At 64.4% G+C, this 55,793-nt stretch carries 52 protein-coding genes, 1 other RNA gene and 2 pseudogenes; 27 read left to right on the top strand and 28 right to left on the bottom strand.

What is annotated here, in order from left to right; all coding sequences use genetic code 11:
- Nucleotides 1-55: 55 nt before the first annotated feature.
- On the bottom strand, nt 56-367 hold the full coding sequence (locus LB555_RS24395) for a DUF2853 family protein (protein ID WP_015317265.1): 312 nt from the start codon (nt 365-367) through the stop codon (nt 56-58).
- A 168-nt stretch (nt 368-535) separates the two neighbouring features.
- Here LB555_RS24395 and ssrA point away from each other — a divergent pair.
- From ssrA to LB555_RS24380, 3 genes are all read left to right on the top strand, one after another.
- Nucleotides 536-896: a transfer-messenger RNA gene (gene ssrA / locus LB555_RS24390) on the top strand.
- A 106-nt stretch (nt 897-1,002) separates the two neighbouring features.
- Entirely contained in the window at nt 1,003-1,569 is a 567-nt protein-coding gene (locus LB555_RS24385; protein WP_140789264.1) for an AAA family ATPase, read from the top strand.
- A gap of 90 nt (nt 1,570-1,659) precedes the next feature.
- Nucleotides 1,660-2,097 (top strand): VOC family protein, encoded by a 438-nt coding sequence (locus tag LB555_RS24380; RefSeq protein WP_224683982.1) that lies wholly within the window; start codon nt 1,660-1,662, stop codon nt 2,095-2,097.
- Nucleotides 2,098-2,202: 105 nt separating this feature from the next.
- On the opposite strand, the gene LB555_RS24375 is transcribed toward LB555_RS24380, so the two are convergent.
- The gene (locus LB555_RS24375) at nt 2,203-3,408 is read right to left on the bottom strand and encodes a multidrug effflux MFS transporter (protein WP_224683981.1); all 1,206 of its coding nucleotides are present in this window, start codon (nt 3,406-3,408) and stop codon (nt 2,203-2,205) included.
- Nucleotides 3,409-3,592: 184 nt separating this feature from the next.
- Here LB555_RS24375 and LB555_RS24370 point away from each other — a divergent pair, with 184 nt between their 5' ends.
- From LB555_RS24370 to LB555_RS24355, 4 genes are all read left to right on the top strand, one after another.
- Nucleotides 3,593-4,282 (top strand): TetR/AcrR family transcriptional regulator, encoded by a 690-nt coding sequence (locus LB555_RS24370; RefSeq protein WP_140789259.1) that lies wholly within the window; start codon nt 3,593-3,595, stop codon nt 4,280-4,282.
- 146 nt (nt 4,283-4,428) lie between these two features.
- Nucleotides 4,429-4,965, top strand: coding sequence for an SspB family protein (locus LB555_RS24365; protein ID WP_140615701.1), 537 nt, complete (start codon nt 4,429-4,431; stop codon nt 4,963-4,965).
- A gap of 11 nt (nt 4,966-4,976) precedes the next feature.
- Nucleotides 4,977-5,174 carry a DUF4169 family protein gene (locus tag LB555_RS24360; protein WP_224683980.1) on the top strand — a complete coding sequence of 66 codons (198 nt, stop codon included), beginning with the start codon at nt 4,977-4,979 and terminating at the stop codon, nt 5,172-5,174.
- Nucleotides 5,171-5,395 carry a ribbon-helix-helix domain-containing protein gene (locus LB555_RS24355; protein WP_015317259.1) on the top strand — a complete coding sequence of 75 codons (225 nt, stop codon included), beginning with the start codon at nt 5,171-5,173 and terminating at the stop codon, nt 5,393-5,395. Before LB555_RS24360 ends, LB555_RS24355 begins: the two co-directional genes overlap by 4 nt.
- A gap of 2 nt (nt 5,396-5,397) precedes the next feature.
- Here the strand turns inward: LB555_RS24355 and LB555_RS24350 are convergent, their stop codons facing one another.
- Nucleotides 5,398-7,194, bottom strand: a complete 1,797-nt coding sequence (locus tag LB555_RS24350) for a chloride channel protein (protein WP_224683979.1) — start codon at nt 7,192-7,194, stop codon at nt 5,398-5,400.
- Nucleotides 7,195-7,360: 166 nt separating this feature from the next.
- Between LB555_RS24350 and LB555_RS24345 the strand changes: the two genes are divergently transcribed.
- The 3 genes from LB555_RS24345 to LB555_RS24335 all read left to right on the top strand — a co-directional run bounded on the left by LB555_RS24345 (nt 7,361) and on the right by LB555_RS24335 (nt 9,153).
- Entirely contained in the window at nt 7,361-7,789 is a 429-nt protein-coding gene (locus LB555_RS24345) for a MarR family winged helix-turn-helix transcriptional regulator (RefSeq protein WP_224683978.1), read from the top strand.
- A gap of 107 nt (nt 7,790-7,896) precedes the next feature.
- A complete protein-coding gene (locus LB555_RS24340; protein WP_140660943.1) occupies nt 7,897-8,202 on the top strand; it encodes a hypothetical protein in 306 nt (101 codons plus the stop codon).
- A gap of 33 nt (nt 8,203-8,235) precedes the next feature.
- Nucleotides 8,236-9,153 carry a sigma-70 family RNA polymerase sigma factor gene (locus LB555_RS24335; protein WP_224683977.1) on the top strand — a complete coding sequence of 306 codons (918 nt, stop codon included), beginning with the start codon at nt 8,236-8,238 and terminating at the stop codon, nt 9,151-9,153.
- A gap of 5 nt (nt 9,154-9,158) precedes the next feature.
- Here LB555_RS24335 and LB555_RS24330 read toward each other — a convergent pair whose 3' ends face one another.
- Nucleotides 9,159-13,169, bottom strand: coding sequence for an AsmA family protein (locus tag LB555_RS24330; protein ID WP_224683975.1), 4,011 nt, complete (start codon nt 13,167-13,169; stop codon nt 9,159-9,161).
- 130 nt (nt 13,170-13,299) lie between these two features.
- Between LB555_RS24330 and LB555_RS24325 the strand changes: the two genes are divergently transcribed.
- A complete protein-coding gene (locus LB555_RS24325; RefSeq protein WP_224683974.1) occupies nt 13,300-14,286 on the top strand; it encodes a Dyp-type peroxidase in 987 nt (328 codons plus the stop codon).
- 29 nt (nt 14,287-14,315) lie between these two features.
- Here LB555_RS24325 and LB555_RS24320 read toward each other — a convergent pair whose 3' ends face one another.
- Both LB555_RS24320 and LB555_RS24315 read right to left on the bottom strand, forming a co-directional pair.
- Entirely contained in the window at nt 14,316-14,834 is a 519-nt protein-coding gene (locus LB555_RS24320; RefSeq protein ID WP_224683973.1) for a hypothetical protein, read from the bottom strand.
- Between the two features lie 99 nt (nt 14,835-14,933).
- Complete coding sequence (locus tag LB555_RS24315) at nt 14,934-16,349, bottom strand: FAD-binding oxidoreductase (RefSeq protein ID WP_224683972.1); 1,416 nt, start codon at nt 16,347-16,349, stop codon at nt 14,934-14,936.
- 163 nt (nt 16,350-16,512) lie between these two features.
- Between LB555_RS24315 and LB555_RS24310 the strand changes: the two genes are divergently transcribed.
- Nucleotides 16,513-16,992 (top strand): thioesterase family protein, encoded by a 480-nt coding sequence (locus LB555_RS24310; RefSeq protein WP_140714628.1) that lies wholly within the window; start codon nt 16,513-16,515, stop codon nt 16,990-16,992.
- A 237-nt stretch (nt 16,993-17,229) separates the two neighbouring features.
- Nucleotides 17,230-17,427, top strand: a complete 198-nt coding sequence (locus tag LB555_RS24305) for a hypothetical protein (protein ID WP_015317249.1) — start codon at nt 17,230-17,232, stop codon at nt 17,425-17,427.
- Here LB555_RS24305 and LB555_RS24300 read toward each other — a convergent pair.
- Complete coding sequence (locus LB555_RS24300) at nt 17,424-17,903, bottom strand: Lrp/AsnC family transcriptional regulator (protein WP_224683969.1); 480 nt, start codon at nt 17,901-17,903, stop codon at nt 17,424-17,426. The genes LB555_RS24305 and LB555_RS24300 overlap by 4 nt on opposite strands.
- 89 nt (nt 17,904-17,992) lie before the next feature.
- Here LB555_RS24300 and LB555_RS24295 point away from each other — a divergent pair, with 89 nt between their 5' ends.
- The 3 genes from LB555_RS24295 (at nt 17,993) to LB555_RS24285 (ending at nt 20,651) form a co-directional block, all read left to right on the top strand.
- Entirely contained in the window at nt 17,993-18,916 is a 924-nt protein-coding gene (locus LB555_RS24295) for an EamA family transporter (RefSeq protein WP_224683967.1), read from the top strand.
- Nucleotides 18,917-19,101: 185 nt separating this feature from the next.
- Nucleotides 19,102-20,208, top strand: coding sequence for a sensor histidine kinase (locus LB555_RS24290; RefSeq protein WP_167331122.1), 1,107 nt, complete (start codon nt 19,102-19,104; stop codon nt 20,206-20,208).
- On the top strand, nt 20,205-20,651 hold the full coding sequence (locus LB555_RS24285) for a response regulator (protein WP_015317245.1): 447 nt from the start codon (nt 20,205-20,207) through the stop codon (nt 20,649-20,651). The genes LB555_RS24290 and LB555_RS24285 overlap by 4 nt, the downstream gene beginning before the upstream one ends.
- A gap of 9 nt (nt 20,652-20,660) precedes the next feature.
- Here LB555_RS24285 and LB555_RS24280 read toward each other — a convergent pair whose 3' ends face one another.
- A complete protein-coding gene (locus tag LB555_RS24280; RefSeq protein WP_224683966.1) occupies nt 20,661-21,548 on the bottom strand; it encodes a dienelactone hydrolase family protein in 888 nt (295 codons plus the stop codon).
- A 253-nt stretch (nt 21,549-21,801) separates the two neighbouring features.
- Here LB555_RS24280 and LB555_RS24275 point away from each other — a divergent pair, with 253 nt between their 5' ends.
- Together LB555_RS24275 and LB555_RS24270 are read left to right on the top strand one after the other, a co-directional pair.
- Complete coding sequence (locus LB555_RS24275) at nt 21,802-21,957, top strand: hypothetical protein (RefSeq protein ID WP_181171173.1); 156 nt, start codon at nt 21,802-21,804, stop codon at nt 21,955-21,957.
- A 9-nt stretch (nt 21,958-21,966) separates the two neighbouring features.
- Nucleotides 21,967-22,401: a hypothetical protein gene (locus tag LB555_RS24270; RefSeq protein ID WP_015317242.1), complete on the top strand. Its 435-nt coding sequence runs from the start codon at nt 21,967-21,969 to the stop codon at nt 22,399-22,401.
- A 34-nt stretch (nt 22,402-22,435) separates the two neighbouring features.
- On the opposite strand, the gene LB555_RS24265 is transcribed toward LB555_RS24270, so the two are convergent.
- On the bottom strand, nt 22,436-24,751 hold the full coding sequence (locus LB555_RS24265; protein WP_318013044.1) for a glucose/quinate/shikimate family membrane-bound PQQ-dependent dehydrogenase: 2,316 nt from the start codon (nt 24,749-24,751) through the stop codon (nt 22,436-22,438).
- A gap of 257 nt (nt 24,752-25,008) precedes the next feature.
- Between LB555_RS24265 and LB555_RS24260 the strand changes: the two genes are divergently transcribed.
- Complete coding sequence (locus tag LB555_RS24260) at nt 25,009-27,780, top strand: ATP-dependent helicase (RefSeq protein ID WP_224643443.1); 2,772 nt, start codon at nt 25,009-25,011, stop codon at nt 27,778-27,780.
- A gap of 31 nt (nt 27,781-27,811) precedes the next feature.
- Here the strand turns inward: LB555_RS24260 and LB555_RS24255 are convergent, their stop codons facing one another.
- The 3 genes from LB555_RS24255 to LB555_RS24245 form a co-directional block, all read right to left on the bottom strand.
- A complete protein-coding gene (locus LB555_RS24255) occupies nt 27,812-28,126 on the bottom strand; it encodes a hypothetical protein (RefSeq protein ID WP_140661187.1) in 315 nt (104 codons plus the stop codon).
- A 123-nt stretch (nt 28,127-28,249) separates the two neighbouring features.
- Nucleotides 28,250-29,803, bottom strand: coding sequence for a trimethylamine methyltransferase family protein (locus tag LB555_RS24250; protein ID WP_224643442.1), 1,554 nt, complete (start codon nt 29,801-29,803; stop codon nt 28,250-28,252).
- Nucleotides 29,804-29,816: 13 nt separating this feature from the next.
- Nucleotides 29,817-29,984 carry a hypothetical protein gene (locus tag LB555_RS24245; RefSeq protein ID WP_181177786.1) on the bottom strand — a complete coding sequence of 56 codons (168 nt, stop codon included), beginning with the start codon at nt 29,982-29,984 and terminating at the stop codon, nt 29,817-29,819.
- A 339-nt stretch (nt 29,985-30,323) separates the two neighbouring features.
- Here LB555_RS24245 and LB555_RS24240 point away from each other — a divergent pair, with 339 nt between their 5' ends.
- Entirely contained in the window at nt 30,324-31,793 is a 1,470-nt protein-coding gene (locus tag LB555_RS24240; RefSeq protein WP_224643441.1) for an esterase-like activity of phytase family protein, read from the top strand.
- A 175-nt stretch (nt 31,794-31,968) separates the two neighbouring features.
- On the opposite strand, the pseudogene LB555_RS29505 reads toward LB555_RS24240, so the two are convergent.
- Nucleotides 31,969-32,048 (bottom strand): annotated as a pseudogene (locus LB555_RS29505) (L,D-transpeptidase); the annotation flags it as partial.
- 98 nt (nt 32,049-32,146) lie between these two features.
- Here LB555_RS29505 and LB555_RS24230 point away from each other — a divergent pair.
- Nucleotides 32,147-33,619 (top strand): MATE family efflux transporter, encoded by a 1,473-nt coding sequence (locus tag LB555_RS24230; protein ID WP_411970562.1) that lies wholly within the window; start codon nt 32,147-32,149, stop codon nt 33,617-33,619.
- A gap of 60 nt (nt 33,620-33,679) precedes the next feature.
- Here the strand turns inward: LB555_RS24230 and LB555_RS24225 are convergent, their stop codons facing one another.
- The gene (locus tag LB555_RS24225; RefSeq protein ID WP_224683963.1) at nt 33,680-34,888 is read right to left on the bottom strand and encodes an MFS transporter; all 1,209 of its coding nucleotides are present in this window, start codon (nt 34,886-34,888) and stop codon (nt 33,680-33,682) included.
- 214 nt (nt 34,889-35,102) lie between these two features.
- Nucleotides 35,103-35,798: an SH3 domain-containing protein gene (locus LB555_RS24220; protein WP_224683961.1), complete on the bottom strand. Its 696-nt coding sequence runs from the start codon at nt 35,796-35,798 to the stop codon at nt 35,103-35,105.
- On the opposite strand from LB555_RS24220, the gene LB555_RS24215 reads away from it, so the two are divergent.
- Nucleotides 35,749-36,324: a TMEM175 family protein gene (locus tag LB555_RS24215; RefSeq protein WP_140615661.1), complete on the top strand. Its 576-nt coding sequence runs from the start codon at nt 35,749-35,751 to the stop codon at nt 36,322-36,324. The genes LB555_RS24220 and LB555_RS24215 overlap by 50 nt on opposite strands.
- A 57-nt stretch (nt 36,325-36,381) precedes the next feature.
- On the opposite strand, the gene LB555_RS24210 is transcribed toward LB555_RS24215, so the two are convergent.
- Nucleotides 36,382-36,663 (bottom strand): hypothetical protein, encoded by a 282-nt coding sequence (locus tag LB555_RS24210; protein WP_015317232.1) that lies wholly within the window; start codon nt 36,661-36,663, stop codon nt 36,382-36,384.
- A 134-nt stretch (nt 36,664-36,797) separates the two neighbouring features.
- On the opposite strand from LB555_RS24210, the gene LB555_RS24205 reads away from it, so the two are divergent.
- Complete coding sequence (locus LB555_RS24205; protein ID WP_140615657.1) at nt 36,798-37,664, top strand: SDR family NAD(P)-dependent oxidoreductase; 867 nt, start codon at nt 36,798-36,800, stop codon at nt 37,662-37,664.
- Between the two features lie 75 nt (nt 37,665-37,739).
- Here the strand turns inward: LB555_RS24205 and LB555_RS24200 are convergent, their stop codons facing one another.
- The 3 genes from LB555_RS24200 to LB555_RS24190 all read right to left on the bottom strand — a co-directional run bounded on the left by LB555_RS24200 (nt 37,740) and on the right by LB555_RS24190 (nt 39,660).
- Nucleotides 37,740-38,183 carry a low affinity iron permease family protein gene (locus LB555_RS24200; protein ID WP_181166289.1) on the bottom strand — a complete coding sequence of 148 codons (444 nt, stop codon included), beginning with the start codon at nt 38,181-38,183 and terminating at the stop codon, nt 37,740-37,742.
- Nucleotides 38,184-38,440: 257 nt separating this feature from the next.
- Complete coding sequence (locus tag LB555_RS24195; protein ID WP_140615655.1) at nt 38,441-39,082, bottom strand: DapH/DapD/GlmU-related protein; 642 nt, start codon at nt 39,080-39,082, stop codon at nt 38,441-38,443.
- An 83-nt stretch (nt 39,083-39,165) separates the two neighbouring features.
- Nucleotides 39,166-39,660: a CreA family protein gene (locus LB555_RS24190; RefSeq protein ID WP_263489274.1), complete on the bottom strand. Its 495-nt coding sequence runs from the start codon at nt 39,658-39,660 to the stop codon at nt 39,166-39,168.
- Nucleotides 39,661-39,915: 255 nt separating this feature from the next.
- On the opposite strand from LB555_RS24190, the gene LB555_RS24185 reads away from it, so the two are divergent.
- From LB555_RS24185 to LB555_RS24175, 3 genes are all read left to right on the top strand, one after another.
- Nucleotides 39,916-40,494, top strand: a complete 579-nt coding sequence (locus tag LB555_RS24185) for an SCO family protein (protein WP_015317227.1) — start codon at nt 39,916-39,918, stop codon at nt 40,492-40,494.
- Between the two features lie 11 nt (nt 40,495-40,505).
- Complete coding sequence (locus LB555_RS24180; protein ID WP_140789219.1) at nt 40,506-41,378, top strand: 50S ribosomal protein L11 methyltransferase; 873 nt, start codon at nt 40,506-40,508, stop codon at nt 41,376-41,378.
- A gap of 216 nt (nt 41,379-41,594) precedes the next feature.
- Nucleotides 41,595-43,439, top strand: coding sequence for an aminopeptidase P family protein (locus LB555_RS24175; RefSeq protein WP_224683960.1), 1,845 nt, complete (start codon nt 41,595-41,597; stop codon nt 43,437-43,439).
- A gap of 138 nt (nt 43,440-43,577) precedes the next feature.
- On the opposite strand, the gene LB555_RS24170 is transcribed toward LB555_RS24175, so the two are convergent.
- Complete coding sequence (locus LB555_RS24170) at nt 43,578-43,874, bottom strand: AzlD family protein (RefSeq protein WP_023769676.1); 297 nt, start codon at nt 43,872-43,874, stop codon at nt 43,578-43,580.
- Nucleotides 43,871-44,599 carry an AzlC family ABC transporter permease gene (locus LB555_RS24165; RefSeq protein WP_140615647.1) on the bottom strand — a complete coding sequence of 243 codons (729 nt, stop codon included), beginning with the start codon at nt 44,597-44,599 and terminating at the stop codon, nt 43,871-43,873. The genes LB555_RS24170 and LB555_RS24165 overlap by 4 nt, the downstream gene beginning before the upstream one ends.
- Before the next feature lie 161 nt (nt 44,600-44,760).
- Between LB555_RS24165 and LB555_RS24160 the strand changes: the two genes are divergently transcribed.
- Nucleotides 44,761-45,519, top strand: coding sequence for an SDR family NAD(P)-dependent oxidoreductase (locus tag LB555_RS24160; RefSeq protein ID WP_140615645.1), 759 nt, complete (start codon nt 44,761-44,763; stop codon nt 45,517-45,519).
- A 26-nt stretch (nt 45,520-45,545) separates the two neighbouring features.
- Here the strand turns inward: LB555_RS24160 and LB555_RS24155 are convergent, their stop codons facing one another.
- From LB555_RS24155 to ftsA, 7 genes and pseudogenes are all read right to left on the bottom strand, one after another.
- Entirely contained in the window at nt 45,546-46,238 is a 693-nt protein-coding gene (locus LB555_RS24155) for a DUF2461 domain-containing protein (protein WP_224683959.1), read from the bottom strand.
- Nucleotides 46,235-48,439, bottom strand: coding sequence for an NAD-dependent DNA ligase LigA (ligA, locus tag LB555_RS24150; protein ID WP_224683958.1), 2,205 nt, complete (start codon nt 48,437-48,439; stop codon nt 46,235-46,237). Before ligA ends, LB555_RS24155 begins: the two co-directional genes overlap by 4 nt.
- 152 nt (nt 48,440-48,591) lie before the next feature.
- Nucleotides 48,592-50,265, bottom strand: a complete 1,674-nt coding sequence (gene recN / locus LB555_RS24145; RefSeq protein WP_140615641.1) for a DNA repair protein RecN — start codon at nt 50,263-50,265, stop codon at nt 48,592-48,594.
- A 184-nt stretch (nt 50,266-50,449) separates the two neighbouring features.
- Nucleotides 50,450-51,319 carry an outer membrane protein assembly factor BamD gene (locus LB555_RS24140; RefSeq protein ID WP_015317218.1) on the bottom strand — a complete coding sequence of 290 codons (870 nt, stop codon included), beginning with the start codon at nt 51,317-51,319 and terminating at the stop codon, nt 50,450-50,452.
- 262 nt (nt 51,320-51,581) lie between these two features.
- Nucleotides 51,582-52,532, bottom strand: a complete 951-nt coding sequence (gene lpxC / locus LB555_RS24135; protein ID WP_140714587.1) for a UDP-3-O-acyl-N-acetylglucosamine deacetylase — start codon at nt 52,530-52,532, stop codon at nt 51,582-51,584.
- Nucleotides 52,533-52,812: 280 nt separating this feature from the next.
- Entirely contained in the window at nt 52,813-54,498 is a 1,686-nt protein-coding gene (gene ftsZ, locus LB555_RS24130; protein ID WP_140615637.1) for a cell division protein FtsZ, read from the bottom strand.
- A gap of 66 nt (nt 54,499-54,564) precedes the next feature.
- A pseudogene (gene ftsA, locus LB555_RS24125) lies at nt 54,565-55,772 on the bottom strand (cell division protein FtsA).
- Between the last annotated feature and the right edge of the window lie 21 nt (nt 55,773-55,793).

Genomic DNA, 55,793 nt, shown 5'->3' with positions numbered 1-55,793 from the left:
GAACCGGAAGCGCGGAAATCGCCAACCGGCCGCCAGGATGAAGTAACCAAAGGTCTCAGAGAGAGCCGAGCTTGCCCAGGTCCTTGGCCACCAGATAGTAGAAGGTCACGCGGTTCTTGGTGTTGTCGGCGTGCATCGCCTTGCAGGTCTTCTCGATCGCGGCGTCGGCTTTCGCCCCGTCGCTGACGCCGAGCTTCTTGGCCACCCAGCTCTCCTTGACCCGCGCCAATTCCTTCGGATCCGTGCAGGACACCAGCGAGGAATCGCGGTTCCTCAGCGCAATGCCCAGGTGCTTGACGATTTTTTCGACCGCATCGGCGCTTGCCGCGGCGTCATATTTCTTCACATCCGCAAGATAGTCGGCCATCAGAATTCCCCTCGTCGGCGCCACGGATCCGATCGATGAGGGCTGTGGCGCGCTTCGCAACTTGTGCGCTAGGTCGGTAACTCCTCACCGCCCGCAAAGCTTCGGTTGAGACCGCGCCCAAGTCAACCCTTCGCGTCGCGATTTGACACAGGGACAAAGCACCATTGCGGCCTTTCATTTCCGCGCAAGCCCCCCTATATTCGTTTTGTCGGCTTGACCGACTATGGCGATAAATGGGCGATGAAATAAGCCGTTCGGACCCGGGGGCGGTACCCGGCGCCTCCACCAAAAGCCGCTGTTGAGGACAGAGCGGTTTTTGCTGGGGGCGAAATAGGATCGACGAAGGTGTAAAGATCGTACTTTTGCCCGGCATTGTACCACCGTCATCGGGCTAAACTTATAGTTGCCAACGACAACTATGCGGAAGCACGTCTCGCTGCTTAATGCAGTGCGATAGCTTCAAATCAAGCCCTAGGGGTTCGCACTTCTAGGCGGGGTTCGGAGGTACCTGGCAACAGAAACCTCCACTTCTCCCCCTTTCATTTTGCGTGACGCACAACGGTTCCTGCCGTCAAGACTTCGCACGTCCACGGCTGCGAAGCCGCTGCGTTGCGTGCCCTTTCTCCATGGACAAAATGCAAAACAATTCCGATCGATTCTTCGTGCTGACCGGCGGCCCCGGCTCCGGCAAGACCACCCTGATCGAAGCCTTGCGGCAGGCGGGCTTTGCGACATCCGCCGAGGCCGGGCGCGGCATCATCCGCGACCAATCCGCCATTGGTGGAACCGCCCTGCCCTGGAGCGATCGTGCATTGTTCGCCGAACTGATGCTGTCGTGGGAAATGCGCTCGTACCGTGCGGTCCGCGAGCTGGCCGGTCCGGTCTTCTTTGATCGCGGCGTGCCGGACACGATCGGCTATCTCAGGCTCTGCGGCCTGCCGGTGCCGGATCACCTCACCAGTGCCGCCACGGAATTCCGCTATGCGCGTCGCGTCTTCGTCGCCCCGCCATGGCCGGAGATCTTCACCCAGGACGAAGAACGCAAGCAAACCCTCGACGAGGCCGAGCGCACTTGCCAGTCCGTGGCCGGCGTCTATGCCGAACTCGGCTACGAACTGGTGACCTTGCCGCCTGCGCCAGTCGAAGAGCGTGTACGCTTCCTCCTCGACGCTGCTGGATTGCCGCTGACATCGCGGACATGAAGAGGGTCGGACGGGTCCGGCCTTTCCTGTGCGTTGTTGGACCAGACGATACCCTGTAAACTGAAACGACACCCCCTGGAGATAGGAAACATGGCGCTCAAGCGGATGGACAATGTAGGAATCGTCGTCGAAGACCTCGGAGGGACGGTCGATTTCTTTCGCGAACTCGGCCTCGAGCTCGAAGGGCGAGCCATGGTCGAAGGAGAATGGGCCGGACGCGTCACCGGACTGGGCCACCAGCATGTCGAGATTGCCATGATGCGCACGCCGGACGGCCACAGCCGGCTGGAGCTGTCACGCTTCCTCGCGCCGCCTGTCGTCGCGGATCACCGGACCGCCCCCGTCAACGCCCTGGGCTATCTCCGCGTCATGTTCACCGTGGACGACATCGACGACACGCTTGAAAGGCTCCGCACGCGCGGCGCGCAACTCGTAGGCGAAGTGGTCGAGTACAAGGACGTGTATCGGCTCTGCTACATCCGTGGGCCTGAAGGGCTTCTCATCGGCCTCGCCCAGGAACTCAGCTGAGCGTCAGCCGCCAGAGCGCGGTCTTCAACCGGGGGGCAAACGCCGGCTTCAACACAAAAAAGGCCGGGATCGACCCGGCCTCCCCTGGTTTATTGGAAAAGGTGCTTACTCCGCCGGCGCTTCGACCGCTTCGCGCGAACGGCCAAGCGTGACTTTCGCCAGTGCGAACGAGATCACCGCGCAGAGCGTGATGCCGGCGACCATCGGCAGCGGCGTGCCGTCGAAGAACACACCGGCGACGCCCATGGCGAGCGCGCCGATGGCGAAGTGCAGCGTGCCCATCAGCGCCGACGCCGTGCCGGCGATCTCGCCATGCTCTTCCATGGCCAGCACCGATGTGGTCGGGATGACCAAGCCGAGGAAGCCGTAGCCGACGAACAGCAGGGCCGCCATCACGTCAAGCCGATCGACGCCCGTCACCATGATCGCGAACAGCACAACCATCGTCGTCGCGTAGCCGGTCACCGCCACCCACACCACGCGCTTCAGTCCGAACCGTTCGGAAAGCAGGCCCGTCAACTGCGACATGCCGATGAAGGCAACCGCGTTGATCGAGAAGAAGACGCTGTAGACCGAAGGCGACAGCCCGTAATGGTCGATCAGGATGAAGGACGAGCTCGACAGATAAACGAAGAAGCTCGCAATGCCGAAGCCGGCGATCGCCACCAGGCCGAGGAAATTACGGTCGCCCATCAGGAAGCGGTAGCCGGCAAGGGCGGTACCGAAGGAGGACCCGCCGCGTTCTTCCGCCGGCCGTGTCTCCTTGAGCGAGGTCGCGAGCAGGATGGTGGCAAGCACCGCCGCGCCGGTCACGGTCCAGAACACGGCGCGCCAGCCGAAATTCTCGATGATCTGGCTGCCGGTCAGCGGCGCCAGGATCGGCGACACCGAAAACACCAGCATCAGCAGCGACATCAGCTTGGCGGCCTCATTGCCGGTGTGCAGGTCGCGCACGATGGCGCGCGGAATGGCCATTCCGGCGCTGGCGCCAAGCCCCTGCAGGAAGCGGAAGGCGATCAGCCACTCGATGGTCGGCGCCATTGCCGAGCCAATGCCGCCGGCCATGAACAGCGCCAAGCCACCATAGAGCGGCAGCTTGCGGCCGACCATGTCGGAGATCGGCCCGACGACGATCTGGCCGAAGCCCATCGACAGGAAGAAGATCAAAAGGCTCATCTGCACGGCGGCGGTGCCGGCATGCAGATCGGTGCCGATCGACGGCAAAGCGGGCAGATACATGTCGATGGCGAACGGGCCGATGGCGGACAACAGGCCGAGCACGACCGCGATGCGGAGGAATTTGGGGCTCATGATATTGGCTTCTTTCGAATCTGGTTGCCGCCGCCAGGCGACGTCTGACCCTAGGACGTTCCATCCGGTGGGTTTCCTACTCCTGGAGCAAATTTATTCGTCTCCGGAGCGAAATCCCGTTATATCGTGTCCACAAATTTAGACAGTCTTGTCTAAATCGTCAATCACCTCTATATAGATTTTCATGAGACCGGGCGTTTCTCCTGACACTTTCCCGCCACGCGGCCACGAGGCCAAGCGCCTGTCGATCGTCGACGCCGCTGCCGGCGTGTTCTGCCGCGAAGGCTTCTCCGGCGCCAATATCGACCTGATCGCGGTTGAGGCCGGCGTGTCGCGCCAGACGGTCTACAACCACCATGGCGACAAGGAGAAACTGTTCATCGCGGTGGTGCGCGACCTGACCGAGCGCTGCAACGCCGGCATTTTCGCCACCATCGCCACCTTTCCCGATCAGCCTGGGGATCTCGAGGCCGACCTGATCGGTTTTGCCGTGCGCCTGAACCAGAACTGTATCTGCAACCGCGACGGAAAATTCCTGCGCAAGCTGATCCAGACCGAGGGCGAGCGCTATCCCGAGCTCTTTGCCGAATGGCGCGAACAGGGACCCGGCAGGACATGGCCGGCGATCGCCGCCCGCTTCGCCCGCCTCGCCTATGGCGGCTATCTCGCGATCGACGATCCCGACGTCGCGGCGCGCCAGTTCCTCGGCCTCGTCAATGCCGAATTGCAGACCACCTTCATGCTCGGCGGCACGCCGGGCGAGGACGAGGTGGTGCAATCGGCGAAAAACGGCGTGCGCACCTTCCTGCGCGCTTTCGGCAAGCGCCCTTCCCCGACCAGCCTCAAAAGACACGCTGCGCTGGCTAACGCATAACATTTGGCGTTGCCGCCAAACCGCCTTGCCGATCAAATCGTTTGCAATAGTCCTCGCTTCGGCGCGGCGGCGGTCTATATCAGGTTTACGCCGCGCCCAAGCTTGATTACAGCTATGCGGACGATTCAACGGAACCCGACCACCTCATGGCCGACGACCACATCCGCTACGACATTCTGGCCCAGGAGGCGTTGCGCGGAGTCATGCGCAAGGTCCTGGCAGAGGTCGCGCGCACCGGCCTCCCCGGCAACCATCATTTCTTCATCACCTTCCTGACCGGCGCGCCGGGCGTGCGCGTCTCATCGCGGCTGCGCGAGCGCTATCCCGAGCAGATGACCATCGTCATCCAGTTCCAGTATTGGGATCTGAAGGTGACCGACACCGGTTTCGAGGTCGGTCTCTCCTTCTCCGACGTGCCGGAGAAACTCGAAATCCCGTTCTCGGCCGTGCGCGGCTTCTACGACCCCTCGGTCAATTTCGAGCTCGAATTCGACGTCAAGACCGATGCGCAGCCCGACGAGGAACCGGCAGCACCGGTGCCCGAGCCGCTGACCATCGTCTCCGAGAAGAAGCCGAAGGCCGAGAAGAAGGCCGCCGCCGAAGCGGAGAAGAAGGCAACCGCCGCGGATGCCGGCGCCAAGGGCGCCGAAGTAGTCTCGCTCGACGCCTTCCGCAAGAAATAGGCTCGCTGTCCGTGGCCGACATCGTCAATCTCCGCCAGGCTCGCAAGCGGAAGGCGCGGGACGACAAGGCACAAACGGCCAGCCACAATCGCGCCTTGCACGGTCGCACCAAGGCCGAAAGGGAACGCGACCGCCTGATCGCCGACAAGAGCGAAAGGTTTGTCGCGGGCCATCACCGCGAAAAGCCCACCCTGCCTGACGATCGATGAGCGCCGTCGAAAAACGCTCGGTGACCATTCGCGGCCATCGCACCAGCTATTCCCTCGAAAAGCCCTTCTATGACGATCTCGTCGCCATCGCGGCGACCAGGAAGCTGACGCTCGCCGCCCTTGTCGCCGAAATCGACGAGACCCGGCCCCGTGACACCAACCTGTCCTCGGCGCTCAGGCTGCATGTCCTGGAGTGGGCGAAGCGCGCGACGAGCGCCTGAACTTACGCACCTCCGACCGGGTCAGCCTTTTTCCCGCGTCCGAAGCCCAGCAAGGTGGAGCGCTCACGCTCCTCGGCCTGCTTGCGCGAGCGCACGCGCATCAGATCCTTCCAGCCGACATAGCCGACCAACCTTCCATCCTCACGCGCCACGACCGGCAGATGCGAGACATTGGCGGTCAGCAGCTTGTCCGACAAGCCTTCCAGATATTCGTCGGGATGGGCCAGCGTCACCTTGCTTCCAGCCAGCAGCTCGCCGAGTGTCGTCGTCCGGTGCTTGCCGGCACGGCGCCAGCGCAGGATCGCCGGCGGATCGATGAGGCCGAGCACCTGCCTGTTTTCATCGACCACGGGAAAACTCGGATGCCGGGTTTCCGGCGCGGTCAGGAAGGCGGCCGCACCATGCAGCGTCATCGTTGCCGGCACGCTCTCGACCTGCGCCGTCATCACCTCGCGCACCCTGGTCAGCGCGAAGGGGTCGACGCGATATTCGCGAACCAGATGGTGCCCCCGCCTGGCGATCTTCTCGGTCAGGATCGAACGCTTCATCAGCAGCACGGTGACCGCGTGCGCCGCGGCACAAGCCGCGATCAGCGGCACCAGCACATGCGTGTTGCCGGTCAGCTCGACGGCGAAGAAAGTGGCTGTCAGCGGCGCGCGCATCGTGCCGCCCATGGTGGCGGCCATCGCCAGCAGTGCCCAGAAGCCCGGGTCCGCCGCCGGCAGGATGCCGGCAAGCACCGCCCCCATCGCGCCACCCATGATCAACAGCGGCGCCAGCACGCCGCCCGAAGTTCCCGAGCCGAGCGCAACCGACCAAATGATGGCCTTGACCACCAGCAGCAGCAGCGCCGCGGTGGCGATCGTGCGGCCGTCCAGCATGTCGGCAATGTTGTCATAGCCGACGCCGAGCGCTCGTGGGTCGATCGAGCCGCCTATGCCGACCACCAGGCCGCCGAGCATCGGCCACCACATCCAGTGGATCGGCAGCTTCTGGAAGCCGTCCTCGCAGGCATAGACCATCTGCGTCAGCAGCCCGGACAACAGGCCGGCGCAGATGCCGACCAGCACCCAGCCGCCAAGGCCGACGAAGGAAACCGCCATGTTGCCCGCGAACGGAAAGATCGGCCCCGGCATGTGCAGCATGGTGCGCTCCACCTCGGCCACGATGGCCGCAACCGCGACGGGGATGAAGCTGCGTGGCGTCCATTCGAACAGCAGCAATTCGACCGCCAACATGATGGCCGCGATCGGCGTGCCGAACACGGTGGTCATGCCGGCCGCCGCTCCCGCCACCAGCAATGTCTTGCGCTCGTTGTCCGAGACCGGCAGCATCTGCGCGATCAGCGAGCCGATGGCGCCGCCGGTCATGATGATCGGACCCTCGGCGCCGAACGGCCCGCCGGAGCCGATCGAGATCGCCGACGACAGCGGTTTCAGGATCGCCACCTTGGCGTCGAGCTTGGAGCGCCCAAGCAGGATAGCCTCGATGGCCTCGGGAATGCCGTGGCCGCGGATCTTCTCGCTGCCGTAGCGCGCCATCAGGCCGATGATCAGCGCGCCGACGACCGGAACGATGACGGCGGCAAGCCCGAGCGGCGTATCCTGCAGCTTCAGCTCGGCAAGCGAGAACTGGCCGAAATAGGCGATGTTGGTGGCGAGCCGGATCAGCTTCAGAAGCGCGATGCCGGCAAACAGCCCGGCGGTCGCCACCACCACCGCTATCGCGGCGACGAGCAGCACTCGGGCATCCGTGGTGAAATCCCGAAGGTGATCGGGATTGGAGTTATGGGTCTTCATGGTGGCTTTGCTTCCTGGCGGCGGCCGTGTCTGGATTTCTGCGGCACGGTCGAAGTGGCCAGCCGGTTGTCGGCCGGGTATGTATCGTAACACGATATATCTATTCAAGCGACTTTCGCTTGAAATTTCGTTTGAGCTTTCACTGGAAAACGAAGACATCTCCGATATGACGCAGCCCAAGACACCACGCCCCGCCATCAGGCAATCCGACTACCAGCGGCTGTCCGAGTTCCGCTACCTGATCCGCCGCTTCCTCGAATTCAGCCAGGTGCAGGCCGAGGACGCCGGCCTGACCCCGCGCCAGCACCAGGCGCTGCTGGCGATCAAGGGATATCCCGGCGGCGTGCCCGTGACGGTCGGCGACCTGGCGGAACGCCTGCGCATCCGTCACCACAGCGCCGTCGAACTGGTCAACCGTCTTGGCGAGGCAGGACTGGTCGCACGCGACCAGGACAAGGACGACCACCGCCGCGTGCTGCTGCGGCTGACCGAACGCGCCGACGATTGCCTGGCCGAACTGTCGGCCGCGCATCTCGACGAGCTCTCGCGCATCGAACCCATGCTGCGGCGCCTGCTCGACCGGAGCCAGGACTGACGTCCAGCATCCGTGCGGGCCGATACCGAACTATTTTTTTCCGGAATCCGAATCCTTTGGCCTGGCCGCGGCGTCTTGGACAGGCGACAGCCAAGGGAGCCGATGCGATGAAACGCCATTTGATACGCTACAAGACGAAGCCGGACCGGGCCGACGAGAACGAGCGCCTGGTCAAGGCAGTGTTCGAAGAACTGCGCGGCAAATCGCCGGAAGGCGTTCGCTACATGACCTGGCGCTCCGGCAATGGCACTTTCGTCCATCTCGTCGAGACCGAAACCGACGGGCATGCCGACCTCATCACAGGACTTGCCGCCTTCCAGGCTTTTCAGAGTGGCATCAGGGATCGCTGCGTCGACCCTCCGCATCGTGACGTGATGACAGTGGTGGGCCATTATCGGATGCTGGACGAGTAGCCTGAATAGAACCATGTCAAGAACGGCCGGTGCATGAACAATCCAGGCGAGATCCCAGAGCCTTTCGACCGCTTGTTCGGCGAATTGCGCCCCAAACTGCATCGCTACTGCGCCCGGATGACAGGCTCGGTCGTCGATGGCGAGGACGTCGTGCAGGAGGCGCTGGCCAAGGCGTTCGAGGCGCTGGCCGGCACCGCCCCGATCGCCAATCCCGAAGGCTGGCTGTTTCGCATCGCCCACAATGCGGCGCTCGACTTTTTGCGCCGCCGCGCCCGTGAGAAGACTTTCTCCGAGGAGGAGCCGGACATGATCGCCGACCCGGCAAATTCCATCGCCGACCGGCAGGCCGCGGCAGCCGGATTGCACAGTTTCATGCGCCTTCCCGTCGCGCAGCGAAGCAGCGTCATCATGATGGATGTGCTGGGCTATTCGCTGCGGGAAATCAGCACCATGCTCGACACCAGCATCCCCGCGATCAAGGCAGCGCTGCATCGTGGCCGTGGCCGGCTGCGTGAGCTCGCCGACGAACAGGACGATCGTCCTGTTCCCAGGCTGAGTGCATCGGAGCGCCTGTTGCTCGACGCCTATGTCGATCGCTTCAACGCCCGCGATTTCGATGCCGTGCGAGACATGCTGGCCGACGAAGTGCGGCTGGAACTGGTGGCCAGGGCAAGGCTCAACGGCCGCAAGGAGGTGGCCACCTATTTCGGCAATTACTCCCGGGTGCGGGACTGGCATTTCCAGCCTGGTTTCGTCGAGGACCGCCCGGCAATCCTCGTGCGCGATCCCAACGACCCAGCGGCAGCACCGGCATACTTCATCCTGCTGGGTTGGCAGGGCGGCAAGCTTGCCGCCATCCGCGATTTCCGCCACACCAGATACGTCGCCGACGGCGCCGAAACGTTCGTCCTTGAGACGATTGCCTGGCGGGTGAGCAACCGGAAAGCCTAGCCCGCCTACTGCAGTGACTTCAACAGATTGTCGACCGTGAACGGATTGGCTTTCAGCTTGGCTGGAGGCGGATTGTCGTTGGCGGGCACCTGCTCGGCCTTGGGTGCCTGTTGCGCCGCCTTGCGCTCGGCTTCGAGCCTGGCCTTTTCCTGGGAGGCAATGCGCATCGCCTCCTCCGCCTTCTGGCGCTCCTGCTCGGCCTGTGCCTTGGCCGCCTCGTCCGCTGCCTGCTGTTCCGCCGCCGCCTTGGCCTCGGCATCCGCCTTGGCTTTTGCTTCCGCGTCAGCCTTCGCCTTGGCATCCGCTTCGGCCTGGGCCTGAGCGTCGGCCTCCGCTTTCGCCTTGGCGTCGGCCTCTGCCTTCAGGCGCGCCGCTTCCTCTTGTTGGCGCAGCTCCTCGGCGGCCTTGTCGCGGGCATCCTGAAGCGCCGCGTAATAGCGCACTTCGCGTCGCAGCCGCTGTTTCTCCAGCAGCGCGGCCTGCATCGCCTCGACGCGCTGCTGTTCTTTTTCCAGCGCACGCTGGGTCAGGAATTGCGCCAGCGGCTCGCTGTCGAACTGCCGGTTCACGGCGCCGAACGGCCCCTCGGCGGTGAAATTCACGGCCGGCTCGGAGCCGACCAGCGCTTCGTCGCCAGGCCGATAGGTGACCGCGCCCTTGGCGGAAACCGTGCTGGCGTTGAGATCCGCCGTGATGTCGGCCGACAAGGTCGCCGCCGGGTTTTCAAGGCTGATCGGCGGCGCCCTGAGCGTGCCGCCGGCAATCGTGAAGGCGACCTCGGCATTCCCGGCGGCGAAGCTGCCGTCAGCGGCGATGCTTGGCGCGAAACCAGCCGTCTTGGCGGCGTCGATATCGCGTCCGATCGCATCCGCCTTGGCCAGGAAAGCGCCGAACGCGTCAGGATTGACGCCGGCGATCCGCAAGCCCTTCAGCGCCGCCGTGCCGGATCCCGATAGAGCGGCAATCATCGCGTCGACGGATTTGCCGCTGGTCGACAGCGTCGTCGAGAAATCGCCGCTGCCGCCGATGCCCGCATCCGGCAAGACATCAGCCAGATCGGCACCCGCCAGTTTCATCTGCCCGGTGAAAAGCCCGGTACCTTCATTGTTCTTCAGCTCGAACAGGCCGGAGAGCGCCCCGCCGAGGAATTTGGCCTTGAGATCGGTGACCCGAATGCCTTCCGGGGCGAGCTTGAGCGAGAGGGCCGCGTCATAGGCGGTGGCGAGCGGGCCGACGGTCAGCGAAGCCGTGGTCAGGTCGAGATCGGCCGTGAACGGCAGGCTGGACTTCTGGCTGAACGGCGCCGACGGCCATACGCCGGATTTGTCATTCTTGTCGGCCCTGTCATTCTTGTCGGCCCTGTTATTCTTGTCGGCATTGTCAGTCTTGCCGGACCCGTTCTTGTCTACGAGAAAAGCGGAATCGCCAAACAGCGCCACCGCCATCGGATCGAGGTCGAGTTCGTCGAGCGCCAGCGCCCCAGCCAGATGCGGCACGCCGTCCTTGCCGTCGACCCCCTGCTTGACATCGAGGTTGATGTCGCCGGACACAGCCGCCTCGTTGATGGCGCCGCTGAGCCCGGAGAGCACCAGCAGGCCGTTGCCGTAATCGGCCTGCGCGGCCAGCGACGTCGACATGCCGGCGCCCATGCCGGGCAGGCCGATGCCCGTCGTCATCAGCCATGGCTCGATGTCGGAGGCGTCGAGGTTGATCTTGCCCTTGGCCGTCGGGCCTTGCGGCGTGTCGGCGACCATCCCCTCGAAGCCGGCTTTGAAGTCATTGCCGGCAAGGCTGAAGCTCGTCGCCAGACCGCCGGAAAGCGTGCCCTTGGCCTGGATGTCGGTGCTTGCTTCACCCAACATGCCGAGCGGCAGCGCCGGCAGGCCGTAGAGCGCGAGCAAGGCGGTTGCATCCGGGTTCCTGGCGTTGAAAGTCAGTGTCACTGGCGCGTCGGCAAGCCTGTCCACCGCGCCCTTTCCCGACAGCGACGCCGAAAAGGACGAGCCGCCGGCCTTGCCTTGCCCGCTCACCGCCAAGCCCGTGGTGCCGTCGCCATTGTCGGCGGCACTGGCCACGAGGTCGACGCGCGCGTCCTGGAACAAGTCGGGATAAGCTGCGGCGCGGTCTGCGAGACCCTTCAGCACGGCATTGTCCGGATAGTGCCGTGCTGCGACATCAATCAGCGGTTTGAGGTCGACCGCGACCACCGAGGCGTCGAGCTTGCCGGTCGGGCTCGCCGGAAAATCCTTGATGCGGCCGGTGGCGCTGATCGAGGAACCGGCCAGTCCACCGACAGACAGCCGGTCGATTTCGAGCAGCCCGTCGCGCAGCCTGAGCGCGGTATCGACCGTGTCGGCGGTCAAGCCGCCGGCGCTGACCGGGCCGGCCTTGATCTGGAAATCGAGGTCGCTGTCGGCAAAACGATTGGCTCCCTTGTCGCTGACGAAGATCGAGGCGAAGGCCGCCAGCCCATCGACATCGAGATCGCCGCCCTCGAGCCGCATCAGCACAGATGGCTTTGCGTCTTCGGGCTGGCTGGAATCGATACGGCCGGAAAACTTCGCCTTGCCGAGGATCAGTTCGAGATCGCTGAAGGATTGATGATTTTCCGAGAGATCGACCTTGGCCTTGAAACCTGCGGCAGGCAGACGGCGGATCGCCTCGTCGACATCCTTCGACAGCCAGGCGGCAAAACCCGAAGGCTGCGCCACGGCCAGCAGCAACGAGCCGGTAAAGCCGAAATGGCCCTGTACGTTGAGCATGACATTGCCATCGGCTTCCAGCTTGGTGCGGCCGGGCAAGGTCGCGGCCAGCGATTTCACCGACCAACCGTCACCGACCGGCTCGGCCGAAAGATGAACATCGCGCACTGTCGTGTCGCCGGCCACCACCGCCGGCAACTTGACCTCGACCGTGCCGGGAATGGTCGGCTTCGGCAGATCGAGCAGCGCCTGCTCCAGGCCGGCGATGCGCTGATCCAGTGTCAGGCCCGTGCCCGCCTGGGCACCCACCGCCTCGTCGAACTGAACCTGCGCGCCATTGGCCTCGATGGCGAAACTCGGTTTCTGGCCGAGATTGACCGAGGCCTTGCCATCGGCGGTGTAGGGATTGTCGAGCGGACCGGTCTCGAAACGGAATTCGTCCACGCCAAGCTTCTGGTGGTCGAGCGAGAACTTGCCGTTCAGCCGGAAGCCTGGATCGGACTTGCCGGTGCTGACCTTCACCGTCTCGCCGTCCGTGCCGCGCAACTCGGCTGAATTCTTGCCCGCGCTATCCTTGTCCGCGCCCGAAATCTTGAACTGGCCGGAATAGACGGCGGCACCGTTGACGATGCCGGCATTGCCGTCGGTCTCGATGACCAGCGGATAGGCGTCGGGATCCGCCTTCACCCGTAACCGCATCTGCCCGGAGGGTTCGGCCTTGCCGGTCGACGCCGCGACCGTCGTCCGCAACCCGTCCAGCCGCAACGTGCCATCCATGCGCCACGGACCGGCCAGCGACTTGGCCGAAATGGTCGAGTTGATCTCCGAAAAGATGTGGCTGCGGCCGCCGGCGGCATGGCGCAGTTCAATCTGCCCTTCCGTCACAGTCAGTTTCTCGATCGAGACCTGGCCGGGGTCGAAGGGCGAGGACGGGCGCATGGCCCAATCGACGGTTCCGTCGGCGGCGATGTCGATGGTCGCCTTCGGCCGCACCAGCCGCATGTCGAAGATCAGCACCTCGCCGCGCAGGAAGGGTGCCAGTTCCGCGTCCATCGAAAACGTCTCGACGGTCATGGCCGGCTGGCCGTCGGGGCCACCGGCGACGGCGACTTTGGAAAAGGTCACCGAGGGAAACGGCAGCAGCCTTGCCGTGGCGTCGCCCTGCACGGTTACCTTGCGGCCGAGGATGGCGCTTGCCTCTCGCTCGAACTCGGCGCGGTAGCCGGTCCAGTCGATAAAATGCGGCACTACCAGCGCCGCAAGCAGCACCAGCACGAACAGGCCACCGAAGATCACGAACAGGCGTGCGAGCATCAGCTCCGAACAGGTTGATTGCAATTCCGCCGCACTCTACCCGCATCCGCGTGTCGATAAAGAGGCAATTCATCCCGTTGCGTCATGTCAGACGATCTGAAACAAATCCGGGAGAAGCGGAGATTCTCGGATGTCGGGCAAGAACTGGGATCGCGTGCCGATCGATGCGCAGAGTGTCGATGCCCCGCTATCGCAGTCGGCGATTTTCCTTGTCGTCACCGTCGCCGGCGATCAGCCGGCTCTGGCCAGGGTTCGTTCCGTGCTCGGCGAACTCGACGATCTGGTCAAGACTGTCGGATTCCGCGATCTCGGCGGCCGCCTGTCCTGCATCGCCGGCATCGGCCGCGATCTCTGGGACCGGCTCAGCCCCGGCCGGCGGCCGCTGGAACTGAAGCCGTTCGCGCCGATCAAGGGCGCGGTCCATTCGGCGCCAACGACACCGGGCGACCTGCTCTTTCACATTCGCGCCGAGCGGCCCGACATGTGCTTCGAATTCGAGCGTATCCTGCTCGACAGGCTTGGTCCCGGCGTCAGCGTCGTCGACGAAGTGATCGGCTTTCGCTATTTCGACGCCCGCGACCTGCTCGGCTTCGTCGACGGCACCGCCAACCCGGCCGGCCTCGATTTGCCCGCCTCGGCGCTGGTCGGTGACGAGGATGCCGATTTCGCCGGTGGCAGCTATGTCGTGGTCCAGAAATACCTGCACGACATGCAGGCCTGGGCGCGCATTCCCACGCCCGAGCAGGAGGCGATCATCGGCCGCACCAAGATCGACAACATCGAAATCGATGATGACGACGCGCTGCGCAAATCGCACAAGGCGCTGGCCACCGTGGTCGATGCCGACGGCAACGAACACGACATATTGCGCGACAACATGCCGTTCGGCAGGCCCGGGCAGAACGAATTCGGCACCTACTTCATCGGCTACAGCAGATATCTTTGGGTCACCGAGAAAATGCTGCAGCGCATGTATGTCGGCGACCCGCCCGGCGCCTACGACCGGCTGCTCGATGTCTCCACGCCGCACACCGGCACGACCTTCTTCGCCCCGACCCGCCCCATGCTGCAGACGCTTGTGCAGGACGCCCGGGAGCAGCTTCCCACTGCAGGATAGAGCGGCGGTTGGCGGGCCTAACCGCTCCCTTAGCGTGCGTCGCGTTTTGCCTGCGCCACCTTGGCCGCCTTGCGCTGGCGGCCGAGTTCGGCCGGCCGAACAAGATTTGGAACCTTCTGGTTGGCCACGGCCCGCATGCCCTTGTGGGCGGTGCGCGAATTGTGCGTGGGACCCTCCGGAGCTTTCTGCTTCAAGGCCAGCGCCTTGCGCGCATTGTCGACCAGCGAAGTGCGGGCCGCCAGTTGGCGCCGCCGTTCGGCCTCGCCGTTCAGCCGCCGCATCGCCATGGCCAGCACCGCGAGCTTCACTTGTGAACCTCCGTCGGCCTTCGAGGGTGCCGTACCTTTCGCCGCGCCCTTGCCGCGTATTTCGCGCCGCCGGCGATGTGCTTCGGTCTGCGCCTTGTCACGCCGTTCCCGCAACAGCTTGACCAGACCGGAAAGGTCGGAATCGGAAAGCTCCTGCACCGCCGGATGGTGCGATTTCTCCACCAATTCCTTTTCATCGGCGCTCAGCGCGCGTGCTTCTTCCTTGCGTGAAATGGCCATAAAAATTCTCCTCAGCCGGCACGCCTGTCTTTCCAGGCTTGCCACTTGAGGAGCCTCGACCCGAATGGCGGCGGTCAAGACTCGCTCTTCGCGGTGCCCTTAGCCCGCGTCAGGCAGGATCTTGCCCGGATTCATGATGTTTTGCGGATCGAGCGCCTGCTTGATCGTGCGCATGATGTCGACGCCATGGCCGAGTTCGTGGCGCAGGAACCCGATCTTGCCTTGCCCGATGCCGTGCTCGCCGGTGCAGGTACCCTCCATGGCGATCGCCCGCATGTTGAGCCGTGCCACGAATTTTTCCGACAGCGCGATTTCCTTGGGATCGTTGACATCCATCAGCACCAGCACGTGGAAATTGCCGTCTCCGGCATGGCCGACGATGGGCGCGATAAGTCCCATCTCGGCAATGTCGGCCTCGGTTTCCATGACGCATTCGGCAAAGCGCGAGATCGGTACGCAGACATCGGTCGACAGCCCCTTGGCGCCCGGCCGCAAGGTCAGCGACGCCCAGTAGGCGTCGTGCCTGGCCTTCCACAATTTGGTGCGCTCCTCGGCAACGCTGGTCCACAGGAACGGCCCGCCGCCATTGTCTTCCGCGATCGCCCCGAAGGTCTCGGCCTGTTCGGCAACGCCGGCGTCGCTGCCATGAAACTCGACGAACAGGCACGGGCTCTCGGGATAATCGAGCTTGGAATAGGTCTTCATCGCCCGCATCTGCAGCGCGTTGACCAGTTCGATGCGCGCCACCGGAATGCCCATCTGGATCGTCGCTATCACGGCGTTGCAGGCCGCTTCGACGCTCGGGAAGGGACAGACGCCGCCCGAGATCGCCTGCGGAATGCCTTGCAGCTTTAGGGTCAGCGCGGTGATGATGCCCAGCGTGCCCTCGGAGCCGACCAGCAGCCGGGTCAAATCATAACCGGCCGAGCTCTTTTTCGCCCGCTTGCCGGTCGTCACCATCTCGCCGTCGGCCATGACGGCGGTCAGCGACAGCACGTTCTCGCGCATCGTGCCGTAGCGCACCGCATTGGTGCCGGACGCCCGCGTCGCCGCCATGCCGCCGAGCGAGGCATTGGCGCCCGGATCGATCGGGAAGAACAGGCCGGTGTCGCGCAGATGCCGGTTCAAATCCTCGCGCGTGACGCCGGGCTCCACCGTGCAGTCGAGATCCTGCGGATTGACCGAAAGAATGCGGTTCATCCGCGACGTATCGACCGAAATGCCTCCACCCGGCGCATTGGTGTGGCCTTCGAGCGACGAGCCGACGCCGAACGCGATCACCGGCACACGGTGTGCGGCACAGGCACGCACGATTTCCTGCACCTCGGCCGTCGTCTCCGGGAATGCGACGCCGTCGGGCGCCTGCGTCGGAATATAGGTGGTCGTATGCGCGTGCTGCGAGCGGATGGCCTGTCCGGTCTGGAAGCGCTCGCCCAGCCGCTGCTTGAGGATGCCAAGCACCGCCGCGATGCCTTCCTCGTTGCGTTTGACCGGATTGAGGTCGCTCAGAGCCATGAATTCCTCCGCGAATGGACCAGCGTCCACGCTTGTTATGCGAGTATGGATGCCTAAAGCAATTTCAGGAAAAGTGTGAAGCGGTTTTCCATCCGAAATTGCGTCAGAATGTAAAGACACTCACCGGCCACGCCCTGTCCAGCACCAGAACAAGGAAGTTTCGATGTCCATTCCCGCCCCCTTCGTCTCCAGGCCCATGGACATCGAGAAGGACTGGATCGACTATAACGGCCATCTCAACATGGCCTATTACAACGTGCTGTTCGACCGCTGCTCGGACGAGGCCTTCGAGGCGATGGGCATGGGGCTGGACTATGTGAAAGAGCGGCGGCTCACCATCTACACCGCCGAGGTCCATGTCTGCTACGTCAGGGAACTGCATCTCGACCACAAGGTCGCGGTCTCCTTCCAGCTCATCGACCATGACGAGAAGCGGCTGCGAGCCTATCAGGAAATCCGACATGTCGACGGCTGGCTCGCCGCCACGTCCGAGACCTTGTCGCTGCATGTCGACATGTCGGGGCCGAAGGTGGCGCCCTTTCCCGCCGATGTACTGGCCAGGATCGAAGCCATGCGCGCCGCCCACTCCGTGCTCCCGATGCCCGAGCGCGCCGGCCGTTCGATCGGCATCAAGCGCAAATAGGGCGAAGCCCAGGCGACCGGGTCTGGCCTCAAAGCCACACCCGCGATCCAAAATCGCCGGGTTCCTAAAATCGGCTGGCACGCGTGCTTGAAGCCACCTCGCACCCGCATTAACCTTACCGAGGATTTAACGGGAACAAGCCATCTGAGCCGTTGAACGACTCAGCGGAGCGGTCGAAAACGTCCGCACAGGGTTGTTTTAGCGGGCGGCGCGGCGAAGCCGGTTCGAGGAACGTGCATGAAAACCGACATCAAGGTCGAGGTGGACAGGCTGGCGGCCGATCCGCGCATATCGGACTACGATTTCTGGCGTTCGCTCAAGAATGTCGACAACGAGATCTTTCACATCGCCAACAACAACGAACCGATCCCGTTCGACATGATCCGCTGGCGCAGCATCCTGAAGCGCGCCCGCCTGAAGCGCGGCCACGCTTAGCGCCGTTGCCTGATCGCCGCCAGCGGCGAGCGCGCGATCACCGGCGACGACTGGATGATCGCCGTGTTGGTCATCGCATAGGGGATGATGCGGTCGATCACCCGTTCGAGTTCGGCGACCGAGCCGACATGCGCCAGCGCGATGAAACAGTCCTCTCCGGTCACCCGGTCGCATTGTGCGATCTCCGGCAACTCACGGATGATCTCGGCCACGACTGACAATTGCCCAGGCACCGGCCGGATGCGCAGCCACGCCGACAGTTTCAGGCCAAGCGCCGCCGGGTTCATCCTGACGCAATAGGCCTCGATCACGCCGTTCTCCTGCAGCCGCTTGATGCGCTCCGCCACGCTCGGCGCAGACAGGCCGACGGAACGGGCCAGCTCCGCGGTGCTGATGCGCGCGTCCTCTTCCAGCAGGCGCAGGATCTTCATGTCGGCCGCGTCGATGTCGGCATTTTCGTTTCGAAGGCGTTTCATGGAAAACTCCTTGCCTCCGGGAAAGGAATGATTGGTCAAGCTGGTCATCATCCATATGAATAGGGAGGATTGGCTACGATACTGATCCCATGGATGACCAGAGGCAAGCCCCGCATACCAGCCCTGCCGCTGCCACCCCGGCCTTTGCCGGCCCTGCGCTCGCCGGGCTCGCGACAAGATTGCCGCCTCATATCTGGTTCGCTGTCAGCGCTGTCTTTCATTATCTCGGCCCGGCCTTCGCCGTGCTGCTTTTTGCGCAAGTCGGCGTGCTCGGCATGGCCTGGCTGCGCGTAGCCACCGCGGCGCTGGTCTTCGCGCCATTGACCCGCGCATGGCGAACCTTCGCCAGCGCCGATCCTCCGACGCGGCTCCTGCTCGTTGCCTTCGGTGCTTGCCTGGCGGTGATGAACTGTTCGTTCTACCTGGCGCTCGACCGCCTGCCGATCTCGCTGGTGGCGGCGATCGAATTCGCCGGCACCATCGGCGTCGCGCTCGCCGGCCTCAGAAGCGCCCGCAATCTGGCCGCTCTTGCCGTCGCTGTCACCGGCACCTTGCTGCTGATCCACGTCAAATGGTCAACCGACCCGGTCGGGCTGGTCTGGGCTTTCCTCAACGGCGCGCTCTTTGTCGGCTACATCGTGCTTGGACACCGTGTCGCCCGCGCGGGCGCCGGCGACGGCATCGCCGGCCTGGGTGCGGCCATGGCGGTCGCTTTCGTCGTCGTGCTGCCCGTTGGCTTCGCCGACGCCCTGTCCGCCTTTTTGTCGCCGCCGCTGCTCGTCGCCGCCATCGGCGTCGGCATCTGCTCGTCGGTCATTCCATACGTATGCGACCAGCTCGCCATGGCGCGGTTGCCGCGCGCGAGTTTCGCGCTGATGCTGTCGCTGCTGCCGGTCACCGCAACGCTGATCGGCGTCGTCGTGCTGCGCCAGGTACCCGGTCCGTCCGATTGCCTCGGCATCGCGCTGGTCGTGGCCGGCGTCGCGCTTCACAGGCCGGCCTCGGCTGGCTAGCCGGGAAACCCCTTCCTCGCGGTCGGTTGCGGAAAGCCTCCATCGGTTCCCGCTTGCGACGAACTGCGACAGGCCAGCCGAGATTGAAACCAAATTCTACTTTGAGCCGTTGTCTCCCGCGAAAAATGGCTTGGAGCGACGCTATGGAACGGAAACGGACCAGGGAGCCGGCGGACGCATGGCACATGACCGACGACCTTCATGTCGAGCACGGCAAGGGCGACCCCTTCGCGGCGGCCATCCGCGCCACGCGCATGTCGATGATCATTACCGATCCGCGCCGGCAGGACAATCCGATCGTCTTTGCGAACGACGCCTTTCTGCGCCTGACGGGTTATGAGCGCGACGAGGTTCTCGGCAGGAACTGCCGCTTCCTGCAGGGGCCGGAGAGCGACAAGGAAGCGATCGCTCAGATACGCGCCGCGATCGCCGATGAAACCGACATCAGTGTCGATATCCTGAATTACCGCAAGGACGGGTCGACCTTCTGGAACGCGCTCTACATAAGCCCCGTCTCCAACGACAAAGGCGAAATGCAGTTCTTCTTCGCCTCGCAACTCGATGTTTCCGACCGGAAGCTCTGGGAAAATCGCATCACCGCGGACAAGGAGCGTTTCGAAAAGGCCGTCAAGGAACGCACGGCTGAGCTCGAAGCGGCGCTTGAGGCGCAGACCACGCTGCTGCATGAGGTCGATCATCGGGTGAAGAACAATCTGCAGATGATCTCCTCGCTTATCCTCATGCAGAGCCGCACCGTCTCCGACGCGAACCTCAAGCGCTCGCTTGGCACGATGTTGGAGCGCATAGAGGCGCTCAGCACCGTGCACCGCCGGCTCTATCAGTCCAAGGATGTCAGCAAGTTCGATGTTTCCGACTTCGCCAAGGATCTCATCTCCGACCTGCTGACTGCTTCGGGACGTTCGGAAATCAACCCGACACTCGATCTCGAGCCCGTCGTCGTCCCGGCCGAGAAGGCGACGCCGGTGGCGCTGATGGTCAACGAACTCGTCACCAACGCGCTCAAGCATGCCTTCAAGGAAAGGCCCGACGGCACGAGATCGGGCAGCATCGGCATCAAGATGAGCCAGCCGGACGGCCATTTGAACATCGAGGTCTCGGATGACGGCGTCGGCATGGCGGGCGCCAATGGCGACGCCTCCTTCGGCATGCGGCTGATCAAGTCGCTTGCCCGCCAATTGCGTGCCGACATCGAGTGGCGCGATGCCGGTCCCGGCACTCGCGTTGTCATCTCGATGCCCAATGGACCACAGCACAAAGGGAACCTGTCATGATTGAACCGCTCAAGGTCCTGATCGTCGAGGACGAGGCGCTGCTGGCCATGGAGTTGGAGAGCCTGGTCGAGGACGCCGGGCACAGCGTCGTCGGCTGGGCAACATCGCTCGCCGAAGCAAAGGACATGGTCGATACCACGCAGGCCGATATCGCCTTTGTCGACATCCATCTCACCGACGGCCCGACCGGCATCGACGTCGCCGAATATATTGGCGACAGAAAGAACTCGATGGTCATTTTCATGACCGCCAACCCGAAGCGCATCCCCGACCACTTCGCCGGTGCGATCGGCGTCATCGCCAAGCCCTACACGATGAACGGGCTGACCTCTGCCCTGCGCTATTTGCAGGAAGGCGTGCGGCGCCCGCCGCCGAAATCGGAGCGCCCGGCGGGCTTCACCCTGTCGCCGGCCTTCAAGACGATCTGGGCGCCGGCGGCCTGAAGTCGATGGTCATGCCAGCTTCTGCTTGAGGAAGGCGATTGTCCTGCCCCAGGCGAGGTCGGCCGCCTTCTTGTCGTAGCGCGCCGCCGAGGTGTCGTTGTTGAAGGCATGGTTGGCGCCTTCATAGACATAGACCGTGTATTCGACATGGGCGGCGTCGAGTTCCTTCGTGAACGCATCGATGCCGGCATTGGTGCGCTCGTCGAGGCCGGCATAGTGCAGCAGCAACGCGGCCTTGATCTTCGAGACGTCGGCGGCCTTCGGCTGCATGCCGTAATAGGCGACGCTCGCCGCAAGGTCGGGCGCGTTGACGGCCAGCATGTTGGCCGCGCCGCCGCCCCAGCAGAAGCCGATGGCGCCGACCTTGCCGTTGCCGTCCTTGTCGCCCTTGAGGAAGGCTACCGTCGCCACGCCATTGGCCACGGTCTGCGCCGGGTCGAGCTTCCCGAACATGTCGCGCGCCTTGTCCTCGTCAGTGGGCGTGCCGCCGAGCGGCGACAGGAAATCCGGCGCGAGCGCCACGAATCCTTCCAGCGCCACGCGCCGGGCGACGTCGCGGATATGCGGGTTGAGCCCCCTGTTTTCATGGATGACGATGACCGTGCCGAGCTTGCCGGCCTGGTTTGCGGGTTTGACCAGATAGCCCTTCATCTCGCCGCCGCTGCCGGGATAGGTGATATCCTCGCCCTTTACGCGGGCATCGTTGTCGGCGACGATCGCCGCTTGGGCCGAGTTCGCCGCCAGCATCGGCGCGATCGCGGCCGCCGCCGCGCCCGATCCGGCAAGCCTGGTCAGTTGCTCCATGAAGCGGCGGCGATCCAGCGTCAGATGCGTGTATTCGTCATAGGCATCGATCATCGCCTGGGTGATGACGGGTTTGGTGGTGACGTCGGCCATGGGCTTCCTCGATCTCGTCGCGACTGCGGTGTCCTTGCCGGTCGCAAGATAGGGGCGAGCCTCTCATCGTCCAGTCACCGGAGCGTGACATCTCACTGCCTTGGCGGCCGCCGGTCAGTCGGCTGAAGATCATCACGTTTTTGTCATCGGTGACAAATCTTGATGGCGCTGCCACAATAGTGGGGGAAACTGGCTGGCCGGCCGCCCTCGGCGGTCACGGTCCTATAGGCCCGATCTGAAAGGAACAATGCCGATGACCATGCCCTCGCCGATCCTGGCAACCGCCTTCGTGGCAGCAGTGGCGGCCGTTCTGGCGATGCGCGCGGCCGTTGTCGCGGCAAGCCGCAAGTCCATGGTCAGGGTCCGCAGCCGCAAGCGCCAGCCCGCGAACTTGAAAACCCAAAGTTGAGGTGAAGTCATGGACGTTCAGGACATCGTGAACACCGTCTCGCAGAAGGCCGGTCTCGACCAGGCCACGACCGAAAAGGTCGTCGGCACCATTTTCTCGGTGCTCGAGCACGAGGCCGAAGGCACCAGCGCCTCCTCCTTCTTCGCCAAGATTCCGGGCGCCGATGCGCTGGCGCAGAAATATGACGTCATGGCCGCCCCGGCCGGCGGCGGTGGCGGCTTCCTGTCGTCGCTGCAGGGCGCGCTTGGCGGCGTTCTCGGCGAGAAGGCCGGCGCGCTGGTCAACGGCCTCGCCGCGCTCAAGGCCTCCGGCCTCGACTTGGCGCAGATCCAGAAGGCTGGCGAGACGCTTGTCCAGCAGGCAGAGGCGGCCGCGGGCCCCGATCTGACCAACCAAGTGCTTGGCTCGGTGCCGAGCCTAAAGAGCCATCTGGGGCTCGGCTGATCGTCGGCTCGCCGGACCCGGTAACCCCGCCTGCCTACTTCGGCAGCGCGTAGGCCATCACGTAATCGCCCGGCTTGGTGCCCACCGAGCCGTGGCCGCCGGCGACGATGACCACGAACTGGCGTCCGTCCGCGACGGTGTAGGTCATCGGCGTCGATTGCCCTCCGGCCGGCAGCCGCGCCTGCCAGAGCTGCTTGCCTGACGTCAGCTCGTAGGCGCGCAGATAGTCGTCGACCGCGGCACCCAGGAAGGCGACACCGCCGGCGGTGATCATCGGGCCGCCAATGCCGGGCACCCCGACCTTGAACGGCAACGGCAGCGGCGTCATGTCGTAGACGGTACCGTTGCGGTGCTTGTAGGCAATCGTGCCGGTGCGAAGATCGACGCCTGCGACATAGCCCCAGGGCGGCGCCTGGCACGGAATGCCAAGTGGCGACAGGAACGGTCCCATCACCACCGCATAGGGCGCGCCGTCATTGCGGTTCAGCCCCTGCTCGCTGCCCTTGGTGTCGCCCGGCGGCGGCACGTCGGCGCGCGGCACCAGCCGCGACGTGAAGGCAAGATAGGTCGGCATCCCGAACATCACTTGCCGCACCGGATCGACCGCCACGCCACCCCAGTTGAACGTGCCGAAATTGCCGGGATAAACCAGCGATCCCTGCAGCGAAGGCGGCGTGTAGCGGCCTTCATAGCGCAATTTGTGAAGCGCGATGCGGCACGCCAGCTGGTCGAACATGGTGATGCCCCACATATCGTGCTCGGTCAGCGGCGGCGGGTTGAAGGAAAGGTCGGACGCCGGCTGCGTCGGCGATGTGTGGTCGCCCTCGATGGCGCCGCCGGGCGCCGCCACTTCCTTGACGGGGATGACCGGCTCGCCGGTGCGCCGGTCGAGCACATAGAGGTCCCCCTGCTTGGTCGGCCCGACCAGCGCGGGCACCACGGAGCCGTCGGCCTTGGTGATGTCGACCAGGCTCGGCTGCGCCGGCACGTCCATGTCCCAGAGGTCATGGTGCACGGTCTGGCGCACCCATTTCAACTGCCCGGTGTTGAGGTCCAACGCGGTGATCGAGGAGGAGAATTTCTCCACATTGGCACTGCGGCCCATGCCGAGCTGGTCCGGCGTCTGGTTGCCGAGCGGCACGTAGAGCAGGCCGAGCTTCTCGTCGGCGCTCGGCGTCGACCACATGTTGGGCGAGTTGGCGGTGTAGGTCTGGCCGGCCGGCAGCGGCGTCGTCTGGTCCGGATTGCCGGAATCCCAGTTCCACAGCAATTTGCCGCTGCTCGCATCATAGGCGCGGATGACGCCGGACGGCTCCTGCGTCGAATAATTGTCGTTGACCGCGCCGCCGACGATGATCTTGCCGCCGGCGATCAGCGGCGCCGAGGTCGAGTAGTAGTAGCCCGACTTCGGATACGGCATGCCCGTCAACAGATTGAGCGTGCCGCCCTCGGCGAAGGCCGGGCAAACCTGCCCGTTGGCGGCGTCGAGCGCGATCAGCCGCGCATCCGAGGTCGGCAGGTAGACGCGCGCCGCGCAGGGCTGGCCGGCGGCGCCGGCCGCATCGGCATAATAGGAAACGCCCCGGCAGGTCTGGTGCTGGCGGTCCTTGTCGAGCTTGATCTTGGGATCGTAGCGCCACTTCTCCTTGCCGGTCGCCGCATCGACGGCGATGGCGAAGTTGTGCGGCGTGCAGATATAGAGCGTGTCGCCCACTTTGAGCGGTGTCACCTGATAAGTGGTCTCGCCGACATCGTCGGGGCCTTTGACGTCGCCGGTGCGATAGGTCCAGGCCGGCGTCAGGTTGGCGACGTTTTCCGGCGTGATCTGGTCGAGCGGCGAATAGCGCTGGCCGAACTGCGTGCGCCCGTAATAGTGCCATTCGCCCGCAGGCACATCGCCGCCGAGATTGGCGTTGGGGATCACCTTGTCGGTGTCGAGGGCGCCGCCGATGTCCTTCGGGTCCGTGGTCATCGAATAGCCGGCCACCGCCAGCGATGCCAGCACGGCAAGGATCAAAGGGGCTCGCCCGTCCGGACCGGCAAGGCCGCGCCGCGCCCACGGCGTCAGCAGCCACAACGCCACCAGCACGATGATGCCGCCGCGCGGGCCGAGCTCCCACCAGTCGAAGCCGGTTTCCCAGACCGCCCAGGCCAGCGTGCCGAGCACGATCGCCGCGTAGAGCCAGAGCGCCGTGGAACGGCGCCGGTAGAGCAGCCAGGCGGCGACCAGGAAGGCGAGACCGACGATGATGTAGTACCAACTGCCGCCCAGCGAAGCCAACCAGATGCCGCCGGCGCCAAGCGCCAGGCCTATGAGGAAGAGAATGAGGGAGGTGATGGTGACAGCCAAGATGATACTCCTTCGACTGTTGCGCGCGTGGGGCGGGCTAGGGCAACCCGGCATTGCGCGTTTCCCGTGCAACTTTCTCCCGACGGCGGCGCCTGTCAAGCGTAGGTCGCGGACCCGCGGGCAGCAACCTCGTTCCGCCTGGGATTGTTCCATAACGGCGGTTCCCATATCGGTGAAGCCGCCGTATCGGGCACTTTGCCGGAACAAAACGTAGACAGTTCTGGTCTTTCCCTCCCGAATCACTACATTCGGGGGAGATGTCCGGCTTTTCCGAAGACATGCCCTTTTTCGACGAACCCAATGCGCGGCCCACGGCCCCGTCGGGCATTGCCGCGCGCGCCATGGCTGCCCGCGGCGGCCAAAACAATGCGCCCGACTATCTCAGGGGCTTGAATCCCGAGCAGCGGCTGGCCGTGGAGACCACCGAAGGCCCGGTTCTGGTGCTGGCCGGCGCCGGCACCGGCAAGACCCGTGTGCTGACCACCCGCATCGCCCACATCCTTGCCACCGGCAGGGCCTTCCCCTCGCAGATCCTGGCCGTCACCTTCACCAACAAGGCCGCGCGCGAGATGAAACAGCGCATCGGCATCCTGATCGGCGAAGGCAATGTCGAGGGCATGCCGTGGCTCGGCACCTTCCACTCAATCGGCGTGAAGCTGCTGCGCCGCCACGCCGAGCTTGCCGGCCTGCGATCCGACTTCACCATCCTCGACACCGACGACGTCGTGCGCTTGATCAAGCAGTTGATCCAGGCCGAGGGCCTGGACGACAAGCGCTGGCCCGCGAAACAGTTCGCCCAGATGATCGACGGCTGGAAGAACAAGGGCCAGGGTCCGGCCGACATCGCCGAGGGCGATGCGCGCAGCTTCGCCAACGGCAAGGGCCGCGAGCTCTACAAGTCCTATCAGGAGCGGCTGCAGACGCTGAACGCCTGCGATTTCGGCGATCTGCTCTGCCACCCGATCCGCATCTTCCGCGCCAATCCGGATGTGCTGAAGGACTATCACCGGCGGTTCAAATACATCCTCGTCGACGAGTACCAGGACACCAACACCGCCCAGTACATGTGGCTGCGGCTTTTGGCGCAGAGGCCGAGCGGACCACAACCAGCGCGAAGTGGTTCTCCGGGTGGGCGCGTTCCAAGTTTTTCCGGTGTTTCGGATAGAACGGAAGCTGGTAGCTATAGACCCGCAACTCCAGAGGCCGAATCAGCAGTTTCGGCCGAAGGCCGCAAGCCCGACCGGGCGTCCGAGCCGTTGCGAGGCCCCCGCGGAGGGCCCACGCCGGCAGGCGCGGAACAGCCCGTGAGCGAAAACAAAGTCAATATCTGCTGCGTCGGCGATGACGACCAGTCGATCTATGGCTGGCGCGGCGCCGAGGTCGACAACATCCTGCGCTTCGACAAGGATTTTCCGGGCGCCACCATCATCCGGCTGGAGCGCAACTACCGCTCGACCGCGCACATACTGGGCGCCGCCTCCCATCTCATCGCCTACAATGAGGGCCGTTTCGGCAAGACGCTGTTCACCGACCGCAACGATCCGGAGGACGGCAAGGTCAACGTCCACGCCGCCTGGGATTCGGAGGAGGAAGCCCGCGCCATCGGCGAGACCATCGAGGCCTACCAGCGCCAGAAGCATAATTTGAACGATATGGCGATCCTGGTCCGCGCGTCCTTCCAGATGCGCGCCTTCGAGGAGCGCTTTACCACGCTTGGCCTTAACTACCGCGTCATCGGTGGTCCGCGTTTTTACGAGCGCATGGAAATCCGCGACGCGATGGCCTTCTTCCGCGTCGTCGCGCAAGGCGCCGATGACCTCGCCTTCGAGCGCATCATCAATGTGCCGAAGCGCGGCTTGGGCGAAGCGACCATCCGCCAGATTCACGACACGGCCCGCGCCCTGCGCATTCCAATGCTGGAGGCTGCCGCCAACCTCGCCGAAAGCGACGAGCTGAAGCCGAAACCGCGCGCCGCGCTGCGCGAGGTCGCGGCCAATTTCGAACGCTGGCAAAAGGCGCTGGAAACCACCCCGCACACCGAGCTCGCCGAGACCATTCTCGAGGAGAGCGGCTACACCGACATGTGGAAGAACGACCGCTCGGCGGAAGCCCCGGGGCGGTTGGAGAATCTGAAGGAACTGATCCGTTCGATGGAGCAGTACGAGTCGCTGCGCTCCTTCCTCGAACATGTCGCGCTGGTCATGGATGCCGAGCAGAATGCGGGGCAAGACGCCGTCTCCATCATGACGCTGCATTCGGCCAAGGGCCTCGAATTCGAGACCGTCTTCCTGCCCGGCTGGGAGGAAGGCCTCTTTCCCCATCAGCGCGCGCTCGACGAAGGCGGCCGCTCCGGGCTGGAGGAAGAGCGGCGTCTCGCCTATGTCGGGCTGACGCGGGCCAAGAAGAACCTGCATATCTGGTTCGTCTCCAACCGCCTCATCCACGGGCTCTGGCAATCGACCATCCCGTCGCGCTTTCTCGAGGAACTGCCGGAAGCCCATGTCGAGGTCGCCGAAGCCGGCAACTCCTATGGCGGCTACGGCAATCCCTATGGCGGCGGCTCGTTCGCATCCGGCCGCGGCGGCGGCCAGGGGGCGGGAAGACAGAACCCCTATGGCGCTTCGCGCTTCGACAATATCGGCGGCACTTCGGGCGGCGGGGAAAAATCCGGCGCCTTCTCCAACACCTATTCGACGCCGGGTTGGCAGCGTGCGCAGGCCAACCGCACCGAGGCGACCGACCGCAACTGGGGCACGCGCTCGGGCCATCAGGTCGAACGCATCGGCTATGGTGAAACAGACTCCGGCTACGGCGCCGGCCGCACCAGCGTCAAGGGCCGCACCATCGATGGCGAGCTGGTCGCCAAATCCGTCTCCGACACGCCGTCCGCCTTCAGCGTCGGCGACCGCGTCTTCCACCAGAAATTCGGCAACGGCAACATTTCAGCCATCGAGGGCAACAAGCTGACCATCGACTTCGACAAGGCCGGCCAGAAGCGCGTGCTGGACGGGTTTGTGCTGCCAGTGTGAGGCTGCCAGCCTCGAAGGCTGACGTCCCGCCTCAATCCACCTTCTTCTCGCCCTTCTCCCCGGCCTTCACGATATCCCCTGTCGTAAACAGGATTTCCTTCAGTTCCACGCGCCAGTCCGTCTTCTGGCGCAGCAGGAATTCGAGGTCCATGCCGAAATGCTTGAACTCCTCGCTCTGCGCGTTCTTCATGATCGCCTTGGCCTGCGGGTTCTTCTCGACCGACATGCGCTGTTCGTACCAGCTGATCGCTTCCGCCTCCTCGATCAGCGAGGTGATCATGCGGGCAAAGGTCCGCACTTCCTGCGACAATTCTTCCGGCGGTTCGTGGTACTGGTCGAAACCCATGTCGTCCTCCCTCAACGGCTCACGGATGGAGCCAGGCATTGGTCCGCATCCATGAATGCGCGGGACGCGCCGCGGGTTCCGGGATCACGGCCACAATTCGGGATGATGGATCCGCGAACTATCTCACGACACTGGCGCAGCGCCGCCCTCTTCCGTGCGCCGCGCGATGAACGCGTCGAGCACGCCTGACGTGGCGGCCGCCGCGGCCGGCGGCTCGAAATCGGCAAGGGTGCGCTTCCAGATGCCGGTGGCGCGTTCGGTCGCGGTCTTCGAGCCGCTTTGCGTCCAGTTGCCGAAATTCGACCAGTCGGCCACCAACGGCTCGTAGAAGGCGGTGCGATAGCGCGCCATGGTGTGGCCGGCCGAGAAGAAGTGGCCGCCCGGCTGCACTTCGGCGATCGCCTCGAAGCCTATTGCGTCGTCGTCACCGGGGGTCGCCGCACAAAGTTCCGCGACCGTCTGCAGCGCCTCGATGTCGGTGACCAGCTTTTCCAGGGAAACGCTCAAGCCCCCTTCCAGCCAGCCGGCCGCGTGGATGCAGACGGTGGCGCCCGACAGCACCGAGCCCCACAGCGCGAACTGCGTCTCGTGCGCGGCCTGCGCGTCCGAAATGTTCGCCGCGCTGCCGCCCCCCGAGCGCCAGGGCAGACCGGTGAAGCGCGCCAGCTGGCCTGCGCCCAGTGTGGCTTTGACGTGCTCCGGCGTGCCGAAGGCCGGTGCGCCCGATTTCATGTCGACATTGGAGGAGAAGGAACCGTAGACCACCGGCGCGCCCGGCCGCACGATCTGCGCCAGCGTCAGCCCGGCCAGCGCTTCGGCATGCTGCAAGGTCAGCGCGCCGGCCACGGTGATCGGCGCCATCGCACCGGCCAGGCAGAACGGCGTGATGATCAGGACCTGGCCCGCCTTGGCGAAATCGATGATGCCTTGCGCCATCGGAATGTCGAGCTGGCGCGGCGAGTTGGTGTTGATGACGGTGTAGCAATGCGCGCCCGAGCGGAACTCGTCCTCGGACAGCCCGCGCGCCAGCCTGATCATCTCGAAACTGTCATCGACCTGCGGCGTGCCACGCGCGAACACGAACGGAAATTTGTCCGACAGAGTCAGCTGCGCCCGGTTGACGGCATAGTGGCGGAAACGATTGTCGATGTCCTGCGGTTCGATGCACGGCCCCAGCATGTGCAAGACGTCGAAATGCTGCACCAGCTTGATCAACTCCTCGAAGGCGACCAGCGTCCCGGGCCGCCGGCCGCGCTCGAGATCGGTGACATTGGGCGCGCCGGAGCCCGCCAGGAATGTCATCGAGCCCAGTTCGAGCGACAGGTCCCGAGAGCGCGCGCCGGCATAAGCGTGGATCGATCGCGGCGCCGAGGCTAAGGCTGCCGCCACCATGTCGCGACCGATGCGCACCATGTCGGTGTCGGGGTCGACCAGGGCGCCGGCGCGGGCGAGCACCTCGCGCGCCTCGGGCAGCAGCACCTTGATGCCCAATTCTTCCAGCACGCGCAGCGCCGTGTCGTGGATCGACGCCACCTGGTCGTCGGAAAAGATCGGCTGCGGCAGGAACGGATTCTTCAGCGCGCGGTAATTGGGCTTGCGGCTTGATTCGCTGCCTGCCTCGCCCATGCGTCCGCGCCGGCGTTCGCGCCTCGTATCCCGTGCAGCGTCGTCGACCATCAGAAACTCCTCCTCATTGCCGCATCGCTCTGCCCTGGGGACCGTAGGGCGAGGCCGCGATGACCCGCGCCGTCCGTTCGACGCCGACAATGTGCACGCAAAGCGCCATCCCCTCCCCAGCGAAACCGTCGTCCACCAACGCCAGCGCGACGCTCTTGCCGATCGTGGTAGCCAAATCCACCCGAGGCGCCGACAAAGCCACCCCCGATAACCACTGCGCGATAGTGCGGCTTCAAGGCCTCCGCTCGCGGTCAGTTCGAAGCCGGCATCATATCCGTACTAGACATAAGTGCCTATTGTGCCAGGGACGCTCATGGGCGGTCACCAATTCCCGCTCTCCAGCGTTTTTCATCTGCACATGGAGAGACCGGCGGACCCGTGTCGCCCACTGTCACGCAAGCATCATGTTGACGCCTTAGATCGCTTTCGGGGAGGCGCGCGCGGCATCATCGATGCGGCACCCTCTTTTTCATTTTTCCTTCGGCCGCTCCGGCGTGCTTCGTCATAAAGAGGATTGTCCATGAAACACCTGTACCGAACCGCCTCGCTCGGCGTCGCGCTGGCCTTGTTCACCGCCCTCACCCCGGCGCTTGCCGATGGCGTGGCTTACATCAACAAGGGCCTTGTCGGCGTCGGCCGCATCCCGGCCGACCAGCGCGACAAGTTCGGCGAGACCTTCGGCTCGGGCTCGGGCATGGCGATCGACATTTCGGGCTGGACACATGATGCCGGCACCTACAAGGGATCGCTCTGGCTACTGCCCGACCGTGGCTACAATGTCGCCGGCACCACCGACTACCGGCCGCGCCTCAACACCATCACCATCGAGTTCACGCCTGTCGCGCCGGGCGCTGCTCCCGCCGCCGGCCAGGAGCAGACGGGCGTCAAGGCGACGCTTGCCGACACCATGCTTCTCACAGACGACACGGGCGCCGATGCCACCGGCCTCGATCCGCTGTCGGACGTACGCGCCGCGGCCGGCGACATGCCGATGCTGCCCGTCGCCACCAATGGCAAGCTCGCGCTCGACAATGAAGCCATCGTACGGCTGCCGGACGGCTCGATGTTCATCTCCGACGAGTACGGCCCCAACATCTACAGGTTCTCCGCGCAAGGCCGCCTGATGTCGGCGACCCAGCCGCCTGCGGCTCTCGTGCCGATGCGCAAAGGAGCGCCGAACTTCTCCTCCGACAATCCCGGTCCGGGCGCCGCCGACCCTGATCCGAAGGATCCCGAAACCGGGCGCCAGAACAACCAGGGCCTCGAAGGCATGGCGATGACGCCGGACGGCAACTTCCTGATCGCCGTGCTGCAGTCGGCGCCCCGGCAGGATGGCGGCGATTCACCCTCGACACGGCAGAACACGCGGGCGCTGGTCTATGATGCCTCCGACCTCGCCCATCTGAAGCTCGCGCATGAATATGTAGTGCCGCTGCCGGTGTTCAAGGATGCCAAGGGCAAGACCAAAATCGCCGCGCAGAGCGAGATCGTGGCGCTTTCGAACACATCCTTCCTGATGCTGGCGCGCGACAGCGGCAACGGCCAGGGCCTGAAGAAGGGTGACGCTTCGCTCTACCGCCAGATCAACATCGTCGACGTCTCCGGCGCGACCGACATCGCAGGCGGCGCCTTCGATGCGGCCGACAAGCCGGTCGCCCCCAAGGGCGTGCTTGATCCCTCGGTGACGCCGGCCAAGCTGACGCCGTTCATCGACATCAACGACGCCACCGCGCTTGGCCACTTCGGCCTGCACAATGGCGGCGCGAAGGACCACAACGAGCTTTCGGAGAAGTGGGAAGCCATGTCGTTGGCCAGCGTCCTCGATCCGAAGCTGCCCGACGACTATTTCCTGTTCGTCGGCAACGACAATGACTTCCTCGCCCAGGACGGCTTCCAGGTCGGCGCGCCTTACAAGGCCGATGACGGCGCCGATGTCGACACCATGTTCCTGGTCTATCAGGTCACGCTGCCGGGTCTCGGCAAGAAGTAAGGATCACTGCTCAAGCGGGCGCGCCTGGCGCGTCCGCCTGTGCAGGTCGTGAAGGCCTACTTCAGGAATTCCGCGTCCTTCGGCACACCGGCATCGATCGGCTCGGCCGTCCTGCTCGACACGGCGATGATCTTGCCGGCGGCCGACAGGTTGGGCCGCACGAAGACCTGAGCGGGAGGTCGATGATGTCCTGGTTCATAAGCGCACGCAGCCGGACGACGCGTTCTTGCCGATGGAATTCCATTCCGGCGTGCCCGGCCGATCGACGGTCACTGCGCCTCGGCGCAGGGTGCATCTTGGTCCGGCCTGCGGTATCGTCGCGGGCCAGAGTCACATTTGCCAGGTTGGCCGCCATGGACGAAAAAATGCCCGCACGCCGGCGTACCGGCGACCTGACCAGCGGCCCGATCCCGCGCACGCTGCTGCTCTTCGCCTTGCCGGTGCTCGGCTCCAACGTGCTGCAATCGCTGAACGGCTCGGTCAACGCCGTCTGGGTGGGCCGCTTCCTCGGCGAGTCGGCGCTGACCGCGACGTCCAACGCCAACCTCGTTCTGTTCCTGATCCTCGGCACGGTGTTCGGCATCGGCATGGCGGCCACCATCCTGGTGGCGCAGTCGGTCGGCGCCCGCGACCTGCCCGAGGCGCGCCGCATCGTCGGCACCAGCGCCACCTTCTTCTTCCTCGTTTCAGTGGTGTTCGCGGTCTGCGGCTGGATCTGGGTCGACGCCATCCTGGGCGCGCTCGGCACGCCGGCAGACGCCTTGCCGCTTGCACGCTCCTACCTGCGCATCATCTTCGTCGCCGTGCCGATGATGAACCTTCTGTCCTTCGTCATGACCGTGCTGCGCGGTGCGGGCGATTCACGCACCCCCTTCATCTTCATGGCGCTGGCGGTCGTGCTCGACATCGTGCTCAATCCCCTGCTCATCCGCGGCATCGGCCCGTTTCCTGAACTCGGCATCGCCGGTTCCGCCACCTCGACGCTGGTCGGCCAGACCGTGAGCGTCGTCGCCATCCTCGTCGTGCTCTACGCGCGCAAGCATCCGTTGCGGCTGGCCGGCGCCAATCTCGTCCTGCTGCGCCCGGATCCGGCGCTGCTGCGCATCGTCGTCTTCAAGGGCGTGCCGATGGGCCTGCAGATGATCGTCATCTCGGCGGCCGCCCTGACGGTGATGGGCATCGTCAACTCCTATGGTTCGCAGGTCGCCGCCGCCTACGGCATCGCCGCGCAGCTCTGGACCTACATCCAGATGCCGGCGCTCGCCATCGGCGCCGCGGTCTCTTCCATGGCGGCGCAGAATGTCGGCGCCGGTCGCTGGGACCGGATCGGCCGCATCGCCGCCTCCGGCGTCGGTTTCAACCTTGTCCTGACCGGCGCCCTCGTCGCGCTGCTATGGGTCTTCGACCGTTCGATCCTGAGCCTGTTCCTGAGCAGCGACAGCGCGGCGATCGATATCGCCGCCCATATCAACACGGCCGCGTCCTGGTCGTTCATCCTGTTCGGCATCACCATCGTGCTGTTCGCCACGGTGCGCGCCACGGGTGCCGTGATGCCGCCGCTGATCATCCTGGTCATCTCGGTGCTCGTCGTGCGCACCGGCTTTGCCTATTACATGCGCGGCGTGATCGGCGAGGAAGCGCTGTGGTGGAGTTTTCCGGCCGGTTCGATCACGTCTCTGATCCTGGCCGCGATCTACTACCGCTTCGGCGGCTGGCGCAGCTTGCACATGATCGAGAACAGGCCGGCTGCCGGCGAACCGCCCGACACCGGGCTTGGCGTGCCGCGCCAGCGCGCGAACATGGCGCCTGAAACGCCGAACGGCTGATGCCGGCCCGCCTTGCCGGCGTGCCTTGCCGACGTGCCTTGCCGGGCTGGCGCGGCGGTTTCAGCGCCTCTGTCCGAGCCCGAAGGCGAGCGCCACCAGCGCGAACGCGATGATCATGGCCGCGAAGGCCAGGCTCGCGACGACAGCACTGGCATAAGTCGACACGACGCCGATGCCGATGACAGGCAAGGCGTTGCCGACAAAGCAGCAGATGAAGAAACTGGACACGACCTCGGCGCGGCGATCCCGCGGCGCGATCTCGTTCACCACTTGCAGGCCGCCGCGATAGCCGAGCGCTGCCGCCACGCCGCAGCAGGCCGTCGCCGCGATCATCATCGCCATCGAGGCCAGCATCTGCGCCGCCACCACAAGCATGGTGCTTGGGATCATCAAGGCCAGCGCGGCCAGCATCGCCTTGCTGCTCCCCATCCGCGCCAGCGCCACGATGCTGATTGCCGCGACCATCGCCAGTTCGAAGAACAGCGCACCGGCCACGGCGTGGTTGGCCTCATGCAGTTGCTGCGCCAGGATGCTCGGCGCCACCGCCGCATAGAAGCCGACCAGCGCCATCGCGCCAAAGCCGGTCACCGCCGGCGCCACGAAGCGCGAACGGATCTGCGCCGGCACGGAAAGCCGCGGCCGCATGGAGACCTTGCCAAGGCCGCCTGGCTTCATCACCGTTTCGCGCGTGCGCCAGACCATGATCGTCACCACCGCGAGCGTCGCCAGGTAGACAATGAAGACCAGACGCAATGGCCACGGCTCGTATTGGGCCAGCAGCCCCGAAACAAGCGCCCCGAAACCGAGGCCGAGAAAGTTGGTGCTGGTCGCGATGACGCTGGCGCGCGACCTGCCGGCCTCTGGAAGAAGCTCGGCGATCCACGCGGTTCCCGTCCCGGCGCCCACGCCGATGCCAAGTCCGCTCAGGATCCGCGCAACATCGAGCGACGCGACATTGCCGGCAAACAGGAACACAACCGCGCTGATGACGGCGACGATCATGGCTGCAAGCGCCGCCGGCCGGCGCCCGACGACATCCGAAACGCTGCCGAACACCAGCAGGGCGCCGAGGTTGCCGACGACATAGACCGCGTAGATCAGCGTCAAGGTGATCTGCGAAAAGCCGAATTGCTGCTTGTAGACGACATAGAGAGGCGTCAGCACCGTGCTGCCGGCAAACAGCACCGCGATCATCGTCGCGACAGTCGGGATCGCGAGGACGTCGCTGCCGGCTTCGTTGTGAGTTTGCGCCAGATCGCGAAAGGCCATGGCCAACCTCGTCATCAGGTTCAGGGGTCGCGACGTTAACGCGTCCTCACCGCCGACGTTCCGGTCGACGGCCATGCTCCTGACACCACGCTGGGCGTTGCCCGGCCAGCAAGCCGATGATCGCAAAAAAATGGATCGGGGCCAGCGGCCCCGATCCATCACGGCACCCTTGCCGTACTAGGCGCAATCAGTCCTGTTTGCAGAAAAAACCGGCCTACTTGCAGGGGAAACCAGGTGCGATCTTGCACTTGCCGGGACGCGGCTTGTGCGGCGGGCGGTGGTGGGGAGGACGGTGATGGGGCCGATGATGCCAGTGCGGCGGCCGATGCGGCGGGCGCACGATGATAACCGGCGGATGCACGACTTGGGTCCGCGAGAGATAGCCGGAACTGGCCCAGCCGCTGACACCGCCGCCATGGATCCTGCACCAGCCCGGCTGACAGCCGGTCACGTCGACCCTGAGACCGGCCGGCAACGTCCCGACCTTGGCGTATCCCGCGCCAGGTCCGGTACGCACGTTCAGGCTCGTCGTGGTGTGGGCGCCGTAGGCGAAGGCCGCGGCGGACGTCCCGAAGACGGCGGCCAGAATGGTCGCTATCGCAAGCAGAAATCGAAATCTCATCAGTCCCTCCATCGAGCGCCGGCCGTTCGACTGCTTCGGCCGGGACTGCATCGCAAGGGGAGAGGCAGGGCAGGCAAAAGTCAACAAGTTACCAAGGCCAATCACCACGATCACCGATCCGGGTGGAAGTTTCCCCTGATATAGTTGAGGAATTTTGCGTACGCCGTTTATCGGCAGGCCAACATCCGCTAACGATTTACTATCTTTCGGCAATTCGTCGCGGACCGAGGTGGTGATCATGGGCAAGGGCAGGGTCGAGGCATTCACCGACGGCGTGGTGGCGATCATCATCACCATCATGGTGCTGGACTTGAAGGTTCCGGAAGGCGAGGATTTTTCGGCGCTGCTGCCGCAGTGGCCGGTCTTCCTGTGCTACGTGCTTTCGTTCATCAATGTCGGCATCTACTGGAACAATCTGCACAACATGTTCCATACCGTGCAGCGTGTCGACGGCCGCGTGCTGTGGGCGAACCTGCATCTGCTGTTCTGGTTGTCCCTGATGCCGGTGACGACCGCCTTCATGGGCGAGAACCATTTCGCCGCGGTTCCGGTCGCGGTCTACGGTTTTGACCTTGTAATGTGTGCGACCGCCTACAGCATCCTGGTCATTGCTCTGCATCGGCTGCATGGGCCGGACACCGCATTCGCCAAGGCAATCGGCCGCGATCGCAAGGGAAGGATTTCGCTCGCCGTCTACATAGCGGCCGTTGGGCTGACCTTCCTCGACCGGTGGATCGGCGTGGCGCTCTATGTGGCAGTCGCCCTGATCTGGCTGGTGCCGGACACGCGCTTTGCGCGGGTGATCGAAAAATAGCCATCTGCCTGACCCAATCCCGGAGGGCAAACCGCTTCACACGTTTCGTGGAATTGCCTAACCGCGCATCGCCTTCAGCTTTTCCGCCACGGAAGCGGCCAGGTCGGCATAGCGCTCTTCCAGCCGCTCCGCCGCCTTGATGATCGAGAAATCATGGCCGAATTTTTCCAGCGCCATGCGCAGTTTCTCGACGAACTCGGCCTGTTTTTCGAGCGCCGAAAACAGAGTCTTCACCTGGGCTTCGCTGATATCGGGGTTGGCCAGCATCTGCGGCACCTCGCGCCCCATCCGGTCGCCGGTGGCGGTCTGTTCCTTCAGAATTGCAACCCAATCCGTCAATCGGAAATCTCCTTTTTGGCGTCGTAGCATGCGCAGCCCCGACCGGGCCGGTCAACCCGACAAGCCCGACGGAGGCTTGCGCAGGCCCGTTCCGGCGCTAAGTTCGGCGCCATCAAAAAAGGAAACCATCGCCGATGATCGCCGACACCGAGATCCAGACCGCCCTGCCAGCGCTTGCCCCTGGCAACACCGCCGTCATCACCGGCGCCGCCAGCGGCATCGGCCTTGCCGCGGCCAAACGGCTGGCGCTGATGGGCATGAAGATCGTGCTGGCCGACATTGGCGGGCCGCGCCTCGACGATGCCGCGCGGGCCGTCTCCGCGATTGCCGGTGACGACGCCGTGCTTGCCGTCGCATCGGACGTTTCGAAGGCCGATGAGGTCGATCGCCTCGCCGACCGGGCATTCGGCGCCTTCGGCGAGGTCTCGCTGCTGATGAACAATGCCGGTGTCGGCGACAACCCCGGAAAGCCCTGGGAAAACCGCGACGGCTGGAAGCGGCTGCTCGACATCAATTTCTGGGGCGTGGTGCATGGCGTCGAAGCTTTCGCGCCGCGCATGCTGGCGTCGGCCAAGCCGGGCCTGATCGTCAACACCGGCTCCAAGCAAGGCATCACCACACCGCCTGGCAACCTCGCCTACAACGTTTCCAAGGCTGGCGTGAAAACCTTTACCGAGGGCTTGGCGCATGCGCTGCGCAATGAACCCGGCGCCCGCCTGTCGGCGCATCTGCTCATCCCCGGCTTCACCTATACCGGCCTGACCGAGGGCGCGACCGAAAAGCCGGCGGGAGCGTGGACGGGCGAACAGGTGATCGATTTCATGCTGGAATCGCTGGTCGGGGGCGACTTCTATATCCTGTGTCCCGACAATGAGACGGCGCGACCCATGGACGAAAAGCGCATGGCCTGGGCGATCGGCGACATCATCGAAAACCGCCCTGCCCTGTCGCGCTGGCACCCCGGCCACAAGGATGCATTCGCAGCGTTCATGAAGCGATGAGCATGTCCCGAACATGGCCGCTGTGCGGATCACATAACTCGAACACCGGCGGAACACTCGAGATTGACCGCGGGTTCAGCCGCCGGCGCTTCGTGCTACCTCTTTTTTCGGTTTGCGTTTTGCCGCCACGACTTTCTTTGCGGCCATGGTCGCGACTTTGTCGTCATGCCGCTTCGCCGCGACCTCGCATTTGGCGCGGATCTCCTGGACCTCGGCTTCAGTCAGGTGCTCGATGCCGATGAAGGTGTTTTTGGCCTCGCTGACCCGTATCAACTCGTCGAGCTTGGCCTGGATCGCGGCGCCGTCCCGATTCTGGGTGTTTTGGATGAGAAACACCATCAGGAAGGTGATGATCGTGGTTCCGGTGTTGATCACCAGCTGCCAGGTGTCGGAAAAATTGAAGAACGGCCCACTCACCGCCCAGACGATAACGATCAGGCAACACACCGCAAATGTCAGCGGCAGTCCGGTGAGATGGGCGATCTGGTTGGCGAATTTGGTGAAAAGCTTCTCGATCATGAGGTCCCTCAAACAGCGCCGCGTCATGCGGTCCGCCGGAAGAAACAACCAGCAGCCATTTCGGGTTCCCGCCGGTAAAAAATACGACCCACGCAATCGAATGCACGCAAAGCGCGCATCTGGAACAAAACACACCTTATCGGTTTAAGGTCATTGTAGCCGTGCAGGCAAAGAGCCTGTTCCTTCCGCTTCACAGCGGTTTACCTCCAGCCCCTTCCGCTGCGCCACCCCCGCATGGCGGAAGGGGTTTCATTCCGTCAGACGGCGTCGTTTTCCCAGCGGTCGAGGAAAGCCTCGATCGGCATTGCCTGCATGTCGGGAACCGCCCTGGCGAGTTTCTCGACGGGCCAGTCCCACCAGGCGAGAGCTTCGATGCGTGCCGCTATTTCAGGGGCAAAGCGCTGCTTGAGCGGCTTCGCCGGCACGCCGGCAACGATCGTGTAGGACGGCACGTCCCGCGTCACCACCGCATTGGCGCCGACGACGGCGCCATTGCCGATGGCGATCCCAGGCAAGATGACCGCGCCATGGCCGATCCACACATCATGGCCGATGGTCACGGCCTTCGACCGCCGCCGCTCACGGAACGCGGCATCGACGCCCAGCCAGCGGAAATACTCGTTCGGCCGATAGCTGACCTTGTGCTGGGTCAGCCGCTCGATCGGATGCTCCAGCGCATTGATGCGGCTGTTGGCGGCGATCGAGCAGAATTTGCCGATCGTCGTGTAGATCGCCTCGGCATGGCGTTCGAAATAGGAGAAATCGCCGACGATGACCTCGCGCAGCACGACGCGTTCGCCGATCGCGGCGTAGCGGCCAAGCTTGCAGCCCTTCATCTCAGCGGTTGGATGAATGCGCGGCTCGGGATCTTTCGCAACGAGATCTTCAGAACGGTCCATGCCGGCGGCTTTACGTCAGAGCGATTGGTCCCGCAAGCGGGGCCAATCGTCAGTCGGAACGGACAGGGTAGAGTTCGACCCGCCTATTTCGGCTTGCCGTTACTCCACACCACATTCTGGCCATAGAGCGGCACCGTCGTAACCGACATCTTGGCCGAGCCGTTCTGGACTTGGCGCGAATGCGACAGATAGATCAAGGTCTCGTTGGTCTTGTCGTAGATGCGGTTCACCACCTGCTTCTTCCAGATCAGGCTGATGCCTTGCTTGAAAACCTCCTCGCCGCCTTCGCTCGTATCGATATCCCCGATGGTGATCGGACCGGTCTGACGGCAGGAGATCGAGGAGTCGCTGGGATCCTCGAACCAGTTGCCCTTGTGCAGGCGGTCGATGACGCTGCGATCGAAATAGGAAACGTGGCAGGTCACGCCCTCCACTTTCGGATCCTTGATCGCCTCGACGATGATGTCGTTGCCGATCCAGTCGACGCCGACCTTGCCGACTTCCTCGGCGATGGCGCTACCGGCGGCAAGCACGACACACGCGGCCAAGGCACCGCCGATCAGTTTTCGCCCAATCAATCCTCGCCCAATCAATCCTGGCCCAGTCAATCCCGGCAAAGAATCCTCCTGCGGTTCGAGTTGCCGGGGTCTCAGGTGGGGCCAAGGCTGACACATTGCAAGCCGGAAGGTTCGATCAAACCGCAGGCATCCGCCACAGCCGGTTGCGTCAACGCGGCATCTTTGCGTGTACCCCGTCGAACCGCTAAGACTGTGGCCGACAACGGGCGCATGGTTCTGGCCGGCGCACCGTGACATTACGGACGGACTTTTCTGATGATGCGTTCTATCCTGGTCGGCATTCTCGTTCTGATGGCGGCCGGCATCGGCTGGCTGACCTTCGACTGGTATCGCGGCCACTATGGCGGCGAACCGTTCGGCGCGCCCTTTACCCTGGTCGACCAGAAAGGCGCACCAATCACCGAGGCCGCTTTCCGGGGCCAGCCCAGCGTCGTCTTCTTCGGCTTCACCCACTGCCCCGAAGTCTGCCCGACCACGCTGTTCGAACTCTCCGGCTGGCTGAAGACGCTCGGCGACGACGGCAAGAACCTGCATGCCTATTTCGTATCGGTCGATCCGGAGCGCGATACGCCGCCGGTGATGAACGCCTATGTCAGCAATTTCTCCGACCGCATCACCGGCATTACCGGCGATCCGGACAAGGTCCATGCCATGGCCAAGGCGTTCGGCATCTATTGGAAGAAGGTCGATACCGGCGACGGCGATTACACCATGGACCACACCGCCTCGGTGCTGCTGCTCAACGCCAAGGGCGACTTCGCGGGCACGATCGCCTATGGCGAGAATGCCAGCACCGCCGTGGAGAAGCTGAAGCGCCTCGCCGCGAAGGGCTGACAAGAATTCACATGACCCAGACGCGGCTCCATTTCACCACCGGAAAGATCGAGGCCGAGCGCATCTTCGCGGCGCTCGAAACGGCCTTCGAGGATGAGGGCCTGCCGATCGCCGTGCTGGAGGTCGATGAAGAGGCCGACATCCACGAGGTCTCGCTCTACGCCGATGGCGACGTCGAAGCGGTCGAGGCGCGGCTGAAGGATGTTCTCGCCGGCCTCGCTTTGTCGAGACCGGTCCAGCGCGAAGCGCTGCCCGACATCGACTGGGTGGCACGGTCCCTGGAAGGGTTGAAGCCGGTGCGCGCCGGCCGTTTCTTCGTCCACGGCGCGCATGACAGCAGGAAGCGCCACAGCGGCGAACTCGCCATCGAGATCGAGGCGGGCCTTGCCTTCGGCACCGGCCATCATGGCACCACTGCGGGCTGCCTCGAAATGCTGGAGAAAGTCGTGCGGCGCGAGCACCCGCGCAACGCGCTCGACCTCGGTACCGGCAGTGCGGTGCTGGCGATCGCCGTCGCCAAGCTGGCACATATTCCGGTGCTGGCCACCGACATCGATCCGGTCGCGGTCAAGGTCGCCGCCGCCAATGCGCGTCTGAATCACGTCAAAGGCCTGATCGAGACGGTGACCGCGCCTGGCTTTCACCACCCGATCTTTGCCAGGCGCGCGCCCTTCGACCTCATCGTCGCCAACATATTGGCGCGGCCGCTGATGCGGCTGGCACCGCAAATGGCAGGACATATCACGCTTGGCGGCTCGATCGTGCTGTCAGGCATCCTCGACCGCCAGCGCGACGCTGTGATCTCGGCCTATGTCGGCCAGAATTTCCGCCACGTCAGTACTTTGCACCGCGAAGGCTGGGTGACGATCCACCTCAAGCACTGAGGCCGGCAAGGCGGTTGCCGGCCCTCAACGGTCCCGGTTGCTGGACTTCGATGCGTGTCGGCAAGAGAATGCCGCCGCCGCCCCTTTATCCATGGCTGGACCAGCCTCATTTGGTTGTCACCAGGCGGACGCTGTAGCAGTTTGCACCAGCTGGAAAATCGATTCCGCTTTCCAGGCCCATAGGTTACGGTCGCGCTGATACCAAGGAGGCCCATCATGTTCCAGACCTTCGATTCCGCGGGCGATCCGGCGGTCGGCAAGCCGCGCGTGGCGCTGCTGCGCCAGTGGCTGGGCGCCAATGGCCTCGATGGCTTCATCGTTCCGCGCGCTGACGAGCACCAGGGCGAATACGTCGCCGACCGGTCGGCACGGCTGAAATGGCTGACCGGCTTCAGCGGCTCGGCCGGTGTCGCCATCGTGCTGCGCGACCGTGCCTTCGTCTTTGTCGACGGGCGCTACACGCTGCAGGTGCGCAATGAGGTCGATCTCGGCATCTTTTCGATCGAAAGCCTGGTCGACAATCCGCCCGCCGTCTGGCTCAAGGACAACATCGGCAAGGGGGCGCGGCTGGGCTTCGATCCCTGGCTGCACACCATCGGCGAGGTCAAGGCGCTGCAGGCCTCCGCCGACAAGACCGGCGCGGTGCTGGTGCCGCTCGACAGGAACCCGATCGACATCATCTGGAAGGATCAGCCCGCCGCACCCGTGACCCCGATCGAGCTTCATCCGATCGGCTTTGCCGGCGAACTCGCCAAGGACAAGCTGGCGCGGCTGGCGACGGCGATCGGCAAGGACGGCGCCACCCATGCGGTGCTGACCGACCCATCATCCATCGCCTGGGCCTTCAACATCCGTGGCGGTGACGTGCCGCACACGCCGCTGGCGCTCGGCTTCGCCATACTCGCCGCCGACGGGTCGCACCAGCTTTTCACGGATCGGCGCAAGTTCTCGCGCCAGGTGGCGGCCTACCTCACCCAACTCGCCGATCCGCATGAGCCCGGGGAGTTCGAAGCGGCGATCGCCGCACTTGCGAAAAGCGGCGCGAAAATCGCGCTCGATCCGGTGCTGGCCGCCGACCGGCTGCGCATGCTGGTCGAGGACAATGGCGGCACGGTGGTTGCCGCGCCCGACCCTGCCCGCATTCCGCGCGCCACCAAGAACCAGGCCGAGATCAACGGCTCGCGCGCCGCGCATCGCCGCGACGGCGCGGCGGTGGCCAAGCTGTTGTGCTGGCTGGAGCGCCAGAAACCCGGCTCACTCGACGAAATCGCGGTTGTCACCAGGCTCGAAGAAACCCGCCGGCAGACCGGCGAGGAAACGCAGATGCCGCTGCGCGACGTCTCTTTCGACACCATTTCGGGCGCCGGCCCGAACGGCGCCATCATGCATTACCGCGTCTCGCGCGCCACCAGCCGCAAGCTTCAGGCCGGTGAGCTGTTCCTGCTCGATTCCGGCGCGCAATACCAGGACGGCACCACAGACATCACCCGCACCGTGCCGATCGGCCAGCCGACCGAAGAGATGCGCGAGCGCTTCACGCTGGTGCTGAAAGGCATGATCGGCATTTCCACGCTGCGCTTCCCCGCCGGCACGCGCGGCTCGGAGATCGACGCCGTCGCCCGCATGGCGCTGTGGAGGCATGGCTGCGACTTCGCCCATGGCACCGGCCACGGTGTCGGCTCATACCTGGCCGTCCATGAGGGTCCGCAGCGCATCGCCCGCACCGGCACCGAAAAGCTGCTCGAAGGCATGATGCTGTCGAACGAGCCCGGCTACTACAAGGAAGGCGCCTACGGCATCCGCATCGAGAACCTCATCCTGGTGACGCCGGCCCAACAGATCGAGGGCGGCGACATCGCCATGCACGGTTTCGAGACGCTGACGCTGGCCCCGATCGACGTCAGGCTGGTGCGATCGGATCTGCTGACGCGAGACGAATTGCACTGGCTCGACTCTTACCACGCCCGCGTGCTGGCCGAGATCGGTCCGATGCTCGACGGCGAAACGCTGGCCTGGCTGGAAAAGGCGACGGCGCCGCTGCCGCACGACGCGAAGATTTGATTTTCTGAAGCGCTGAAGGGCGTGTCGAGGTTCAGGCCAGGCCGGTTCGAAAACGGTTGATACGGAGAACCGGATTGGAGCACCGAAGCGCAGGTATCGGCCGTCTGCGGGCCGGAATCACTTGGATATCGATACGCCCTACCCGACGAACTGGCGCGCTACGATCAATACAGCCGCGCCCGCCAGAAACATCGCCATCAGCCCGCCACGCAGCGCCACCAGCGCGGAGACGACCAGCGCTGCCCACTCCGCCGGGCCCGCGCCGAGCGCCGCCGGCGCCACCAGCGTCGTCAGCACCGCCGCAGGCACGGCGTTGAGCCCGGCCTCGACGCGCGGATGGATGTGATCGAAACGCGAGATGACCAGATGCCCGCCAATACGGGTGAGATAGGTGGCGATGGCGCCGGCGATGATGATCCAGAAGGTCGTGCTCATGGCCTTGTCTCCACACCGCTGTGATGCGGCGGCAGGACGACGGCGAGCAACACACCGGCGATGGCGCCGATCGAAACGTGCCAGGGCGAACCCACTGTCTTGTAGGCGATGATCGAGGCGCAGGCACTGGCGACGACCACCGGCAGCCACAGCGGCCGCTTGCGGAAGCCCATCACCAGGCCAAGGAAATAGATCGGCAGCAGGAAATCGATGCCCAGGGCATGGGGATCGGGAATGAGCTTTCCAAACAGCGCGCCGAGCGCGCTTTCGATGGTCCAGAATACATAGACCGGCAGCCCAAGTCCCAGATACCAGGCAAAGCCGACGGTCTGGCCCGACTGGGCCCTGGCCTCGGCGACGGCGAATTGCGGATCGGTGAGGATGAAGAAACCGAGCGCCTGCTGCACCCCGGACCAGTGCGCGATGCGCCGGCCAATGCCGGCGGAATAGAGCACGTGGCGGAAATTGACGGCGAAGATCGACAGCACGATCAGCCACGGCGCGACATGCTGGCCGAACAGTTCTATGCCGACCATCTGGCTGGCGCCGCCGAAGATCAGCGCGCTCATCAGGAAGGCTTCGAAAACGGAAAAGCCGTTGTCGACGGCGATCGCGCCGAACAGCAGCCCGAATGGCGCCGCCGCCACCACGACCGGCATGGAGAGCCGTACGCCTTGCCAGAAATCGCTTTTCACGCCGTTCTCGGAAATTGCTTGCGCCGACATGTCTCTCCCCGGTCAGAGGGCTGATGTAGGAAGCACTGCCCGGCTTGTCACACGAATTCGCTTGAGCCAAACGATCAGCGGAAATGATCCCTGTTAGGATTCACGCGATATCCTATTGTCGCCCGGCAGGCATTTGGCAGAAATACACGAGGGGGATTCTAATGATTGCTTATGATTTCACCGGCAGGCACGCAGTCGTCACCGGGGCCGGTGGCGGCATGGGCGAGGCGATCACGCTGGCGTTGCTCGATGCCGGCGCGTCGGTCACCGCCATCGACGTCAAGCCACGCCCGACAGCGCTCGCCGCCTATGACGACCGGCTGACCTTCGCCCAGGGCGACCTCACCGACGCCGGCTTTGTTGAACGGACCATCGGCGCTGCGGGCCGCGAACGCGGCGGTATCGACTATCTCGCCAATGTCGCAGGCGTGCTCTGGTTCGGCCGCGACAAGTCGGCTCTCGAGATGGACCTCGACGTCTGGGACCAGGTCTTCAACATCAACCTGAAATCCTTCGTGCACACGGCGCGCGCGGTTGTTCCGCAAATGCGCGCAGGCGGGCGTGGCGGCGCCATGGTGCATTTCTCGACCATCCAGTGGTATCGCGGCGATCCGAAGCCACAGGATGCCTACCAGGCGTCGAAGGCCGGCGTCTGCGCGCTGTCGAAGTCGCTCGCCATGCAGTTGGCCGGCGAGCGCATCCGCTCCAACGCCATCTGCCCGGGCATGGCGCTGACGCCGCTGCAGGCGCGTTGGGACACCGAGGAGAAGCGCGCCGCCGTCGCCGACTACACACCGCTCGGCCGCATCGGCACGCCGCAGGACATGGCCAACGCCGCGCTCTTCCTGCTTTCCGACGCGGCAAGCTACATCACCGGAATAGAGCTGGCCGTCGATGGGGGTCTCCTGATGCGGATGTAGCCCGCCCTGTCCAACGGATCGGAAAACTAACCGGTCACCTTGCCCTGGATCGCCCTGCCCCAGTCGAGCAGCGGCTTGGCGCGTAATGTAAACTCGACAAGCTCGTCGACCAGCGCCGGCGCGTGAATTTCGGTCGGATTGATGACACGCTGGACGACGAAATGCCGGTTGCGCACGGCCTCCGCGAGATCGGCGTCCGCGATCTGCTCAAAACCGCGCGGCGCCCGCTTCATGCGGCCTTCGGTTTCGAATTCAAGGCCGTTTTTCTTCAACGTTGAAAGCAGCTTGCGGAATTCGCCGGGCCGATCGGTGATCGCCTTGCGCATCGCCAGCAAGAGCGGCGGCTCAGGGTTCCACCAGGCCACGTCGGCAAAGCAGCGCTCGAGCCCGATATGCACGTAGAAGACGCCCAGGCCTGTCTTGCTGCCGTCTGGTGACAGAATGGCCGAAACATGCCTGTTGTAGGGACGTTTGTCCTTGGCAAAGCGGACGTCGCGATTGATGCGGAACAGCGATTTCTTGCGGTCGCCGCGCAGACCAAGCCCCGCCGTTGCGAAACGCTCCGTAAGGACCTCGACCAGATCGCCGATCGGCCCATGCAGATCGCTGTCGAAAAGCGCGCGGTTCTCCGCAAACCATTCGCGGCTCTGGTGGAAATCCAGCGCCTTGAAGAACGGCATGGCTTTCGGACCAAAACCTTTGAACGTTCCGTCCGTCACGACTTGCCGACCCGCTGCAGCCAGGTGTCCTCGTCGATGACCTCGACGCCGAGTTCGCTGGCAAGCTTGAGTTTGGAGCCCGCACCCGGTCCCGCCACCAAAAGATCGGTCTTGGCCGAAACCGAACCGGCCACCTTGGCGCCGAGACGTTCGGCCATCGCCTTGGCTTCGGAACGGGTCATCTTTTCCAGTGAACCGGTAAAGACAATCGTCTTGCCGGCAACTTCGCTGTCGGCCGAGACGGTAACGATATAGGGCTTCGGCTTGACCTGTTGCAGCAACTTCTCGAGCACCTCGTCATTGCGCTCGTTGCCGAAGAAATCGCGCAGCGCATCGATCACCGTATCGCCAATGCCGTTGATCGACGGGAAGACCGAATGCGGATCCTCCGCCGCCGCCGTCTCCTTGCCGACCCGGATCAGCTCCTCGATGGTCGAGAATGTTCGCGCAAGCACGGCGGCCGTCGTCTCGCCTATATGGCGGATGCCGAGCGCGAAGATGAAGCGGTCGAGCTCCGGCTCGCGGCGCGAATCGATGGCCGCGAACAATTTGTCGAGGCCTTCGTAATTGCGGTCCTCGACGCTGCGCACATTCTTGCGGGTCTTGCCGGATGCGGCCTCGCGTTGCCTGGCCTGCTCCTCGCGCCGCTCGGCCAGCGCCTTGGTCACGGCGGGGCGGCGCTCCCTGAGCGTGAAGATGTCGGCGGCTGTCTTGATCAAACCCGCATTGAAAAACGTGTCGATGTTCTCCGCGCCCAGGCCTTCGATATCCAGGGCGCCGCGCGACACGAAGTGGCGCAGCCCTTCCACGGCCTGTGCCGGGCAGATCAGTTCGCCCGTGCAGCGGCGGCGCGAATCCTCCTTGCCGGTCTTCTCGTTGATCTCGCGCGTCGCCGGCGAGCCGCAGATCGGGCAAGAGTGCGGGAATTCGTACGGCATGGCATCGGGCGGACGCTTGTCGATGACGACGCTGACGATCTGCGGGATGACATCGCCTGCCCGCTGGATCACCACCGTGTCGCCGATGCGCACGTCGATGCCGTCGCGGATCGGCTGGCCGGTGCTGTCCAGGCCCTTGATATAATCTTCATTGTGCAGCGTGACGTTCTCCACCACCACGCCGCCGACCGTCACCGGCGCAAGCCGCGCGACCGGCGCCAGCGTGCCGGTTCGGCCGACCTGGATGTCGATCCTCTGCACGGTCGTCATCGCCTGTTCGGCCGGGAATTTGTGCGCGACGGCCCAGCGCGGCTCACCGGTGACGAAACCCCAGCGGCGCTGCAGCTCCAGCTGGTCGACCTTGTAGACGACCCCGTCTATGTCATAGCCGAGCGACGAGCGTTGCTCCTCGATCAGGTGATAATGCGCGACCAGTTCCTCGACCGATTTCGCCCGCACCATCAGCGGGCTGATCTTGAAGCCCCAATCGGCGAATTTCTGCACCGCTTCATACTGCGTTGGTGCCGGATCCGCCGTCGTGTAACCCCACGCGTAGGCAAAGAATTTGAGGTTGCGGCTGGCGGTGACGGATGGATCCTTCTGGCGCAGCGACCCGGCCGCCGTGTTGCGCGGATTGACGTAATCCTGGCCCCCCACAGCCGCCGAGCGCGCCTTGAGCGCCTCGAATTCGGCATAGGTCATATAGACCTCGCCGCGGATCTCGATGGTCTCGGGCCAGCCTGAACCCTTCAGCTTGGCGGGAATGTCGGCGATGGTCCTGAGGTTGGCGGTGATGTCCTCGCCGACAGCGCCGTCGCCGCGCGTCGCGCCTTGCACGAACACGCCCTTTTCGTAACGCAGCGAAGCCGACAGCCCGTCGATCTTCGGTTCGGCGGTGAAGGCAATGTCGAGGTCCTTGTCGCGGTCGAAGAAGCGCCGGCCGCGCTCGATGAAATCGGTGACGTCGGCGTCGGTATAGGCCTTGGCGAGGCTGAGCATCGGCACGGCATGGCGCACCTTGGTGAAGCCTTCCGCCGGGGCGGCACCCACCCTGAGCGAGGGCGAATCCTCACGCACCAGCCCGGGAAAGCGCTCCTCGATGGCAAGATTGCGCCGCCGCAGCGCGTCATACTCGGCGTCCGTGATCGTGGGCGCGTCCTCGGCATGGTAGCGCCGGTCATGACCGGCGATCTCCTCGGCAAGGCGCTGGAGTTCGGCTTCAGCCTCGCTTTCGCTGAGCGAATCGACAGGTTTTTCGGCCATGCTTTTTGTCCCTGAACGGTGGCGCGCCACAATAGAGCATGATCTTGAAAGGTGGGAACCGGTTTTCGGAAAAGATCATTCCTGAACAGCAGGATGGAGCCATATCCTGACTCGCCCCATGACGCCTGATCGTCTCATGACGCCGGATCGTCTCATGCCGCGTTTGTATTCTCGCGCAGCAGCCGCTCGGCGGCGGCGCGCGCCTCGTCGGTGATCGTGGCGCCGGCCAGCATGCGAGCGATCTCCTCCTGCCGCGCAGTCCTGTCCATCTCGGCAATTCCGGTCGCGACACGGTCGGTGCTGCCCGATTTGGAGATCAGGAAATGTGTTGCCGCGCGCGCTGCCACTTGCGGCGCATGGGTGACGGAAAGCACCTGGACGCGCTTCGACAGCCGCGCCAGCCGCTGGCCGATGGCGTCGGCCACGGCGCCGCCCACCCCGGTGTCGATTTCGTCGAAAACCAATGTCGGCGCCGAGCCACGGTCGGCCAGCGCCACCTTTAACGCCAGGAGAAAGCGCGAAAGCTCGCCGCCGGAGGCAACCTTCATCATCGGCCCGGGCCGCGTGCCAGGATTGGTGCGCACCCAGAACTCGATCTGGTCGATGCCCTCTTCCATGCGCGCCCCGGCCTCGCTCTTCATCTCGACGATAAAGGCCGCGCGTTCGAGCTTCAGCGCCGGCAGTTCGGCCATCACCGCCTTGGTCAGACCGACCGCCGCGGCATGGCGAAGCGAGGACAGCTGTGCGGCGGCGATATCATAGGCTTCGCGCGCGGCGGCCGCCTGCTTTTCCAAGCCGTGCAGGCGTTCTTCGCCGGCGTCGAGATCGGCGAGATCGGCAACCATCGTGTCGCGCAGCTGCGCCAGGTCGTCGACGGCGACGCTGTGCTTGCGTGACGCCGCGCGCAGCGAAAACAGACGTTCCTCGGCTTTCTCCAGCCGCTGCGGATCATACTCCGTGGCACGAAGCGCGGCCTCGACGCCCGACTGCGCCGCGTCGAGAGACAGCATGGCTTCGTCCAGCGACTTCACCACGTCCTCGAGCAGGCCGGGCGCCTCCGTCGCCTTGCGCTGCAGCCGTCTCAGCAGGCTGGCCAGTTGCGGCAAGGGCGAGGACGGGCCCGACAGCACATCCTGCGCGTCGTGAATTTCGGAAGCGATCTTCTCGGCGCGCATCATGTGGGCACGCAGCTCGGCAAGTTCGGTTTCTTCGCCCGGCTGCGGATCGAGCTTGGTCAGTTCGGCAACCGCGGCGCGCAGATAGTCGGCTTCGCGCGCGGCGGCTTCCACCTTGGCGCGATGGCGCGTCAGCTCCTGCTGGGCGGCGCGCCAGTGCCGCCATGCCTCGCCGGTCGAGCGGACGGCGCCGAGATGGCCGCCGAAAGCATCGAGCACATCGCGATGCGCGCCGGGATCGACCAAGGCGCGCTCGTCATGCTGGCCGTGAATCTCGACCAGGGCGCGGCCGACATCGCGCATCAGCGTCACGGAGGACGGCTGGTCGTTGACGAACACACGGGTCCGGCCATCCGCCGTCTGCACGCGCCGCAGGATGACGTCGCCATCGTCCTCGATGGCGTTTTCGGCGAGCAGCGCGCGCACCGGATGGTTGCGCGGAACATCGAACACGGCAATGACCTGGCCCTGGGACGCGCCGTGGCGCACCAGCGAGGCATCGCCGCGCGCGCCGAGCGCCAGCGACAAGGCATCGAGCAGGATGGACTTGCCGGCGCCGGTTTCGCCGGTCAGCACGGAAAGGCCCGGCTGGAAGTCGATGTCCAGCTTTTCGATCAGGACGATATCGCGGATCGACAGTCTGGAAAGCATGAGAAACCGGACCTATTGCATGCCGCCCAAAAGTGGACCCGGTTTCGGGATAACGACAGGCACGAAAAACAAAAGGATAAAGCGGCACCCGACAGTTGGAGTCGCAGCGCCGCACTATCTTTTTGTTTGAGCTTCGGATCAATCCGAAAAAGCGCGCTGCGCACTTCGCTCGGAGGCTCCGCGGTCAGGCGCCGGTGATCAGCTTCCCGGCCTTGGATATCCACGACCCGGCATTTTCACGCGGCGCCAACCCGTTGCTCTGCAGCAGCTTGTAGGAATCCTTGTACCACGAACTGTCGGGATAGTTGGTACCGAGCACCGCGGCCGCCGTCTGGGCCTCCGAGGTCAAGCCCAACGCGTAATAGCTTTCGGTAAGGCGCGCGAGCGCTTCCTCGACATGGCGGGTGTTGGAATAGTTTTCGACCACGGTGCGGAAGCGTTTGACGGCGGCGATGTACTCGCGGCGCTCCAGATAATAGCGGCCGATCTGCATTTCCTTGCCCGCGAGCTGGTCGTTGGCGAAGCGGATCTTTTCCTTGGCATCGTCGACATATTCCGACGTCGGCCAGCGCGTCACCAGGTCCTGCATCGTCTGCAGGGTCTGGCGTGCTTCCTTCTGGTCCTGCGTCACATCCTTGATCTGGCGATAGTAGCTCAGACCAATGATATACTGGGCATAGGCCGCGTCATCCGTGGACGGATAGAGCGCCAGGTACCGCTTCGCCGACTGGATCGCATCGTCGTAGCTGCCCTTTCGATAGTCGGCGAACGCGCCCATCACCATCGATTTGCGGGCCCATTCCGAATAGGGGTGCTGGCGGTCGACCGCGTCGAATTTCTTGCTTGCCTCGTCCAGGCGGCCGGCGTTCAGATTGGCCAGGCCCTGATTGTAGAGAACGTCGGCCGGTTCGGTCTGGTCGACATAGGTCGACAGGTCGATGTCTTTTTCCGACGACATGCAAGCCGCCAGAAAGAGCGATGGAACAACCACCGAAAGCGCCAGGAAAACAGACCGCTGCGGCGCTTTCGATTGACCAACTCGCTTGAAGAACATGATTGGATTGCGCCCTTTCGGCGTTATTTTAATGCTCGTTGCATGCAGTTGTCCCAAAACTGGTCCCCACCTTTGAGCGACATGCACTAATCGACGGCAGCAGCCATAAACCATAACCGCCTTGCCCGGCAACGCTATGTCCAGCCAATCGCGCATTTTTGTGGCGGCGGACCGTGGCGTGAAAATCTACGCAATTTCGCCGATGGATGATGCATTCATGCAACACCCATACCGCCATGGAATCCGAAAAAGATTAAGAAAATCAGATCATCCAGGGCGCATAGAGAGGCGCATTGACGGCGTTCATCTCGGCGGCGCGACCACGCTCGCGGCGTGTCGTCTCGACGATCTCGAAGGCGGTGCGGTCCGACAGCAGGCGCCGCAGTGCGGCGGCGTTCAGCCGATGGCCGCCGCGATAGGAGCGGAAACAACCGATGAAGCGCGCGCCGGCCAGCGCCAGGTCGCCCATGGCGTCGAGCGTCTTGTGGCGCACGAACTCATTGGGATAGCGCAGGCCGCCCATATTGATGACGCGGTTGTCGTCACCGATCACTAGGGAATTTTCCAGCGAGGATCCCAGAGCATAGCCGGCGGCCCACAGCCGCTCGACGTCCTTCATGAAGCCGAAGGTGCGGGCCCGCGCGATGTCGCGGCGGAAAATATCGGCGTTGATGTCCGATGCGAAGAGCTGACGGCCGATCGCCGGGCTTTCGAAATCGATCTCGACCTCGAAACGGGTGCCGTCATAGGGCCTGAACTCCGCCCAGGAGGCGCCGTTCTCGATGCGGACCGGCTTGACCACCCTGATATAGCGCCGCTTGACGGCCAGCGTCTCGATGCCGGCCTGGTCTATGGCTTCGACGAACGCCATGGCGCTGCCGTCGAGGATTGGAACCTCGTGGCCGTCGATCTCGATGATGACATTGTCGATGCCGAGCCCGAACAGGGCGGCCATGATGTGCTCGACCGTGGCGATGTGCTCGCCCGACGGATCGCCAAGCATGGTGCAAAGGTCGGTGGCGCCGATCTCGGAAAACAGGGCGCGGAACTCACGGCCCTGCCCGTCTCCATTGAGGAGCGCGAACACGATGCCGGTATCGGCATCCGCGGGCAGGAAACTGATGGAAACTTCTTTGCCGCTGTGAACGCCGGTGCCTGTAAGCGACGCGCGCGTCTTCACTGTCGTCTGGTGGTCGTGCAAGACAATCCCCATGAGCCCGTAATGCCTAGGTCCGCTTCTCCAGCCCGAGGGCGCGGCTCTTGTTAAATCGGCAGGCAGGGCGACTTCCCCCGAAATCCCGGCAAACCGACTATGGTAGGCAGCGAAGATAATGTCCCGGCAAGGAGACTCCAAATCACGGTTTCTTACTCTTTGTAACCGCGAACTGGAACATGTACGATGTCATAACCCGTTGATTATGCGGTATTTTAAACGTTAACAGGCAAGCAATTTCTTGCCTGCCTGTTAACAATTGTTACAGTCCGTTAACCGCTCAGTTGGCCTGGCGGCGCAGGAACGCCGGAATCTCCAGCTGATCGTCGTCCTGAGTCGCCCTGGTCTGCGGCGTCAGGCGGCCCTGATCGTCCAACTGGCCGCGCCGCGGCGCGTAAAGCTGGGCGTCCTGGCTGGCGAGGCGGCGCACTTCCGGTGCCGCCTGGCGCAGCTTGGGCTCGCGCGGCTGCGCCGGCTGCAGCCGTGCGGGCTCCTCCTCGCGGCGGGTCAGGCCATTGGTCAGGCGCTTCAGGAGGCCCATCGGGCCGCTGTTCTCGTGGTCGGCCGGGCGGCTCTTGGCGTCGACCTCGGCCTTGACGACCGGCGGAAAGTCCTCGACGCGCGGCATGCGCTGCGGCGCCATCGCCACCGGCTGCTGGACTTCACGCAGCATTTCGCGTGGCTGCGGAGCCGGCTGCATCATCTGCTGGACGACCGGCTGCACCATAGGCTGCGGTTGTGCGGGCGGCGCCTGGAAGATCTTGCTCTGCGGGCGGAAATCGTCCGCATGGGCGACAGGAGCCGGACGAGCCTGCGCCATGGCCGCGGCATTGGCTTCGGCCAACTGGATGGCTTCGGCGACCGGATCGGCGGCGCGCGGCTCATACACCGTCTGCTGGACCGGCGTCGGGCGGCTTTCCACAGGGGCGACGGCCGGCCGGGCAGCCTGCTTCGGCGGGGAGGTCCGGATCGAGATCGGCGCCGCGGCGATTTCAGCCGCCGACTTGTCGATGCCGGTGGCTACCACCGAGACGCGGATGACGCCTTCGAGTTCCTCGTCGAACGTGGCGCCCAGGATGATGTTGGCATCCTGGTCGACTTCCTCGCGGATGCGGGTCGCCGCTTCGTCGACTTCGAACAGGGTCAGGTCGCGGCCGCCGGTGATCGAGATCAGCAGGCCCTTGGCGCCCTTCATCGAGGTCTCGTCGAGCAGCGGGTTGGCGATCGCGGCTTCCGCCGCCGCCATCGCGCGGCCCTCGCCCGAAGCCTCGCCGGTGCCCATCATCGCCTTGCCCATCTCGCGCATCACCGAACGCACGTCGGCGAAGTCGAGGTTGATCAGGCCTTCCTTGACCATCAGGTCGGTGATGCAGGCCACACCGGAGTAGAGCACCTGGTCCGCCATCGCGAAGGCGTCGGCGAAGGTGGTCTTGTCATTGGCCAGCCGGAACAGGTTCTGGTTGGGGATGACGATCAAGGTGTCGACGCATTTCTGCAGCTCCTCGATGCCGAAGTCGGCCGTCTTCATGCGGCGCTGGCCTTCGAAGTGGAACGGCTTGGTGACGACGCCGACAGTGAGAATGCCCTTCTCGCGCGCTGCGCGGGCAACAACCGGAGCAGCACCCGTACCGGTGCCGCCGCCCATGCCGGCGGTGACGAAGCACATATGGGTGTTGGTGAGATGGTCGAGAATCTCGTCGATGCACTCTTCCGCCGCCGCGCGGCCGACTTCCGGCTGCGATCCGGCACCGAGCCCCTCGGTGACATGCGCGCCAAGCTGGATCAGCCGAGAGGCCTTCGACATGGTCAGCGCCTGCGCGTCGGTGTTGGCCACGACGAACTCGACACCGCGCAGTCCGGCGGTGATCATGTTGTTCACGGCATTGCCGCCGCCGCCGCCCACACCGAACACGGTGATGCGCGGCTTAAGCTCGGTGATGTCCGGCTTCTGCAGATTGATAGTCATTGTCTCCGTCCTTTGCCTTTCACGCCGCTTCGCCGCCGCGGCCGCCTATGGGGCTGTCCCCGTCAATTAGAAACTGTCTCTCAACCACTGACTCATGCGATGCAGTTTTCCACCCGTTCCGGTCATTCTGAGACCGGAAATGCCTTTCGCCGGATGGCTCTCGAAGCTCGCCATCTGCGGATAGATCAGAAGCCCGACCGCGGCCGAGAAAGCCGGGCCTTTCGCCGCTTCGGGCAGGCCCGCCACGCCGAGCGGGCGACCGATGCGTACATTGCGCCCCAGGATGCGGCGCGCCGCTTCCGGCAGGCCGGCCAGCTGGCTGGCGCCGCCGGTGAGCACGACGCGCTTGCCGACCGCATTGCCGTAACCGGACTTGTTCAACCGGTCACGCAGGAGTTCGAGCGTCTCGTCGATGCGGGCGCGCACGATGCGCGTCATCACCGAACGCGGGATCTGCAGCGGCACGTCGCCATCGTCGCCGATCGGCTGGATCGAGACCAGGTCGCGGTCGTGGGGGGGGCCGAGCCGTGCATCACCTTCAGCCGTTCGGCGGCGTCGAGCGAGGTCGAAAGTCCCTTGGCCATGTCGAGCGTCACATGGTTACCGCCGATGGCGATGGCGTCGCCATGGACGAACTTGCCTTCCGAAAACACCGAGATCGTCGTCGTGCCGCCGCCCATGTCGATGCAGGCGGCTCCGAGTTCCAGCTCGTCGTCGACCAGTGCCGCCAGCCCGCTGGCATAGGGCGTCGCCACCATGCGCTCGACCGACAAATGCGAGCGGTTGATGGAGAGCTCCAGATTGCGCATCGGCGCCGCATCGCCCGTCAGCACATGCATGTCGACGCCAAGCGTGTCGCCCACCATGCCACGCGGATCGCGCACGCCACGCTCGGCATCGAGCGAGAAGCCGACGGGCAGCGAATGGACCACCTCGCGCTCGGCCTTCAGCGCCTGCTTGGCACCGGCGCCGAGCACGCGCTTGATGTCGGCTTCGTCGGCCTCGTGGCCGCCAAGATTGATGGTCGCCGAGAAGCTTTCGCTCTTCAGCCGGCCGGCGGTCATGTTGACGATCAGCGAATCGACCGTCAGCCCGGCCATGCGTTCGGCGGCGTCGACGGAGAGGCGAATGGCATGCTCGGCTCGGTCGAGATCGACGATGACGCCGGACTTCACGCCTTGCGATTTCTGGTGGCCGATGCCGATGACCTGGATGCGATGCGAGCGGCCGCGCAGGAGCTTGCCGTCATCGTTCGGCTTCAGCTTGGCCACCATGCAGCAGACCTTGTTCGAGCC

This window comes from Mesorhizobium sp. BR-1-1-10 (assembly GCF_020165595.1).
Classification (GTDB): Bacteria; Pseudomonadota; Alphaproteobacteria; order Rhizobiales; family Rhizobiaceae; genus Mesorhizobium; species Mesorhizobium australicum.
This window is presented reverse-complemented; position numbering and strand designations above follow the sequence as displayed.

Coding starts and splice junctions, on each gene's coding strand:
- LB555_RS24275 (WP_181171173.1), top strand. CDS start 21,802: ATGACCATGCCCTCGCCGATCCTGGCAACCGCCTTCGTGGCAGCAGTG.
- LB555_RS24370 (WP_140789259.1), top strand. CDS start 3,593: ATGAGACCGGGCGTTTCTCCTGACACTTTCCCGCCACGCGGCCACGAG.
- LB555_RS24310 (WP_140714628.1), top strand. CDS start 16,513: ATGTCCATTCCCGCCCCCTTCGTCTCCAGGCCCATGGACATCGAGAAG.
- lpxC (WP_140714587.1), bottom strand. CDS start 52,532: ATGGGGATTGTCTTGCACGACCACCAGACGACAGTGAAGACGCGCGCG.
- ftsZ (WP_140615637.1), bottom strand. CDS start 54,498: ATGACTATCAATCTGCAGAAGCCGGACATCACCGAGCTTAAGCCGCGC.
- LB555_RS24380 (WP_224683982.1), top strand. CDS start 1,660: ATGGCGCTCAAGCGGATGGACAATGTAGGAATCGTCGTCGAAGACCTC.
- LB555_RS24280 (WP_224683966.1), bottom strand. CDS start 21,548: ATGGCCGACGTCACCACCAAACCCGTCATCACCCAGGCGATGATCGAT.
- LB555_RS24340 (WP_140660943.1), top strand. CDS start 7,897: ATGAAACGCCATTTGATACGCTACAAGACGAAGCCGGACCGGGCCGAC.
- LB555_RS24315 (WP_224683972.1), bottom strand. CDS start 16,349: ATGGCTCTGAGCGACCTCAATCCGGTCAAACGCAACGAGGAAGGCATC.
- LB555_RS24395 (WP_015317265.1), bottom strand. CDS start 367: ATGGCCGACTATCTTGCGGATGTGAAGAAATATGACGCCGCGGCAAGC.
- LB555_RS24345 (WP_224683978.1), top strand. CDS start 7,361: ATGACGCAGCCCAAGACACCACGCCCCGCCATCAGGCAATCCGACTAC.
- LB555_RS24205 (WP_140615657.1), top strand. CDS start 36,798: ATGATCGCCGACACCGAGATCCAGACCGCCCTGCCAGCGCTTGCCCCT.
- LB555_RS24230 (WP_411970562.1), top strand. CDS start 32,147: ATGGACGAAAAAATGCCCGCACGCCGGCGTACCGGCGACCTGACCAGC.
- LB555_RS24295 (WP_224683967.1), top strand. CDS start 17,993: ATGGATGACCAGAGGCAAGCCCCGCATACCAGCCCTGCCGCTGCCACC.
- LB555_RS24220 (WP_224683961.1), bottom strand. CDS start 35,798: ATGATCGCCACCACGCCGTCGGTGAATGCCTCGACCCTGCCCTTGCCC.
- LB555_RS24285 (WP_015317245.1), top strand. CDS start 20,205: ATGATTGAACCGCTCAAGGTCCTGATCGTCGAGGACGAGGCGCTGCTG.
- LB555_RS24185 (WP_015317227.1), top strand. CDS start 39,916: ATGATGCGTTCTATCCTGGTCGGCATTCTCGTTCTGATGGCGGCCGGC.
- recN (WP_140615641.1), bottom strand. CDS start 50,265: ATGCTTTCCAGACTGTCGATCCGCGATATCGTCCTGATCGAAAAGCTG.
- ligA (WP_224683958.1), bottom strand. CDS start 48,439: ATGGCCGAAAAACCTGTCGATTCGCTCAGCGAAAGCGAGGCTGAAGCC.
- LB555_RS24300 (WP_224683969.1), bottom strand. CDS start 17,903: ATGAAACGCCTTCGAAACGAAAATGCCGACATCGACGCGGCCGACATG.
- LB555_RS24250 (WP_224643442.1), bottom strand. CDS start 29,803: ATGGTCGACGACGCTGCACGGGATACGAGGCGCGAACGCCGGCGCGGA.
- LB555_RS24365 (WP_140615701.1), top strand. CDS start 4,429: ATGGCCGACGACCACATCCGCTACGACATTCTGGCCCAGGAGGCGTTG.
- LB555_RS24140 (WP_015317218.1), bottom strand. CDS start 51,319: ATGTTCTTCAAGCGAGTTGGTCAATCGAAAGCGCCGCAGCGGTCTGTT.
- LB555_RS24200 (WP_181166289.1), bottom strand. CDS start 38,183: ATGATCGAGAAGCTTTTCACCAAATTCGCCAACCAGATCGCCCATCTC.
- LB555_RS24195 (WP_140615655.1), bottom strand. CDS start 39,082: ATGGACCGTTCTGAAGATCTCGTTGCGAAAGATCCCGAGCCGCGCATT.
- LB555_RS24305 (WP_015317249.1), top strand. CDS start 17,230: ATGAAAACCGACATCAAGGTCGAGGTGGACAGGCTGGCGGCCGATCCG.
- LB555_RS24320 (WP_224683973.1), bottom strand. CDS start 14,834: ATGGCCATTTCACGCAAGGAAGAAGCACGCGCGCTGAGCGCCGATGAA.
- LB555_RS24180 (WP_140789219.1), top strand. CDS start 40,506: ATGACCCAGACGCGGCTCCATTTCACCACCGGAAAGATCGAGGCCGAG.
- LB555_RS24225 (WP_224683963.1), bottom strand. CDS start 34,888: ATGGCCTTTCGCGATCTGGCGCAAACTCACAACGAAGCCGGCAGCGAC.
- LB555_RS24375 (WP_224683981.1), bottom strand. CDS start 3,408: ATGAGCCCCAAATTCCTCCGCATCGCGGTCGTGCTCGGCCTGTTGTCC.
- LB555_RS24350 (WP_224683979.1), bottom strand. CDS start 7,194: ATGAAGACCCATAACTCCAATCCCGATCACCTTCGGGATTTCACCACG.
- LB555_RS24170 (WP_023769676.1), bottom strand. CDS start 43,874: ATGAGCACGACCTTCTGGATCATCATCGCCGGCGCCATCGCCACCTAT.
- LB555_RS24175 (WP_224683960.1), top strand. CDS start 41,595: ATGTTCCAGACCTTCGATTCCGCGGGCGATCCGGCGGTCGGCAAGCCG.
- LB555_RS24215 (WP_140615661.1), top strand. CDS start 35,749: ATGGGCAAGGGCAGGGTCGAGGCATTCACCGACGGCGTGGTGGCGATC.
- LB555_RS24260 (WP_224643443.1), top strand. CDS start 25,009: ATGTCCGGCTTTTCCGAAGACATGCCCTTTTTCGACGAACCCAATGCG.
- LB555_RS24355 (WP_015317259.1), top strand. CDS start 5,171: ATGAGCGCCGTCGAAAAACGCTCGGTGACCATTCGCGGCCATCGCACC.
- LB555_RS24335 (WP_224683977.1), top strand. CDS start 8,236: ATGAACAATCCAGGCGAGATCCCAGAGCCTTTCGACCGCTTGTTCGGC.
- LB555_RS24290 (WP_167331122.1), top strand. CDS start 19,102: ATGACCGACGACCTTCATGTCGAGCACGGCAAGGGCGACCCCTTCGCG.
- LB555_RS24240 (WP_224643441.1), top strand. CDS start 30,324: ATGAAACACCTGTACCGAACCGCCTCGCTCGGCGTCGCGCTGGCCTTG.
- LB555_RS24160 (WP_140615645.1), top strand. CDS start 44,761: ATGATTGCTTATGATTTCACCGGCAGGCACGCAGTCGTCACCGGGGCC.
- LB555_RS24325 (WP_224683974.1), top strand. CDS start 13,300: ATGTCGGGCAAGAACTGGGATCGCGTGCCGATCGATGCGCAGAGTGTC.
- LB555_RS24270 (WP_015317242.1), top strand. CDS start 21,967: ATGGACGTTCAGGACATCGTGAACACCGTCTCGCAGAAGGCCGGTCTC.
- LB555_RS24255 (WP_140661187.1), bottom strand. CDS start 28,126: ATGGGTTTCGACCAGTACCACGAACCGCCGGAAGAATTGTCGCAGGAA.
- LB555_RS24385 (WP_140789264.1), top strand. CDS start 1,003: ATGCAAAACAATTCCGATCGATTCTTCGTGCTGACCGGCGGCCCCGGC.
- LB555_RS24330 (WP_224683975.1), bottom strand. CDS start 13,169: ATGCTCGCACGCCTGTTCGTGATCTTCGGTGGCCTGTTCGTGCTGGTG.
- LB555_RS24165 (WP_140615647.1), bottom strand. CDS start 44,599: ATGTCGGCGCAAGCAATTTCCGAGAACGGCGTGAAAAGCGATTTCTGG.